Here is a 57,671-nt window from a genome sequence, read left to right on the forward strand (position 1 = left end):
ACATCTCCTTTTTATTTCAGCACGAAAAGTCGCTTTTCATCCCGCTCTAACGGACAGCAATAACCGCCTTTAAGAGTTCCATTTCTCGAGTACCTTCCTAGTAGAAGTTTTACTTTATGTGTTCATCCTCTTAAATGCTTGTCATTCTTGTCTCATACGTGCATATAAATTATTGTAAATCATTCCATTGATTTTGAGAAGGTAGGAGAAGACCATGACAAGACAAAGCTTTTTACGAGGCGCATTTATTTTAATGCTAGCTGGTTTTATTACAAAAATTCTTGGGTTTATAAATCGGATTGTAATGGCACGTATTTTAGGAGAAGAAGGCGTCGGTCTTTATATGATGGCTGTCCCTACTTTCATTTTAGCAATTACCTTAACACAAATCGGACTTCCTGTTGCCATTGCAAAATTCGTAGCAGAGGCGGAAGCCGTAAATGATAAACAAAAAGTAAAAAGAATATTAACAGTATCATTAGCTGTTACATCCGTTATTAGTATTATCTTAACAATTGCAATCATGCTTCTAACCCCTATTTTAGCTGAAACTTTATTAACAGATAAAAGAACGTACTATCCGCTAATGGCCATTTTACCTGTCGTTCCTGTTATTGCGGTTTCATCTGTTTTGCGTGGCTACTTCCAAGGAAAACAAAATATGAAGCCAAGCGCATATGCACAAGTGTTAGAACAAGTTGTCCGTATTACCATTATTGCCGTATGTATTCGTCTATTTTTACCTTACGGTGTTGAATACGCTGCTGCAGGCGCAATGCTATCAGCTGTTCTTGGAGAAGTTGCTTCTTTATTATTCTTACTCACTTTATTCCAGCGCGAAAAACATCTTTCCATCCGAACCGGTTTTCTAAGTACTGTCAAAGAAAGTAAACAAACTTTTCATTCACTTATGGAAATTGCACTTCCAACTACAGGGAGTCGCTTAATTGGATCGATCTCTTATTTTTTCGAACCAATTATCGTTATGCAAAGCTTAGCGATAGCTGGTGTTGCTGCTTCAGTTGCTACGAAGCAATATGGCATATTAAATGGCTATGCGTTCCCTCTTTTATCACTACCGGCCTTTATTACATACGCTCTTTCTACAGCACTGGTACCATCGATTAGTGAAGCAATGGCAAAAAAACAACATCGATTAGTAGAACATCGTCTGCAACAAGCTCTTCGAATTTCTTTAATTACCGGAGGCTGGTCGGTCGTTATTCTTTATGTATTTGCTTCACCTGTTTTAACTCTCATGTACGGTTCAGATAGCGCAACTGCATTCATTCAATTACTTGCACCTTGCTTTTTATTTCACTATTTTCAAAGTCCTCTCACATCTGTTTTGCAAGCTTTAAACTTAGCACGCGCCGCGATGATGAATACTTTTATCGGAGCCATTGTAAAACTGCTCGTTATTTTCTTACTCGCTTCGCGCCCAGAATTCCAAATGATGGGGGTCGCAATTGCAATCGCTGCTAACATTGTGACTGTGACATTCCTTCACTACGCAACTGTCTTAAAAAAAATTACATTTACAATTTATATAAGAGATTATATTTTCGGAGGGGTTGCGATTGTCATTGCAGGCGCTTTCGGTTTCTACCTCCACAGATACATTATTTTTTCACATTCACTTGGCGTACAAACATTATGGGAAATCACATTAACCACCATCCTTTATACACTGCTTCTTCTCATTTTCAAACTCATTCACAAAGACGAATTACGGCGTCTCCCGATTATCAGGAAGCTATCGTTTTTGAAATAACCATAAAAATAAGAAGCTTGCTTTTTTCAATGCAAGCTTCTTATTTATCTTTTAAATCCACAAAAAACTCCCCATTTTGGAAACTACAATACGAAATTTCTGTTATATCACTGTATCCTATGTTTTTCAGTTTTCTCACAAGCCATTCTTCTGACTGTTCAATCATATGCAAATGTGATTGTTGCATCTCCCCATCAATAATCAGTGGAAATGAAAAAATAGGTGTATCATCCTTATTTTTTTCATCCTTTTGTTTATGAAATACAGATAGTTTTCCTGAAGCTTCTAAAATAGCATATTCGACATCGCGAATATCACCAATTCCTTCTTCTCTTAACTGCATTAATAAATCGTCCATGTTATAGCGTTGCTTTCGCATTTGTTTTTCATCAATTTTCCCTTTCCGAACAATAATGGCTGGTTCACCATCTATTAAATGTCGGATTTTCCCACTTTTCAGAGAAGCGTATGCTAACACCATTTGAATAATCACAATTACTGCCATAGGAACAATTTGATCCCATACAGGGCGATCAGCATCGATAATTCCTAATACAGCAAGTTCACCTAACATAATAAAAACAACCAAATCCAAAATACTGAGTTCACCAATTTCTCGTTTTCCCATAACACGAAAAATAAGTAGCATAATGAAATACAATAGAACTGTTCGAAAGGCAATTCCCCATAGTTCCATCTGTAATCCCCTTTCTATTTCTTTCTTCTACGACGTAGTTTAACCAGCAAAAAAGAAACTAGTCTAACTTACAAGAATTGAAAATATGCTTGTATTAAAAAGGGGGAATTTATCATGGATGGAACGAAAAAGTTATCTACAGCAATTGGGTTTGGTATTATCACTTTATTAATACTTGCTTCTGTTACAAGTATGGTGATTGCACTTTTATTAAAATTCACAAACATTAGTGAAGGAGCATTAGCAATTACTCTTTTCATATTTGCAATCCTCTCTACCCTCATCTCTGGCTTTGTCGCTGGTAAAAAGGCACAAGGTAGAGGATGGTTAGTCGGTTTCACAACCGGACTTACCTTTACAATTCTTGTTTTTCTCGTCAGCTACTTAGGTTTCTCACACGCTCTATCCAACTCACAGCTTCTCTATCAACTTATGTTAATGGGGGCAAGTACAATTGGTGGTATATTCGGCGTTAACATGACGAAACGCTCGAATTAAAAAAGCCCTGCTATTAGCAGAGCTTTTGACTGTTACTTCTTCACAACTTCACGAATCGCATTGCGATCGAATGTTAAATGTGAACCACCAGATTTAATTACAATCGTAGTGTCATCTACTGATTCGATTGTACCGTGCAAGCCACCGATTGTTACAATCGCATCACCTTTTTGTAATTCACTTTGCATTTGAGCTACTGCCTTTTGACGCTTTTGCTGCGGGCGAATTAATAAGAAATAGAAAATCGCAAACATCGCAACGATCATGACAATATTCATCATACCTGGATTCATTTTTTGTTCCTCCTTTTAAATTATGTATTAGAAGTTTTTAGCATTCGGTTTATTAAAGCCATATTGTTCAAAGAACTCTTCACGGAAATCACCAAGACGGTCTTCTCGAATGGCTTGTCTCACCTGCTCCATTAAGTTTAACAGAAAATGAAGGTTGTGATAAGACGTTAAACGAATTCCGAACGTTTCATCACATTTCATTAAGTGACGAATGTACGCACGAGAATAGTTTTTACATGTGTAACAATCACAATTTGGATCAAGCGGACCGAAGTCTCTTGCAAACTTCGCATTCTTCACCACGAGACGCCCTTGGCTTGTCATACATGTACCATTTCGAGCAATACGTGTTGGAAGTACGCAGTCAAACATGTCAATACCACGAATTGCACCGTCAATTAATGAGTCAGGAGAACCTACTCCCATTAAATAACGTGGTTTATTGTCCGGAAGAAGCGGTGTTGTAAATTCAAGTACACGGTTCATAATATCCTTTGGTTCCCCAACTGATAATCCCCCTACCGCATAACCAGGGAAATCCATTGAAACAAGGTCTTTCGCACTTTGGCGACGAAGCTCTTCAAACTCTCCGCCCTGTACAATACCGAATAAACCTTGATCCTGTGGACGCTCATGCGCTTTTAAGCAACGCTCCGCCCAACGGCTCGTACGCTCTACAGACTTTTTCATATATTCAAACGTAGCTGGGAACGGTGGACACTCATCAAATGCCATCATGATATCTGAACCTAATGCATTTTGAATTTCCATCGCTTTTTCTGGTGATAAGAATAATTTATCCCCATTTAAGTGATTACGGAAATGGACGCCTTCTTCTTCAATACGGCGGAAATCACTTAAACTAAATACTTGGAAACCACCGGAATCTGTTAAGATTGCGCGGTCCCAGTTCATAAATTTATGTAAGCCACCTGCCTCACGAATAATTTCATGACCTGGACGTAGCCATAAATGATACGTATTACTTAAAATAATACCAGAATCCATTGCTTTTAATTCTTCTGGTGACATTGTTTTCACTGTCGCAAGTGTACCAACCGGCATAAATGTTGGTGTATCAAATGAGCCGTGTGGTGTATGGACGCGTCCTAAACGTGCCCCCGTTTGTTTACATGTTTTAATAAATTCATAACGAATTGCTGTCATAGATTTACTCCTTTTTATTTGTTTCTTGCTTTAGCATGAGATGCAACGAACATCGCATCACCGAAGCTAAAGAAACGATATTTCTCTTTTACTGCTTCATTGTAAGCATGAAGAACATTTTCTCTATTTGCAAATGCACTTACAAGCATAATTAATGTTGATTTTGGCAAATGGAAGTTTGTAATTAAACCATCAATTGCTTTAAACTCATATCCTGGATACATAAAAATATCCGTCCATCCAGATGCTCCGCAAAGCTTACCGTCGTGATCTGTAGCAATTGTTTCTAGTGTACGAGTTGATGTTGTACCAACTGTAATGATACGACCACCATTCTCTTTCACACGATTTAACAAATCTGCCGTTTCTTCTGACATATGATAATACTCCGCATGCATATGGTGTTCTTCAATTGTATCTGCAGACACTGGTCTAAATGTACCAAGACCTACATGAAGCGTAATGAATGCTAAATGAACACCTTTTTGCTTCAACTTTTCTAATAATTCTTCAGTAAAATGAAGCCCAGCTGTCGGTGCTGCTGCAGAACCAATTTCCTTCGCATATACCGTTTGATAACGATCACGGTCTTCCAGTGTTTCTTTAATATACGGAGGAAGCGGCATTTCTCCAAGTTCATCTAAAATTTCATAAAAGATACCGTCATACGAAAACTCCAGCTGACGTCCACCTTGATCAGCTGTTCCGATGCAAGTTGCTTTTAGCTTTCCTTCACCAAAAGAAATAATCGTTCCTTCTTTTACACGTTTAGCTGGCTTTACAAGCGTTTCCCACTTATCACCATCTTCTTGTTTTAAAAGAAGTACTTCAATATGTGCACCTGTATCTTCTTTCACACCATGCAAACGAGCAGGCATAACTTTCGTTTCATTTAAAACTAAACAGTCTCCTTCATGTAAATAAGAAAGAATGTCCGTAAAATGCTTATGCTCGATATCACCTGTTTCACGGTCTAACACCATTAATCGTGATGTTTCACGCTCTTCAAGCGGTGTTTGTGCAATAAGTTCTTCCGGTAAATGAAAATCAAACAGATTAATATCCATAACTATAGCCACCTATTTCTATTTAAATCGATTTATTATATACATAATAAAAGATAATACAATACTTAACACAATACATGTAATGATCGGAAAATAAAAGGTAACGTTTCCTTTTTTTACAAAAATATTGCCTGGAAGCCTTCCGATAAACTTCCAAGCTATTCCCACGACAATGAGAAGGATACCCGCCGTAATAAGCAACTTCGGCATATCCGTCATACTTTTGGCATCTCCATTCCGAAATGGTCATATGCAAGCGGTGTTACGATTCGTCCCCTTGGTGTTCGTTGTAAAAAACCGATTTGAAGTAAATACGGTTCATATACATCTTCAATCGTCGTAGATTCTTCCCCGATTGTCGCTGAAACAGTCTCTAATCCGACTGGTCCACCGCGGAACTTTTCAATAATACCAAGCAGTAACTTATGATCGATATGATCAAGCCCTAATTTATCGACTTGTAAGAGCTCTAATGCCATTTGAGTAATTTCCATCGTAATCGTTCCGTTGCCTCGAACTTGCGCAAAATCACGCACGCGTCTTAATAATCGGTTCGCGATACGCGGCGTACCACGCGCACGCCTTGCAATTTCTAAAGCAGCTAATGAGTCTATTTCAACTTCAAACACCTCTGCTGTCCGCTCTACAATCGCCGAAAGTTGATCTACTGTATAATACTCTAATCGTGATAACACGCCAAATCGGTCACGGAGCGGCGCTGATAAAGCACCTGCACGTGTTGTTGCACCAACTAATGTGAACGGTGGTAAATCAAGCCTTACAGATCTTGCAGTTGGTCCTTTACCAATGACAATATCAAGGCAAAAATCCTCCATCGCTGGATATAACACTTCTTCAATCGATCGGTGCAGGCGATGAATTTCATCAATAAATAGTACATCACCAGGTTGAAGCGCCGTTAATACTGCCGCTAAATCCCCTGGACGCTCGATTGCTGGACCTGACGTTGTTCGAATATTAACGCCCATTTCATTAGCGATAATATTCGCAAGCGTCGTTTTACCAAGTCCTGGCGGTCCGTATAATAGTACGTGATCCAATGTCTCCTCACGCATTTTCGCCGCCTCAATAAACACTTCTAAATTATGCTTTGCCTTATCTTGGCCAATATACTGACGGAGCGTCTGTGGCCGTAACGAATATTCTAAATCCGCATCTTCATATGCCGATTCTCCTGAAAGGAGACGTTCGTCCATTCTACTCACCTCTTACCATTTAGTAAAAGACTAAGTGCCTTTTTAATATATTGATCCGTCGTAAGTGATTCTTTTAATAACTCCGGTATAACGCGATTTACTTCTCGTTCTGCATAGCCAAGTGCACGCAGTGCTTCAAGCGCTTCGTCAAGCTCAGCTGATGAGCCTTTCTTCTCGTCAAAACGTTCTACATCTGAGAATAAATCAATAAATGCATCTGGTACAACATCCGCTAACTTCCCTTTTAAGTCTAAAATCATTTGACGTGCTGTTTTCTTTCCGACTCCCGGGAATTTCACTAAGAATTTTTCATCCTCATGTTCAATCGCCTGTACAACCTGTCCGGTTTGACCAGAAGCTAAAATTGCAAGCGCACCTTTTGGCCCGATTCCTGACACACCTAAGAGTTTTGTAAATAATAAACGCTCCTCACGTGTCTTAAATCCGTAAAGCGCCATAATATCTTCTCTCACATAATGATATGTATATACACGAATTTCTTGCTTGCTTCTTTGGAATACATACGGATTTGGCGTAAAAATTTGATAGCCAATTCCATTATGATCAAGAACGACATATTCCGGCCCTACATATTCCACATAGCCTGTAACATATTCAAACAAAATACGATCTCTCCCTCTTAAATCATGTATTCCATTTTAACATATCTAATGCTGGAAAAGCGAGACTGACCCAACAAATGTTCTCTATTTGGATTTTCCATTTTTTTAATATTGACAGAAAGATATAGTGCCAATTAACATTACAACTGCGATAATGATTATCAATACTAATTAAAGGGGTTACATACAAGATGAAACGCAATCTATCTATTCTACTTACTCTCATTCTTGTTGTTTTTGCCATCGTTGGTTGCTCTTCTAAAAAAGAAGAATCACAGGCGAAAGAACAACCGAAAACAAAAGTTGTAAAACATGCAAAAGGAGAAGTTGAAATTCCGACAAATCCAAAAAGAATTGTTGATTTATCTGGATCATCTGAAGAACTATTACTTCTTGGTCATAAACCAGTTGGTACTGCCAACACGTATAAAGATAAAATCCAAAATCATTTACAAAAAGAACTAGAAGGTGTAAAAGCAGTTGGTTGGTACTGGGCACCTAAAGTCGATTTAGAAGCAGTTACTGCTTTAAAACCAGACTTAATTATTTTAAACAATCGTCAATTGAAAATTTATGATCAATTATCAAAAGTTGCACCTACAGTTGTTTTAGAAACAAACTTAGAAAACTGGCGTGGTAAATTTAAAGAAGTAGGCAAGCTATTTGACGAAGAGAAAAAAGCTGATAAATGGATTGCAGACTATGATAAAAAATCTGCTTCCTTATCTAAAAAGATTAAAGAGAAAACAAAAGATGAGAACTTTATGTTCCTTGCTGTAACACCGCAAAACTTCCGTGTATATGGTAGTTTCGGATATGGTGATATTCTCTTTAACGACTTAAAGCTTCCTGCAACGAAAGGTACAGATTTAAAACAAACGATGGCACAAGTATCACTAGAAGGTCTTGTTGCATTCCAGCCTGATCAAATGTTTATTGTAAACTTTGGTGGCGAGGCAGATAAAGTGTTTAACGACTACAAAAACAGCGCTGTTTGGAAAGATAATAAAGCTGTAAAAAATAATCATGTTTACGAAGTAAGCAATGAAGTCTTTAACACAAAAGCATTCAATCCAATCGGAAAAGATATGCTAATTGATGAAATTGCAAAACAAATTTTAGATAAAAACAAATAAGAAAAATAGCAGCTCATCCCGAGCTGCTATTTTTCTTATTTTGTACTGCATACTGCTTCATCTTCTCAATCGTCTTCACAAAACGTTCTTTGGACTTGATGCGAATACCGCGTTTTAACTCTGCTCGTTCATAACTTTCTAGCTTTTTCATATCAATTTGAAAAAATGAATGAATCGCATTATCTTCTTTTGGCACACCATTAAAAATTTGCAGTATTCCCTCATTAGAAACACCAAAATACCCACTCGTTTTAAGTAGTGGTGAAATATCATCTACCTTTTTTTGCAATACAATTTGTGTATCATCACGATCCACAAGTTTCCATTCTTTATACTGCTGAAGAAACTGTTCTAAGTTTGCTACTTTTTCAGTAAAAATCTCCTCACTTACTTCTCCATCTACATACATACGCTCTAATAGAATCGTAACTTGAGGTTCTTTTTGCGTGACTTTTGGTACAGAAGACTCAGCCATCACACTTGATTCATGATATAAACAAAACATAGCGATTACGACTTGAACTGCAATCATCATGAATTTCATTTCCGCTCACCTCTTCTAAGCAAAATAAAACTTCCATTCGTAGTTTTTCCGAAAATGGGGGATTTATCCATAATAACAACAATAGTTATTTTTAATGAAAATAAAAAATGCAGGTAAGATATAAGCCTACCTGCATGAGTCGTTTACATTATATAATAAGAAAGACGCCTGAACATAGCAGGCGTCTTGATGCGTTTACGGCGAGAGACCAGGCGGCCACATCCGCGTGTTTAGCATTTAAGCATATCTCTCGTCTTACGTAAATTAGCTCATCGCTTTGCTAATATAACACTAATGTAAAAGGAACGCAAGCTAATCCTAGAAATTTTTTATTACCTTTTCATACCAACATGTATTCCTCAAGCCCCTTAAGTAAAATATAAATTGATTTATGTAACATATATGTTACAATTAACATGTATAAAATGATAAAGTATGGTAAAACAGGAGTGAGTCTATTGAAAAAAATAAAAGATGAACGTTTAATCCTTCAAACTCTAAAAAATGTTCGAATCGCTTTTCTATTTCAAACAATTGGTATAATAGGGATTTTGGGGTATATTGGCTTCCATGAAGGGATAGATCAAATTACAAAATCTCCGCTATGGTTATTATTTATGTTAACAAGTATACTTCTAGCCTATTTACAAATGGGAATCTCTGTTGATGCAGAAGAAAACGAAAAAGGGATACATATAACACCTTACTACAAACTTGTTTTCCGCTCTGCTATCGTAGGAATCATCTTTGTTGTTATTTATGTTATCTTCAGTCCTGAAAGACCATTGTGGGAAGCACTGCTTATTGGAAGCATTCTTTTCTTATGCTTTTTAGCTTCTTATTCTGTTGGTTACTTTATTAAGAAAAAAAGATTACAGGATATGGATGAATAATCTTCTATGTATCCTGCTAATACTTACGATAACAAAAAAGGGAAGGCGTAAACCTTTCCCTTTTTTTGTTATCGTACTGTACCAGTTAGACCATCACGGATGTCTCGGAACAGATCTGTTATATCACGGTTTAAATCGTTTGTTACTGTTCCATTGCGTAAACGTGTATTCACTGTATCGACACGGTCAAACATGTCATTTTTAACAGTTACATACACATTACGGTTTTTCACATCGTTGGCAACAGCTTGACGAATTTCATTTGCCATTGCTGTTTCGTTTGCTACTGCACCACGTGGTTTTACCGCAATTACTATATCATTTCCTCGTACAACAGTAGAAACGCGATCTACATTATTCATACGTTTAACACGATTTGTAATTCTTTCTGCTGTCTTACCATCGTTGTTAATATATGAATTATTCATTGTAATGTTACGAGTTGGATAAGGATTTGCAATTTGACCATGGTAATTTACATCACGGTAATAATTATATCCAACATTATCACGACGATCGTAAACATTATTATTCATTCGGTCACCATTACGATATGTTACATAATCAGTATATCGATCGGTACGCGTCACATTATTTCTATATGGACGTGTATCATCATACGATGTACGTTCATAATTGTAAGTTGCATTACGATCATCCATCGCATTGTTATTATTAGGTGTACCACATGCAGCTAACGCACTGGTAACTAACAAAGAAGCGGCAATAATCTTAATCTTTTTACTCAATATAAAAACCCCCCTTGTTAGGTTGAACTTCCCTCTCGAAAAGCTCCTTCTTATAGTGAGTAACAAAAGAGGTTTTTACACTTGTTAATATTTCACTAGGAATTTTCTAACACTACTTCTTTACCGTTAACACAACTCTTTCTATTCCTCATCTTCTGCAAGTGGTTCTCCAAAAACTCTCGGCGGATCTTGATAAAACATCGCACCTGGTTGCGGTGCATACGCAACTTGATTTGTTGGGTAGTATAGAGAATTCGGATAGTATGGTCCCCCTGGCTGTGGACTGTATAAATTTCTTTCCTCACCACATCCACAATCTTCTTCTGCCGGCATCATTGGTGGCATGTTATTATCCGTTTGTGGTTGATATGGCATTGAAGTATGTTGCACTGGCATTTGGTACGGCATTATTGGCACACCTTGTGTATACGGCATTTGATAATACGGATTTTGCTGTGGTTGATATGGCATTTGGTAATATGGATACTGTTGTGGCATCATTTGTGGTTGATATGGCATCGGTATTTGGTGTGGCATCATTGGCGGTAGTTGGTTATTATCCATCATCGGCATCATATTCGGCATTTGGTTATTATCCATCATTGGCATCATATTCGGCATTTGATTATTATCCATCATCGGCATCACATTCGGCATTTGGTCATTATCCATCATCGGCATCATATTCGGCATTTGATTATTATCCATCATCGGCATCACATTCGGCATTTGGTCATTATCCATCATCGGCATCATATTCGGCATTTGATTATTATCCATCATCGGCATCATATTCGGCATTTGATTATTATCCATCATCGGCATCATATTCGGCATTTGGTTATTATCCATCATCGGCATCACATTCGGCATTTGATTATTATCCATCATCGGCATCACATTCGGCATTTGGTCATTATCCATCATCGGCATCACATTTGGCATTTGATTATTATCCATCATCGGCATCACATTCGGCATTTGGTTATTATCCATCATCGGCATCATATTCGGCATTTGGTTATTATCCATCATCGGCATCATATTTGGCATTTGGTTATTATCCATCATCGGCATCATATTCGGTGGTTGATTATTATTCATCATCGACAGGATATCTAGCATTTGGTTATTATCCATCGTTGGCATCGTAATATTAGGCGGTGTTACTTGTGGAATAACTAGTTTTTCTTTTGTTACATCCGGTGCAACTATATTTCCCACATTTTCTTTTTGTACCTGTGGCGAAACAACATTACTTACATTTTCTTTTTTCGTTTGTGGTGACACTATATTACCTACATTTTCTTTTTTCATTTGCGGCGAAACAACATTACCTACATTTTCTTTTTTCATTTGTGGTGACACTATATTTCCTACATTCTCCTTTTTTGTTTGCGGTGATACTATATTACTTACGTTTTCTTTTTTCGTTTGTGGTGACACTATATTGTTAGGTTTCATCTTCTGAATTTGCGGGGCAATTAACTCGCTTCCTTTTTTTATTACATCTGAAATTTTATAGTCTTTTTTAGGTTTAATTGGTGGTTGTGGTGGCTGTGGTAATATATTTACTGAAAACTTTGCACTTTCTTTCCCCGCTGGTTTCTCTACTTTTTCTATAACTGGTGGCTTTTCAATTACAGCTGGTTTTTCAACGACAGGAGGTTTTTGAATAGGTACTTCTTTCTGAATTGGTTTTTCTTTTTGTATTGGCACTTCTTTCTGAATTGGTTTTTCTTTTTGTATTGGCACTTCTTTCTGAATCGGCATTTCTTTTTGCGGCTTTACTTGCATTTCTTTTTGTGTTTGTTGCATAGCCGGTTGCTGCGTAATTGGGGCAGATTGATATGGTGCTTCTTCTTCATCTTCTATTCCAAGCGGCGTAGGTGTCGCTGCAAATTCTTTTTGTTGTACCTCTTTTACATATTCTTTTGGAGGAGCTGATCCAGCACCCATATTTTTTTTCACATGCACACTGCTAGATGGTACTTTTATTTTCATACCTGGCATAATCAAATCGGGATTGCTAAGCTGCGTATTCGTCTTTTTTAACGTTTCAAGGTCTACTCCGTACTTTTTCGCAATTTTCCAAAGGGTATCCCCTTTTTGCACGATATGAATTTTCAAATTTTCCCCCTCCTGTATTTACTTATCTATAAACAAAAATAATATAAAATAAAACTATCCTCTATGGTTTAACACTGTTGCTCTTACCATTTAGTCATACACAATATTGCACGAATATGAAAAATACAATGATTCCCTCAACACAATGTATGACTACAATTGGCTATTTATGTTTAATAAAAAAGCGACGGAAATCCGTCGCTTTTACACACGCTCTAACATACGATTTAGAGCAAGAACTGCTTCTTTTGTCACCTGTTTGTCTACCTGAATAACATTGATTTCCTCTCCGCGTTCTATCGTTTCTAACGCCCACAATAAATGTGGTAAATCAATGCGATTCATCGTTAAACAAGGACACATAAAAGGGTTTAGTGAAATGATTTCTTTATCTGGGTGCTGATGAATAATTCGATTGACTAAATTCATCTCTGTACCAATCGCCCATTTGCTCCCAGACGGTGCTTGTTCAATCATATCGATAATATATTTTGTCGATCCTGCATAATCAGAAGCTGCTACCACTTCATAACAACATTCTGGATGAACAATAATATTCATATCAGGATGGTTTTTCCGCACACTTTCAATGTTTTTGACAGTGAAATTTTGATGAACCGAACAATGCCCTTTCCATAAAATTACCTTTACATCTTCTATATCCCCATCGTACTCTAATGAATCTGTATGCGGATCCCAAACCGCCATTTTATCTAATGGAATCCCTAAGTCATACGCTGTATTTCTTCCTAAATGCTGGTCTGGTAAAAAGACAAGACGCTCTTTTTGCGTAAATGCCCAAGACACCATTTTTTTAGCATTAGAAGATGTTACTGTGGCACCGCCATTACGACCGCAAAATGCTTTAATAGCTGCTGTAGAATTGACATATGTCAATGGAATCATCGTATCTCCAAATAACTGCGTAAGTTCTTTCCAAGCTCGCTCTGTTTGTTCAATATCTGCCATATCTGCCATCGAACAGCCAGCACGCATATCTGGTAAGATAACAATTTGTTCATCTGTCGTTAACATATCTGCTGTTTCGGCCATAAAATGCACACCACAAAATACGATATATTTTGCCGCTTTATTGCTAGCCGCTACTTGTGCAAGTTGCAATGAATCTCCTGCAGCATCTGAGAATTGAATGACCTCATCCTTTTGATAATGATGCCCTGGAATAAATAACGTTTCCCCCAGTTTTTCTTTAATTTCACGAACACGCTCTTCCATCTCTTGTACTGACATTGTTTGATAACGCTCTGGTAACATCGTTTCGATTGGTTGAACCTTCTCTAAAATACTCATCAATACTCTCCCCCTCTAACCCTCTCGCCTTAAACCTCAATATTAAAGCTAATATCTAATGCTCCCGCAGAATGTGTTAATAATCCGAGCGAAATGTAATCTACCCCTGTTTTGCCGTATTTTGATAAATTTTCAATTGTAATACCACCTGATGCTTCTGTTACAATCGCACTTGGAACAATTTTAGAAAACTCACGAACTTCTTCTGGTGTACGATTGTCGAACATAATAATATCCGCTCCTGCAGCTACAGCTTCTCGCACTTGTTCTTCTGTCTCCGTCTCCACTTCAACTTTTACCATATGTCCAAGCTTTTCTTTTACAGATGTAACAGCTTTTGTAATAGACCCTGCAAAAGCAATGTGATTATCTTTAATCATGACACCATCGTATAATCCGAAGCGATGGTTATATCCGCCTCCGCATACAACCGCATATTTATCAAACATGCGTAGCCCTGGTATTGTTTTTCTCGTATCACAAATACGTGTATGGTCACTTTCTAGCGCCCGAACTGCTCTATGTGTCATCGTTGCTATACCGCTCATTCTTTGAATGACATTTAAAATTACACGCTCTGCTGTTAATAGAGAGGCAATCGGTCCTTGTACAGTTGCTAGAGTATCGCCCTTTTCTACAAAATCTCCATCTTTTTTATAAAATGAAACTTGAATTTTGTCGTCTATTAATCGAAACCCTTGTTCAATTATATCTGTTCCTGCAAATACACCTGTATCTTTTACAAGAAATGTCCCCTTGGCTTGTAAATTATCAGGAAATATAAGTTGCGATGTTACATCTCTTTCCCCGATATCTTCTAGAAAAAAACTTTCCAATGCTTTTCTTACCTTTAACCCGTTCATAAAATCCCTCTTCCCCTTATTACACAAGCTGTAATTTTTTATTAGCAAGAATAATTTCTTTCGTTACTTTATTTCGGCTTGGATAATCATCACGATAATGACCACCTATGCTCTCTTTTCTTTGCAATGCCGCTTCTGTAATGAGCTGGCAAACTGTTAGCATATTCATAATTGTTATATCTTCATTTGTAAAAGCTCCATATTGCAGTTGAATACTGTGCACACCATACTGTTCAAACCATTGCTTCGCACATAATAAACTCGTTTCTGTTCGTACAATTCCTACGTATTTCATCATCTGTTCTTGTATCTCTTTTTTCGTTGGTAATTGAGGAATTGTAGATACTTCATGAATTCTTTCATAACCGTTTTCTTTTCCTTGTACTGGATGAGCTAAAATATGCGCTCCAATCCGTCTTCCGAACACAAGCCCCTCTAGCAGTGAATTGCTCGCTAAACGATTTGCACCATGTACACCGTTACAGGCTACTTCACCAACGGCATATAAATGTGTAATTGATGTCTCTCCATCACAATTCGTCTTGACGCCCCCCATATGAAAATGAGCCCCAGGTACAACTGGTATTCTATTTTGTTTCACATCTATCCCATTCTTTTTGCATAATGCAGATACAGTAGGAAAACGCTCTTCAAAATGTTGAATAGAAGAAATATCCAAGTATACACTTTCTCCTGCAAGAAGCTGTTCATGAATCGCACGTGCCACTACATCACGCGGTGCAAGATCGTGCTGCGGATGTACGTCCAGCATAAAACGCTGTCCTTTTTCATTTAACAGAACAGCCCCTTCACCTCTTACCGCTTCTGAAACAAGTCCGCAGCAACAACCCCCTACATAGAGCATCGTTGGATGAAATTGAATAAACTCTAAATCAACCAACTCCCCACCAGCTCGGTACACCATTGCTAGTCCATCACCTGTAATCGTCTCATCGTTAGACGTAAATGCATACACGCCTCCAATGCCACCTGTAGCTAATACAATGTGTTCAGCATAGTAACGATGTATATGTCCTTCACTATCACGGGTCAAAACACCCTTACATGTATCATTTTCTATTATTAAATCGAGCACCATTTCTTGCTCCACTACTGTAACGTAAGGAGCTACTTCTTGAATCAAATGCTCTAATAAGTTTTTTCCTGTTGCATCTCCCCCAGCGTGTAAAATACGTCGTTTTCGATGCGCGCCTTCTTTTCCAAGATGAGGTCCTTTTTCATCCCCATCAAATTTCATCCCATTTGCAATAAGATTTCGAATCTCTTTCGGTCCTTCTTCCACTAAATATCGAACAGCTTCTTCGTTGTTACAATCACAACCAGCCGCTATCGTATCTTCATAATGATCATTCGCTTTGTCATAGGTAGCTACAGCTGCTGCAATTCCGCCCTGCGCTAAATGCGTATTGTTATTCCGCCTTGTTTTTTTTGTGATAATCATCACATTCTTTTCGTGACAAATCTCTTTCGCAACACTAAGTGCTGCAACACCACTTCCAATAATTAAGACATCTGCACTTGGCATGATCATTGCCTCCTACTTTACACTTTTCAACTGTCTTGACACCTATATTTACATAGATTTAAAATAATGACAAGAGTTTTTTAGAAAGTAATATTTTTGTTTTACGAATTTCTCATGCTATATAAAGTGAAACTTTAATCAGTCGGGGTTTTTGCCCCTTAATGCGGGATAAATCACTGCTATGAAGAAGAAAAAGAGGCTTCCGCTCGTTTTCTCTCTCTGTTTTTACTTGGCATGGGTAGGAAGAGGCTCTGACCGTTTCTATGCACGGCTGGATGCTCTCTCCCATCTAAAAAAGGTTTTTCATTTACATTAAAAAACGAATGTAACTCTACTATAGAGAGGACTACACATTATGATATATCTTGACTATGCGGCTACAACACCAATGAGAAAAGAAGCGATCGACACATACACGACAGCAGCAGAGCAATACTTCGGTAATGAACAAAGCTTACATGACATCGGGGGATCAGCTTCATCTTTACTACAAGCTTGCAGGGCATCATTTGCACAAATGATTGGAGGCAAAGAACAAGGGGTATTTTTCACAAGCGGCGGTTCTGAATCTAATTATCTTGCAATCCAATCACTCTTAAATACCAAAAGCGGTAAACATATTCTTACAACACCGATGGAACACGCATCCATTCGCAGCTACTTTCAGTCATTAACAAAGCAAGGGTATACAATTACAGAAATCCATGTAGATTCAGATGGGCTTATTAATCTTGAAGCTCTAGAAGCAGCTATTACAGACGATACAGTTTTAGTAAGTATTCAACACGGCAACTCTGAAATTGGTACCGTTCAGCCTATCTCAAAAATTGGAGCCTTACTAAAAAAACACCATATTTTATTTCATACAGATTGTGTCCAAACATTCGGTAAGCTCCCAATTGATGTTGCAGCGATGCATATTGATAGCCTTTCTGTTTCTGCACATAAAATATATGGACCAAAAGGTGTAGGTGCTTGCTATATAAACCCACAAGTACGCTGGGGGCAAGTCTTCCCAGGAACATCACACGAAAAAGGATTTCGCCCTGGTACAGTTAATGTGCCTGGCATTGCTTCCTTTCTAACAGCGGCAGAATATATATTAGATGACCGAGAAGAAGAAAGAACTCGTTTTGAACAATTACGATCTTATTTTATGGAACAATTACAAGCAATTCCTCTTGAAATTCAAGTAGAAGGACATTCTACTTCTTGTTTACCTCATATTATTGGGGTTACAATAAAGGGAATCGAAGGTCAGTACACAATGTTAGAATGTAATCGCCATGGCATCGCTATTTCAACAGGAAGCGCATGTCAAGTCGGCAAACAAGAACCTTCAAAAACAATGCTTGCAATTGGAAAAACGTATGAAGAGGCAAAACAGTACGTTCGCTTTTCATTTGGACGTCACACAACAAAAGAACATATCGATGCAACCATTCATGCACTACACACAATTGGAAATCAATTTTATAGAGGTGTTAAATTATAATGAAACAAAATGATCGAAAAAAAATTTTAGGAGAAGAAAGAAGGCAACTCATCCTGCAGTGGCTCCTCGCAGCTAACGAGCCGTTATCTGGAAGTGAGTTATCCAAAAAAACAAATGTCAGCAGACAAGTCATTGTGCAAGATATTTCCTTACTAAAAGCACGAAATGAGCCAATTATCGCAACTGCACAAGGGTATTTATATTTAAAACCACAAGCAAAACAACAAGCTTTTGAACGTGTTATCGTCTGTCAACATAAACCAGATGAAGTCCGCCAAGAACTAACAATGCTTGTCGATCATGGGGTTACAATTAAAGATGTGAAAGTAGAACATCCTGTATACGGCGATTTAACAGCTTCTATTATGGTCAGCAACCGCTTTGATGTTGAACAATATTTACAAAGGATCGAAGAAACAAAGGCATCCTATCTATCTCAATTAACAGATGGGATCCACTTACATACAATTGAAGCAGATTCCACTGAAAAATTAAACGCTGCCTGCGAAGCGCTAGATCGCGCTGGATTTCTTGTTTATTAACATTTAATCCACCATCATCAATCGTGCATGACTAGATGAAAAAGCACAGAGACTTACATTGCTCTCTGTGCTTTTTCATATGAAATGATATAATATTGAAATCAATTATAAAGGGGGATAACATATGGGAATTGAACTCATTCACTTTAGTACCGGCAAACCGAAGCAAATGCAATATGGAGAAAACAAAGAAATGACAACGGGTATCTGTAAAGCCCTTACAGAAGAGACCTTTTTATCAAAAGATGGCTTTCGCGGAGATGGTGTAGCCGACCTAAGATTCCATGGTGGACCTGATCGCGCTGTTTGTGTCTATCCACATGAGCATTACGCACTATGGGAACAAGAATTTCAAACAAAGCTCCCACCCTCTACATTTGGCGAAAATATTACAGTAACAAATATGCGAGAACATGATGTTTTCATCGGCGATACATATCAATTAGGCGAGGCAATTATTCAAGTCACACAAGGTAGAGTGCCATGTAGTACTATTTCCAAACGTCTCGGAATCCCTGGGATCTTACCTCGCATTGTAGAAACGGGTTATACCGGCTATTTATGTCGCGTTCTTCAAGAAGGTGTTGTTCGGAAAGACTCCAAAATCACATTACTTGAGCATCATCCAAGTAATGTATCCATCCTGTTCTCTAATGAAATCTATTTTCATAGAAGAAAAGATATCGAAGGGATTGAAAAGATTCTTGCTGTTCCAGAGCTAGCAAATGTTTGGCGTGAGCAGTTAGCGGATCGTCTTACAAAATTAAAGTAATATAAAAAATCCCACCATGTAAAAGTGGGATTTTTATATCATTTTAAAACACCTTCTTCGTTTCAAGCAATTTAAACGTTCACCTCACCTTTATAACCAATAAGAAGAATAACTCCCTAACACCGTAACAGAAAAACCTAATGCTTCAAGTTCCATAGTCACCCCTGGTAATAGTACATCATCATATGCTTTGTCTACATCAATTAAGAAAAAGTAATTTCCAAGGCCTGTTTTCATCGGACGGGATTCAATTTTTGATAAGTTTAATTTTCTCCATGCGAAAGCTGATAACACTTGATAAAGTGCCCCCGCGTAATCGGCAGGTAACGTTATCATAAGCGTCGTTTTCTCTCCGCGGTTCTCACCGTTTTTCGGTAATAACGCTTGTTTCTTTTTATGTAACACAAGGAAACGCGTATGATTGTTTTTATGCGTATGAATATTACGCTGTACAATTGCCAAATCATACTTTTCCGCTGCTGCTTCATTTGCAATGGCAGCGATCCTTTCTTCTGGATGTTCTTTCACATACTGCGCCGCTGCACTTGTCGATGTCATATCCCGAACGGTTACACCTTTTAACTCTTCATTTAAAAACTTATGACATTGCGCAATCGCATGCGGATGAGAATGCACTGCATATACTTCTTTCCATACTTTTTCATAATCTGGGTGGACAAGCAAATGTTGCTGAATGGGCACTGTAATTTCTCCTACAATGAAAAGCGGTTGTTCATGCACAAGATAATCAACTGTAATATTGACTGATCCTTCAATTGCATTTTCAAGTGGTACAACAGCGAAATCAACATTTCCATTTGCTGCAGCATCTATACAATCAGGAATCGTACGATACGGTACATGCTCTGCTTCTGAAAAAAAACGACTCACCGCCATATTTGTAAATGTTGCTTCTGGTCCTAAATATCCAACTCGAATCATCGTCTTTTCCCCTCTTTTTCGTTTTCTTACTGTTATACCATAATTTTTTATATTCTTCTATGTAAATTTCGAATATTAAAAAAAGACTAGCATTCGCTAGTCTATATGTTTCCTATATTCTCTTTGAGCGAAGAAGAAATAAATAACGCATGCTAAAAGATAAAACGCAATGACAACACATACGTTTTGAAATGAGCCCTCCCTAAAAACTGTCCTATGGAACGTATATAACGCAACCGCACTATGCGTGCTTCCTACTAAAATAGGAGAAAAGAATAACACACTTAATTGCCAACGAGAGATTTTCCATACTTCCTGCTTTGTCACTCCAATTTTAGATAGTGCTCGATATTGCTTCCGATCAGATGAAATAGTATGAAACCATTTAAAATACACAATGCTACATGAGGTAAGAAAGAATAGTATACTGATAAACGAACCAGTAAACAAAGTAAATTCCCCTATCTCTTTCATGCTCAAATATAATTCCATATTATTTCGAAATGTACCATTCTTATCTTGTTTCATATGCTTACGTAAATCTTCATTTAATCTCTTTGTATTTTCAATATTATCTAATGTATAACCTCGATATATACGTTTTTCAGAATCAGGCATTGTATTTACTATACCATTAAAATCTTGATCATTCATGACAAAAAACATCCCATTTACTTGATCCATGTGATAATTAAATAGCGATCCTTCTTTTTGTCCGTTACTTGTATAATCAAATGTCTGCCCAAACACATTTAATTGAACATTTCTCTTATTATATAAGAGAGATTGATGCTTATTATAATAAACAAGAGTAACAGTTCCTCTTTTTGGCGAATACGTTTTTTGTCCTTGCTCTCTTGCCTCTTTATTATATTCGCTCGCTCTTATTATAGTCGCCTCAGTATTTTCTCCATTATCGGACTGAAATGTTGTTTGTAATCCTACAAAAGTTGTATAGCGAAATTTATGAAATCCATGTTTATGTAATAGATTCTCAACTATGTTCTTATCAAAAATTTCATTAGACCCAGTACCTTTTTCTACATATGAAAAGGATTGTGCCCCTCCTCCGCGCCACATATCTTGCATGCCCGAAAAATATAAAAATACCGTACCCGTTGCTGTAACAACAATAGTCGTTGCCATAGATAAAAGAAAGAAAAAACGGCCATTTTCCTTCATTCTATGTGATAATTGATTCACTATAAATAAATAAGGATATGTATACATAATTCTTTTATTCCGTTTTATCACTTCTAGAACTTGTATCACACCGTGTGTAAACGAAAAATACGTTCCAATAAAAATGAATATAACAACAGGGATGAAATATATCGCTATTGTTGGCAATGTGGACTGTAATGCTAAACCATATCCTATACCTAAACAAGCAAATCCTAGCATGCAGAGCCATTTCGAACTTTTGGTTTCCCTTTTATCCATTCGAAATTCTTTTAATAGACGAATCACTTTTATATTCCATATACGTAAAGCACTTACAAATGATAAAACGAAAAAGACAATTGTATATGTAATAAATGTTGTAAAAATAGCTTTCATATCAAAAATAAGTGTTAATTCTTTCGGAAGTCTAAGCAGCATACTAAATATCATAAAAAAGAGTTTTAAAAATATCATGCCGAGTCCAATACCAAAAACGTTAGCAAAAAAACCGATAATCATCTGTTCGATTATTATCATGCCTACAATATTAGACTTTGTTGCTCCCATCAACATATATAGTCCTAATTCTTTTTTACGTGCTTCTATAAAAATAGAGGTAGAATATAAAATAAAAAAAATAAAGAAAGAAATGATAATAAAGTTACATACAATAAGCCCCCACCGTACATTTTGATACCACATCGTTTCTTGCATAGAAGGATGTACAATTACTGACATATACGCATAAGAAGCAAATATAGCAAAACAACTACTCAAGAAAAATACTTTATAACTCCGCCAATTCCCTCTTATATTTTGTATCGCTAGCTGTCTAATATTCATCTGCATCCTCCCTGTAACTTGTTACACACGTAAAAAGCTAGAGGTTTCCCTAGCTTTTTACGTGTTTTAAATATCCTCTTTGTGCAACCATAAAATAAATTGCTGAAGCTAAAATATATGACCCAATCACAATCGCACCTGATTTCCATAAATCTAAGTAAAGCATTTTCCCTAATGTATGGAGTGCAAATCCACTATGAATCGCACCAATAAGAATCGGGATAAAGAAGATAACTCCCATTTGACGAATGGCGATTTTATGAATCTCTTTATCTGTCATACCAATTCTTCTTAAGGATTTAAATTGGATACGATCCTGTTCTTTGTCATTAAACCATTTAAAATATGTCATGCTGCAAGCAAAGAAGAAGGAGAGTACTGCTACGAAGAAACCGATGAACATTGTAATTGCCCCTTGTTCCTTTATCGCTTTATAAGTGAGAACCGAATTATGGAAATTCTGTTGTTGTTGTTCTTGAGCAATTTCTTTTTTCAATTCTACTACAAGATTCTCTGTTTCTTTCCAGTCTTCAATATAATATCCGTAATATTTCGTCTTTTCTTCATCCGGTACCAGCTTTTCATATTTTACAAAATCTTCATCATTCACAATGAGATAACCTTCATCATTAAAAACAGATTGCGAAGTTGGATCATTTAGCTTACTAGATTGTTTTTGCCCGTTCAGCGTAAACTCAAACGGCTTTGTACGATCTACCTTCACAAAGTCATTCATCATATCAATTAAAACCATCGTTGCACTTCCCGGTGCATTATGAACTTCCTCTTTCTTTTGCTTGCGTGCTTCTGCATTATATTCCTTTTCTGAAATAATCCCTAAAGGCATCTCATGCTCACCATTAAACATCACTAGTTTCTGTTTTGCAGGAAGTTTTACATATGTTACTTTTCTCGCATCCTCAAACCCGTGCTTTTTCAGTGTTGCTTGCATTTTCTCGTCACTAATAACATTATGCGTATTTACCCCTTTTTCCTCATATGAAATTGCATGAGGAGTACTTGCTACTGTTTTATAACTCATATCTTGAAAGAATACGTAAAGCGTCCCAACCGCTGAAGAAACAACAGCTGTAATAATAGAAATAACGAAAAGAAAACGAGCATTATCTTTCATTTTATAAATAAGATTGCTAAGCACAAACATATTTGGATATGTATAGAATGATTTTTTTCGTCTTTGTAACGCTTTTAATACAACTGTACTACCTTGTGTAAATAGTAAATATGTTCCTCCAACTGTTAGTCCTACAATCGGCAAGAAGTACATAAGAAAATTCATAAGCGTCACTTGGAAGCAAAGAACATATGCGACAATAATACATAATATCCCAACTACACATAACCATGTAAATGCAAATGGCTCTACTTTTTGCTTTCTCGCTTCTCTTAATAAATCAATAATTTGTAAACGGCCAACCGTCCAAACGCCAAACAGTGATAAGAGAAAGAAGAGGATGAAGTATATACTAGCTGTAATTAAAACAGCTTTGCCATTCCAGACGAGCGGAAGGGTTTTGTCTATACCTAACAATACACTTAAAGCCTGGAAGAACAGTTTTGAACATAGCATTCCTAAACCAATTCCTACTACAATTGCAATTCCACCTAAAATCATTTGCTCTAACATAATCATTCGGCCAAGCTGTGCTTTCGTTCCACCTATTAATGTTAATAAACCAAACTCTTTTTTTCTTGCTCGTAAAAACGTTGAGTTAGCATATAGAATAAAGAGCGCCGAGAAGATGACGACAATATAGTTCATAGATTCTAATCCTTTAGTAATCATCATCTTCATACTAATATTTCCGCTCACTATATCTGGGTGGTAAATGAACGAAGCATACATGAAAAATACTACAATCGATAAACAACTACTAATAAGGAAAGCTTTATAATTACGCCAATTTCCTTTTACATTATTAAGCGCGAGCTGGCGAAAGTTCATGATATTCCCCTCCTAGCATCGCAAGTACATCTAAAATTTCTTGGAAAAAGGCTTGCTTTGTTTTTCCTTTATGAATTTCTGAGAAGATTTCTCCATCACGTATAAAGAGAATTCGTTCGCAATAACTCGCTGCTACTGGATCATGCGTTACCATCGCAATCGTTACTTTTTTCTGTTCATGTAAATCTTGCAGAGCACCCATTAACGATTTTGCAGACTTAGAATCTAAGTTCCCCGTTGGTTCATCTGCTAAAATTAATGTCGGTTCATGAATAATGGCACGTGCAGCTGCAGCACGTTGCTGCTGTCCACCTGATACTTCATATACTTTTTTGTTTAAGATTTCTTCAATGTTTAAGAATTTTGCAATCTCAAGTACCTTCGTATCAATTTCTTTTACAGAACGTTTTGCCATTACAAGCGGCAAAATAATATTTTCTTTAATGGATAGCGTATCCAGCAAGTTAAAATCTTGGAATATAAATCCTAAGTGCGTGCGACGAAATTCTGCTAGTTTTTTAGCACGCATTTGGCTAATCTCTTCACCATTTACATAAACATGACCTGATGTTTGTTTATCAATTGTTGCTAATAAATTCAAAAGCGTTGTTTTCCCACTGCCTGAAGGTCCCATAATTCCGACAAATTCGCCTTCTTCAATTTTGAAATTTATATCATGCAAGGCAGTCGTTGCCACTGATCCTTTTGATTGATAAACCTTCGTTAATCCTTTTACTTCGAGAACACTCATTTCTAATCCCCCTATGTGTTTCCTTCTTATATTTACTATAAGAAAAATGTGAGAAAGAAACGAGTGATTTTCCTTACAAAACCATTTGTTATCTTACAATTTTGTCATTTTTCTCATCAATGTATGATATTCTTCATCTTTTGCAAATTGGAATGTAAATGTTGTACCTTCTCCTTCGGTTGATTGCACGTAAATTCCGTGATGAAGATTATCACAAATTTCCTTTGTAATATATAATCCCATTCCTGTTGCTTCTCTTGTTTTTCTTCCATTTGTTCCTGTAAAGAATGGTTCAAAAACTCGTTTGATATCTTGCTTTGGAATACCAATCCCAGTATCACAAATATGTAATAAAACTGTCTGTTCCTTCTCCTCTATTTGAAACTGAATTTCTTTCTTATCCGCTTGCGAGATTTTTGTGTATTTAATTGCATTCATAATAATTTGATTGATTGCAATACTAATCCACTTCCGATCAGAAGCAACCATGCAGGTTTCTTCTTCAAACACTAATTTCGGATATACAGAAGATTGAATGAAGGACTTTCGATTTTGATTAATAATCTCTCGAACGACATCTATGACATTTACTACTTCTACTTTATAGTCTTTCGCGAACTGCTCTAACCTTGCCATATGTAATGCTAAATCTAAACCATTTAAAATACGATTATTTTCTTCTCGGACACTTTCAACTGTTTCCCTTGCCTGACGATGTTCTTTACCAAATTTCTGCAATAATAATTCAATAACTGACACCGGTGTTTTCATTTGATGAATCCACTGGTTCATGAAAATCATTTGCTGTTGCTCTTTTGCATGCTGCTTATGAATTTCATTCATATATTGCTGCCTCAGCAATGTGAACGCTTCTACAATTATTTCTTGCTCTGACGTATAAGAAGCATCAATGAGTAAAGAATCATGCAAAGTTTGTCCCCCAGTAATATATTGTTCTATCCTTTTTAAAAATACACTTCTCTTTCGGTAATCGTAAATGAGGTATACGATAAATACGACGGTTCCTAATAAAAGTCCATATAGCCAAGTTCCTAAATCAATTTCCCTCTTTTCTAAAAGGCTTTGCAACTGTAATACAAGCCCAAATAAACAAAGGCTGACCACATAAGAAAAAATTAAAGGGAGGCGATCGATGAGATAACTTTTAAGCTTCATGCCCTTTGCCCCACTCTGTAAGAAGCGCATAACCATATCCACGTTTTGTCACAATTGCATTTTTGATTCCAAGCTCCTCTAATTTCTTCCTCACACGCTTTACGTTCACTGTTAATGTATTATCATCAACAAAAGCCACTTCATCCCATAGGGCCTCTAATAGCTCTTCACGCGTTACATATTGATTGGCTTGTTTCATTAAACATTCCAATAAGTAAAATTCATTTTTTGTGAGTTCTGTTTGTTGCCCTTTCCACTCTACTGTGTGCTGAGATGGGAATAATAACAATCCATTTACCCCTAAACAATCACTCTCTGCCGTAGAAGCATACTCCCCATATCCTCGACGAAGTGCACTTTTCACCTTTGCCATTACGATGTCTAAGTGAAATGGCTTTGTAATATAATCATCTCCACCATTCTCAATTGCCATCACTTGGTCCATTTCCCCCGTTCTTGCAGAGACGAATATAATTGGTGCATTCGAAACTGTGCGAATTTGGCGACACCAATAGTAGCCATCAAAGTACGGTAAATTAATATCAAGTAACACAAGATGAGGGTTTATTTTTACAAACTCATCTTTTATATGACTTAAATCGCTCGCTCTAAACGATTGATATCCATACCTTTCTAAATGCTCCTCCAATATTCCCGCAATTTTTTCGTCATCTTCTACAATTAATATTTTATACATATACTCCCTCTCCCCTTGTTTCTTACTACGGAGTGATAATTTCTTTCACTCTTCTGAATTTTAAACCGAATATATATCCAATTTGAATTTCCGACATATAACTCGCGGCCATGAAAATTAAAAGAAATTTCCACGCTTCTTCTCCTTCTGTTCTCACATGGCATGGGGCTAAAAAAGGATTTGACCGCTTCTACGCCTAGGCGGATCCGCTCTTCCACCTAAAAAACCAGGCTTTTTTATCGCTTTATTTACACTCCTTTCTCCATTATAAAAAAGACTGCCGTATTTTGGCAGTCTTAATCGATAAATTCAAATTCATATTCAAGAATTTTTACAATATCCCCGTCTTTTGCACCACGTGCACGAAGAGCTTCATCAATACCCATTCCGCGCATTTGACGAGCAAAACGACGTACAGATTCATCACGTGAGAAGTCTGTCATCTTGAATGTTTTCTCAATATCGTAACCAGAGATTACAAACGTACCATCGCTTTCACGTGTAATTTCAAATTTAACACCTTCAGTTTCAAATTTGTACATTACACTTGCTTCTGATTCATCTACAACATCATGTACTGGGAATTCTGGTGTTGTTTCCACTAAGTTTGCTACTTCAAATAATAGATCACGAACACCTTGTTTTGTTACTGCAGAGATTGGGAAGATTTGAACTTCGTCTCCTACTTTCTCTTTAAACGCTTGTAAGTTTTCTTCCGCATCTGGCATATCCATTTTGTTTGCAACAACAACTTGTGGACGCTCTGTTAAACGCAGATTGTACTCTTTTAATTCAGCATTGATTGTTACATAATCCTCATATGGATCACGGCCTTCTAAACCAGACATATCAATCACATGCACGATAACGCGTGTACGTTCGATATGACGTAAGAATTGATGTCCAAGTCCAACGCCGGCGTGTGCTCCTTCGATTAATCCAGGAAGGTCAGCCATAACGAAGCTGCGGTTATCACCTGTTTCAACAACACCTAGGTTTGGAACGATTGTTGTAAAGTGATATTCTGCAATTTTCGGACGTGCTGATGATACAACGGATAATAATGTTGATTTACCCACGCTTGGAAATCCAACAAGTCCAACATCCGCTAATACTTTTAATTCTAAGATGACATCACGTTCTTGACCCGGTTCCCCGTTCTCAGCGATTTCTGGCGCTGGGTTCGTTGGAGTTGCGAAACGTGAGTTACCACGGCCACCTCGGCCACCTCTTGCGATAACTGCCGATTGCTCATGCGTTACTAAATCGGCAAGAATTTGACCCGTTTTTTCATCTTTTACAACTGTTCCTGGTGGAACTTTTACGATTAAATCGTCAGCTTTACGACCATGCTGTCCTTTACTCATTCCATGCTGACCACGATCAGCTTTGAAATGACGCTGGTAGCGGAAGTCCATTAATGTACGTAAGCCTTCGTCAACAACGAAAACAACATCTGCACCTTTACCGCCATCGCCACCTGCTGGGCCACCTTTTGGAACATACTTCTCACGACGATACGCAACCATTCCGTTTCCACCGTCGCCGCCTTTTACATATATCTTGACCTGATCTACAAACATTATTTCACCACACTTTTTTCGATTGGTTGTAATATAACCGAGACTTCGTCATCTCGTACTGTATAAGAAATGGAATACCATTCATTGTTTTGGTTTGTAAGCCACGTTTGTAGTTCTTCTACATCCGTTAGCTTGCCACGAAAATCAAAAAAGAAACGAGCATTCTCCGCGTCACATTCAATTGTGATACAAACATAATTTTCAACATAAACGTCTAAACTATGCTGAAGCATTGAGAAAAATTGATTTGCCCATGCACAAACTTCCTCATCGTAATGAGATAAGTTATGTATTTTTCCTAATACTTCGTACTCCAATAAGCACGGCTGCTGTTTCCAATTATATGTTAAAATCCACTCTGAAAATAGAGGCATCGATAGCTCCATCAGATAAGATTCTTGTCTCGCTTCTTGGACAAAACGCTCGATGAGCCCATGAATCTCTTCCACTCTTCCAAGTGAAAGGTTTCCTTTAATCATCTGCATACGATTAAGCCAATCATGTCTTGAATGGCGCAATGCATCTATAATTGTCCATTTTTTATTCATCCAGATACTCCTTAATATAGAAAAACTCTAACCTGCACTCAGGTTAGAGTTTTCCGTGAGTTTCTTATGCTTCTTGAGCAACAGGATATACGCTCACTTGTTTGCGGTCACGGCCAAGACGCTCGAAGCGTACTACGCCGTCAACTTTCGCGTATAAAGTGTCATCGCCACCACGACCAACGTTAACACCTGGATAAATTTTTGTACCGCGTTGACGGTAAAGAATTGAACCACCTGAAACCATTTGACCATCTGCGCGTTTAGCACCAAGACGTTTTGACTGAGAGTCACGACCGTTCTTTGTACTACCTACACCTTTCTTAGATGCGAAAAACTGAAGATCTAATCTTAACATACGTTACACCTCCTGCACTTTTTCTATTAAACGGATATACTTTCCGTAATCAAGTTCAATCGTCTTAAGCGAAACAACTAATCCTTCTAAAAGTGTTTGTGCTTTTTCCATCGTATGAGCGTCTAAATCATTAGGCAATTCATACGTTAAAAATCCGCCGTCACTTCCAAGTTCAATAGTTGCTTGCACATTACAAAGTACTTCCACTGCATTTATAGAACCAAACACAACCGCAGTTGTTCCAGCACAGACAAGATCTTGTCCATGTGGCGCATAATCGGCATGTCCAGTCATTTTAAATGATTGGATACTTCCTAATTTCGTGCGACTTATCGTAATTTTAATCATCTTAACCAGAATTAAGCGTTGATTGCTTCAATCACTAGCTTAGTGTAAGGTTGACGATGACCTTGTTTCTTACGATTGTTCTTTTTCGCTTTGTATTTGAAAACGATGATTTTCTTAGCGCGACCTTGTTTTTCAACTTTCGCAGTAACTGTTGCACCTTCTACAACTGGGCTACCAACTTTCACGTTTTCGCCACCAACGAAAAGAACTTTGTCAAAAGTAACAGTTTCACCAGCTTCAGCATCTAATTTTTCAATGTAGATTTCTTGACCAGCTTCAACTTTGATTTGTTTTCCACCTGTTTCGATAATTGCGTACATACTTGCACCTCCTCATAATTACTAAGACTCGCCAAAACGAGGTAGACATAAAATGTCTTTTGGGAACCTGTCTTGTGCGGTTGTAGCATATAGCAGTTTAGGTGCTATAAACTATAACATAGAGATGTTATCATGAAACATAGACGATTGTCAATAAATGTTCTGCTAACTATTTTTTCCGATTCATTATTTCTTTCTTCGTTCCAAATCGAATAATCGCATACTTCTCAGTTTCTTCATCTGTGAAATAAATTTGAAGTGGTATATTTTTTTGTAATTCTTTTTGTGAAAATACTTTTTGCACTTCTTTTGACGCTGCAATTAACACCGCTTCATCTTCTACATGATTGTACGTAATAAGCTCTCTTTCCAGCTCATATGCAATTGTTTCATTTGAAATCACGTACCCTGTCGTTTTGCACTGCGAACAGTCTTCTAGTAATACGTCACGCAGCGAGTGTTTCTTACGCTTACGTGTCATTTCTAAAATACCGAGTTCTGTAAATCCGAGAACACGGGTATATGTACGATCCCTTTGTAAAGAAGAAATGAGTCTCTCTCTTACCCTCTCTTTATCTTCTTGTTTTTTCATATTAATAAAGTCAATTAAAATCATGCCACCAATATCACGTAATCTTAATTGACGAGCAATTTCTTCTGCAGCTATTTCATTTGTCCGCAACACTGTATCTTGCAAATTTTGTTTCCCAGTAAATTTACCCGTATTCACATCAATTACCGTCATTGTTTCCATTTGTTCAATAATCAAATAAGAACCGTTTGGTAACCACACTATTTTTTGCAGTGCTTTTTCAATTTCGCGCTCTACACCATAGTAACTAAACATAGAAGCCTTTTCATTATACAGTTTGACCTTTTCTTTTCCCACTTTATCTTCTACTTCCTTTAAGATACTACGTGAATCTATGATTACTTTCGAAATGGATTCAACTGGATTTCCCTGAAACACACGATCTAAAAACGTCTCAGGACGATGAAGCAATAATGGTGCCTTTCCTTGCTCCTCTTTTCTTTTTAACCCTTCAAACAGTTCCTGAAAATGTTTCATTTCCATTTGAATTTCATCTAAAGATCCTTTTTCACATGCTGATCGAAAAATAAAGCCGCCCGTTCCCTCGACTTGAATTTCCATTAATTGTTGTCGTTTCTTATAATTTTTTATTTTCCGGGAAACAGCACGCATCTCATCATATGGCATATAAACGACATATTTCCCAGTAAATTCTATATTAGCTGTTAGCTTTGGACCTTTCGTATCAATTGCTTCTTTCACAACTTGTACGAGCAGAGCTTGCCCTTCGTGTATTCGATATGATGATGGAACATCGTCGTAAGAAAGATATGCATGTTTTTCTAAACCTATATTTACAAAAGCTGCATTCATCCCCGCAATTGTGCGCACTACGCGTCCTAAGTAAATATGTCCGACAATTTCTTGTTCTTCGTTTCTTTTCCATAGTAGTTCGACAATCTCTTGTTCTTCTTCAACAGCAACTCTCTTTTCCGAACCAGTATAGTTGATGTATAACGTTTTCAAAATACTTTCCTCACTTTTTTTATTTTCTTTTCCTCTTACAATATAAAAGGTTAGTGTCATCGTCAACACTAACCAATTAATTCTGCTACAGATGAAGTTGTTCGTTTTTCAGTAAAATAAGCATAAAGCAATTCATTTTCATCTAATGTATAGTGCTCTTTATATTTGCCTTGAACGATAATCGAGTGTTTATACCCTCTCCGAAACTTTGTAAAAATTGTATACAACCGGTCGTCCGTTCGCACCTCGATTGGAGCAATTTTTTCAATATCTCGCTTGTTTCCATAATAACGTTCTAGTAAAAAACGCATAAACGCATAGCGCCGTTGCTTCCATTCTTGATATAAAGAAATAGCTAAAAACAAAAGAAGCGCCCACATCATAATATTATTACTATTCCAAAGGAGTTGCCACCCTAATATCACACTAAAAAAAACACATGATATTTTCATCATCTTCTCATGCGCCTGTAAATAAGGGAATTGATGTGATAAAACATTAAACAATACTTTCCCACCATCTAGCGGCCAAATTGGTAATAAATTAAACCCTAGAATAATTAAATTGTTCCATACAAAAAAATGATACAGTTCCTCACCAACCCATCCTGTCCTAGACAAGACATACGCTAGCCCAATCATCCATACATGTTGAATAGGCCCCGCTATTACAACGACTAATTCTTCCTTTAACGGCTTATTCCCGTGTTCCTCAAGCTCCGCCACACCGCCAAACGGCAAAAGTTTTATTTCCTTAATCCTCCATTTATAATGAGCAGCTGCGAAGGCGTGCCCAAGTTCATGAATCAAAACGATACAAAATAAAAGTAGTAATTCTTTAAATCGCGCTGTGAAAATTCCAATCGCTATAATTCCCCAAAACAGTGGGTGCACTGTAATTTTTGACAGTACTTCGCTATATTTATTCAAATGAAATCACCTGAATCGGATCGATAAATTTTTCATTCTTTTTGATTGCAAAATAGAACTTACCATTCTTGTTATCTGCACTGCTCCCAACTGTTCCAATCTTTTGTTTCTTTTCAACATAATCATATAATTTCACGGATGTCTCACCTAAATTTCCATACCAAGATTCCGTACCATCTGCATGTTGGATCTCAACTATATTTCCAAATTGCTCTTTCTTACCAGCGAAAATGACAACTCCTTCATTTACAGATTCAACAGCTGTATTCGCAGCTGTTTGTACAAATACACCTTGGCCGTTTTTTTGAAAACTTTGCATGACTTTTCCTGAAGCTGGAACTGCATAATCTTTTTGTTGCGCTGATTGCTTCTTTTCATTTGCAGGTAGAAAGGCGAGCGGTTTTCCAAATTGATCTTCGTACCATTTAGATACAGTAGCAAACTGAAATTCTTCTTGCATCACTTGTTTTACAACCGTTTTTGCTCCGTTAAAAGAAGCCGGTGCATTTTTAAATAAAATAGCTACCGAGAGAACAAGAATTGCTGCTAATAAAAATTTAAATAAAAATACTTCTTTTCGAAAAAGAGGGTGTACCTCTTTTTCACCTTCTTCAATGAACATCGTTTCTCCATCAAAGTTTCCTTCTGAAAAATACTGTTCTTCCTCAAGCCTCTCTTGTTCTTCTTTTCTCTTTGCAATCCGCTTTTTAATCTCTTCTACACGTCTATTCTTCATCTTGTCTCCTTCCTTTTGCCACCTCTTCTTACAAGAGGCGAGTAAAGTGAAACTTCCAGTAAATAAAAGTTCTCTATTTACCAAAATACAGTTTGTACATATGTATGAACTCTGAAGAGGAGATATTCATGAGAAGAAAAAAAGAAAGCACCTCGCATACATGCGAAGTGCTTTTAACGAATTCCAAAGAAATTCTTTACTTTTGTAAAAACAGATACTTTTTCTTGTTCAAAGGCTTGTAAAGGTACAGATTCGCCTAACAAACGTCTTGCAATATTGCGATAAGCTAATGATGCTTTCCCACTTGGCTGCAACGCTACAGGTTCTCCTGTATTTGTGGCACGAATGACCTCATCATCGTCTTCGACAACTCCAAGTAAATCAATTGAAAGCGTACGTACAATTTCATCTACATCTAACATATCTTGCTCATGCAACATATGGCTACGCACACGGTTAATAACAAGTTTGGGTGGTTCGATATCTTCTTTCTCTAAAAGTCCGATAATACGGTCTGCATCACGCATAGAAGATACTTCAGGTGTCGTTACAACAATTGCTTTATCCGCACCTGCCACCGCATTTTTGAATCCCTGCTCAATACCAGCAGGACAATCAATTAATATGTAATCATAATCTTGACGTAATACCTGTATTAATTCATCCATTTGTTCAGGTGTTACCGCTGATTTATCACTCGTTTGTGCTGCAGGTAATAAATAAAGCTCATCAAAGCGCTTATCTTTAATCAGAGCCTGAGATAAACGACAACGACCTTCAACGACATCAACAAGATCAAATACAATACGGTTTTCTAGCCCCATTACTACGTCTAAATTTCTTAGACCAATATCCGTGTCAATTAAGCAAACCTTTTTCCCGGATAATGCTAGGGCTGTACCAATGTTTGCAGACGTTGTAGTTTTGCCTACTCCGCCTTTTCCAGATGTAATTACTATTGCCTCTCCCACAGCTATACAATTCCCCTTTCTAACTTTGTTAAATTAGGTCTAAGATGAGTGAGAAGTTGCAGGCGATCGACAACAATGTGATTGTTCTCATTAATATATGCACATTCTGCCGTCTCTGCTCCGTCTTCTTTCTCTTCCGGAGCCCGCATTGTCACATCACTAATTCGAAGTTGCATCGGATTCATAACAGATGCCGCGATTACAGCATCTGTATCCCCATAATATCCTGCATGTGCAATACCTCGTAATGATCCAATGACAAAAATATTTCCCCCAGCGATAACCGTTCCGCCTGGATTAACATCTCCAATTAATAATAGATTTCCTTTTACTTGCAATACTTGACCTGAGCGAACAATTTTGGAAACAGGGACAGTTTCTGTTTCTTCTTTCCACGCTATTGCTTCAGCCTTCGTGATAACATCGCTCTCAATCGAATCGACAACAAGATTTTTTTTATTACGAATCAAAGTACGAATTTCTTCTTGCTGTACATCTGTCAAATAGCGATTGGCAACTTTAACATGTACTTCGATTAATGAACGTCCATCACCATCATAATAGTGAGTAGAAAGTTTTTCATCCAGTTCTTTCAGTAATTCAGAAAATGAACAGCAATCATCTAAATGTAATGTCAGTCCATCTTTTGTCCCTTTTATCGTTACATTCTGTTGCTTTTTTTCTTCCACTAAAGTTCACCCCAACGATTCAATTCGACATAAAATCAGAAAATCCTTTTTTCTTTTTCTTCCATCGCTTTTGAAAGACGTACAAGATATCGTCTCAGTGGGAAACAAACTAGCAATAAGAAAATTCCATTTAACAATAAAGTAGCAAGGAGACGATCTGAGAAAAAGATATGCGCTGGTACATGAATACGTCCTAGCAACGTTAAAAATCCATATACATAATATTCTAATGCCGCAATACCCGCTAATACAATAAAAGAAACAATGAATAAATTCAATTGCAATACTCTCATCGCACTATACACAAGATACGCTAAAATCGGATAAGCAAATATATACACACCAACAAGTTCTGTATATACAGTATCAAATAAAAAACCGAATAATAGTCCATAATAAATACCTTGCAAAGGACTAAAATAAACGGTAATAAAACATAGTACAATCATAAAGAAATGCGGAGCTGCAATACTATCTTTCCAAAACAATTCCGTTGGAACTACAGTAGAAAACATATTTTCGAATAAAAACACAAAAAGAAGCAGCAGAGGAAGAATTGCTCTTTTCAAAATAGCCATATCTTCTCCCCCCTACTGTTCTAACGCTGCTGAGGGCATAACTCTTTTTGTAACCATAACATGGTCTACATCATTTAAATCCGCAGCAGGTTTTACGTAAGCTGTTTGTGTTAATCCATATTCATCCGGTGCAACATCTACAATTTTTCCAATTACTAACCCTTTCGGGAAAATATCACTTAATCCTGATGTTACAACTGTTTGATCTTTCTCTACTTTTACATCAGATGGAATCTTTGTGAAAACAAGAGTTTGTTTTTCTTTGTCGTATCCTTCAATCAATCCAAAAATACGCTCTTGCCCTTCTACTACAGCAGAAATACGATTTGTTCGATTCAGTGAGCTCAATAATTCTACAGTTGATGTAAATTGAGATACACTTTTCACGCGTCCTACTAAACCTTTTGAAGTCATAACAGCCATATCTTTCTGAATTCCTTGCTGTTCACCTCTATCAATGGCGATTAAGTCATACCACTTGTCCGGATTGCGTGCAATCACTGTAGCTTGAATTGGCTTATACTCACGAAGAGACTCTTTTTTATCAATCGTTTCACGAAGCGTCGCATTTTCTTTTTTTAAATCTTTTACTTCTACGGATAACTCCGCATACTGATCTAACTTTTCTTTTAATGCTTTATTTTCTTCATACGTGCGCTTTACATCTTCTACGTTCTCAAAGAATCCGGCAACATAATTCGCTGGCTTTTGGAATACACGTTCTACAACACCGACAGTATCTTTTACAAACTGCTCTGGCCATGTTAGACTTTTTCGTTCTTTCAATGAGATTCCAATCAATGCCACGAGAAGAATAATACTAACTAGCAAAACAATTAATCTTTTGTTTAAGAAAAACTGTGGCACGTTCACACCCTCTTAATTTCATTGATTTTTATTTTGAAATATTATCGAGCAGTTTTGAAAAGGTCGATATTATCTAAAGCTTTACCTGTTCCAATTGCTACACAGTCAAGTGGGTTTTCTGCAACAAGAACTGGCATTTTTGTTTCTTCACTAATTACTTTATCCAAGTTACGAAGCAATGCACCACCGCCTGTTAACACAATTCCACGGTCCATAATATCCGCCGCTAATTCAGGTGGCGTTTTTTCTAATGTATTTTTCACTGATTCAACGATTGCCTCTACTGTGTCTTTTAATGCATCTGCAATCTCTTCAGGTTTAATTAATACTGTTTTTGGTAAACCAGTTACTAAATCACGACCACGGATTTCCATTGGCTCAACACCTTCTGGCTCGCCAGCAGATCCAATTTCCATTTTTAATGCCTCTGCTGTTCTTTCCCCAATCATTAAGTTGTAGCTCTTCTTAATGTATTGAATGATGGAATCATCCATGTCATCACCAGCAACACGAACAGATTGACTCGTTACAATCCCACCTAAAGAGATAATTGCAACTTCTGTTGTACCGCCACCGATATCAACAACCATACTACCAGTTGGTTCCCAAACAGGTAAGTTTGCACCGATTGCTGCTGCAAATGGCTCTTCAATTGGATATGCATCGCGCGCACCTGCTTGGCGAGTTGCATCAATTACTGCACGTCTTTCTACAGCAGTAATGCCAGATGGTACACATACCATTACATAAGGCTTGCGAGAGAAAAATCCATTTGATTTTTGCGCTTGTTGAATATAGTATTTCATCATTGTTGCTGTTGTTTCATAGTCAGCAATTACACCATCTTTCATAGGGCGAAGAGCCACTACGTTTCCTGGTGTACGACCAATCATTTGTTTCGCATCGCTACCAACTGCAACGATTTGTTTTGAGTCTGTTTGCAGAGCTACAACTGAAGGTTCACGTAAAACTACACCTTTTCCTTTCACATATACAAGCGTATTCGCTGTTCCTAAATCAATTCCAAGATCACGAGTAAAACCACCAAATCCAAACATGTCATCTATCTTCCTTTCTCATTTTCACGGACTCATTTTTTTACTTTATATTTATAATAAAACAGTACGTTTTTATAATTTCTATCCTTTATTGTAAGCGAATGCCTACAAAAAACTCATAAATCACATTATAAAACAAAATAAGTAAAAAGAATAGTCTTAAATATGACCTTTTTCTTTTAAACTCACGAATTTATGGTCACCTATAATGATGTGATCAAGGACTTCAATACCAATAATTCTTCCACATTCTACTAATCGTTTTGTCACTTCAATATCTTCGCGGCTCGGCGTGGGATCTCCTGAAGGGTGATTATGCAGACATATAATAGAGGCTGCTGCGCGGCGAAAAGCTTCTTTGAAAACCTCGCGAGGATGCACAATTGAGGCATTTAGACTACCAATAAACACGGTCTGCCGATGCATAACTTGATTCTTCGTATTTAAATATAAACAAACAAAATGTTCCTGTTGCAAAAAGCGCATCTCTTCCATCATATAACTAGCACAATCTTCTGGACTCCGAATACTATAGCGATTTTGGTACTCTAAACGCACCATTCTCCTTCCTAGTTCAAAAGCAGAGATTAACTGAGAGGCCTTAGCGATTCCTACACCATGAATACTTGTCATTTCTTCTATTGTGGCATCTTTCAACATTCGTAATCCGTCAAAATGGTATAAAATTCGATCTGCTAATGTTAGAACAGACTCTTCTTTAGAGCCCGTTCTAAGTAACACTGCAAGTAGTTCCCGATTCGATAAATTACTTGCTCCTTCTACTAATAATCGTTCCCGTGGTTGTTCTTCTTTCAAAACATCACGAATGCCGTTCATATTCTCACTCCTTTTTCAATTTTATCCCGCATTAACGGGCAGTAAGATGCCCACCTCAAGATTCAGAGAGAAACGAGGAAGGTAGGTGGGGGATCAACTGCCCGTAAAAGCCCGATTGGTTCAACTAATAATCAGTGGGGGATGAAGAAACCCCCCACTGATTAAAGTTTCACTTTATCGCAAAGAAAACCCCATGCAATTTCACGCATGGGATGCATCACTATCAAATTGTTTTAATTCACGAACAAGACGTGCGATTGGTAACCCAACTACACTGTAGTAATCTCCTTGAATATGTTGAACAAAGATGGAACCCTTTCCTTGAAGACCGTAACTTCCAGCCTTATCAAGTGGTTCTTTCGATGCAATGTACGCATCAATCTCTTCTTCTGTTAATTCCCAAAACGTTACTTCTGTACGCTCATAGAACGTTACTGTTTTTTCTTTTGAAATAAGCGCAACACCTGTATATACTTCATGTGTTTTTCCTGATAATAACTGTAGCATTTCTTTCGCCTCTTTCTCATCAGAAGGCTTGCCAAGAATACGCGATTCATATGTAACAATTGTGTCTGCACCTAATACCACACAATCATCATGATTTTCTGCTACAGCCGATGCTTTTTGCAAAGCAAGTGACATTACGATATCAGCAGGCGATGAATACGCACCAATTGTTTCTTCTATTTCACTTACAACAATTTCAAACGATACATCTGCTAGTTCAAGCAATTCCTTTCGGCGCGGTGACCCAGATGCTAAAATAAGTTTCTTCATACGTTCTCCTTCCTTACATCAAGCAGAAAAATATACCTTGATCGTACCAAACAAATACCTTTCCTACAAATGAGAGAATTACCTTTTTCTTTTTGAAAAATGATATTTTCTCACTATATAACTATATATGCTCTCCCGCGAAAACATTTCTATAGATATATAATCCAAAAGAAAAGAAGTTTATACACTCCTTTCCCCTTACTTCATTATCCTACTCTTTTGCTTTTTGCGAAACTACTTTTTCATAGGAAAGTAAACCATCAATAATAACTTGGTTCAATTTAGCTACAGTTTCTTTATCAGTCTTCCCTTCTTTTATTGTTTGCATAGTTACTGATGCATACGTATATATTTTTTTTACATCCTCACGTTTAATCGATTTCCCTTCTTTTTCAATAGCCTTCCATTCCTGCTCAAGTGTCGCTACTTCTTTAGAATTACTTTTATTCCCAACTTCTATACCTGCCAAGTATTTTACAAAATGCATGTATAAGGGCTGCAACTTACTTAACAACAGACCAACTTCTTTATCGTCTTTCAGCAATGCTTGATCTGTAATTTCCCATTTCTTTTTCAAAACTGATACTCCGTCTTTTTTATACTCTCCAACTAATTGATCTATGGATTGCTCATTACTAGAAATTCCAACTACAAGTGAATATTTATCATCATTTGGTTTAATAGCTGCTACGCTCCCATTATCTTTCCACTCCTGAATCGCCGCCTGTCCTTTTTCTTCGGAAGAATAAAGACCACCTTGCACGAAATATAAGGTGATTGGCTCTAAAGCAGCACTATTCCCCACTTTTGGTTTTTCTTCTTTTTTCTCTTCAACTGTTACTTCTTTTTGCTCTGCTCCATTACTCTTTTCTCCACTTGCAACCGTAGCTTCCCGAACCGCACCTTGTCCCGTTAACAAGTGAAGCATTCCCATTCCTAACACTGTGCCAATAATAATCGCGGTAGTAGCTGTGAAAATAAATATATTACTCCATTTCTTTCGTTGCTGCCGAATAGATGGTAACTTATGTTTTTGAAACGGCACTACATTTTGCGCTGTTTCACTCTCTACTACCATCCAATCAAATTCTTCTTTTTCTTTCTTCTTTTCCTCGTAATTTGCTTCCGTTCCATTTACTTTAACTGAGATTGTTCGTGATTGCTTGTCCATACCCTCACACCTCACCTCTTATCGTTGTCCGCATCATACCATATTCACTTCACAAAAAAACGAGATATTTGTCGGAGAGGTTCGTCAAATTGTCCCATATAGTTATCCTATATGTATGCATTTGACTTCATTTGTAGAACAAAAAACTAGGACAGCAAGTCGCTGTCCTAGTTTTTGTCACGAATATATTTTCGAACTTCTGAAATGAAGTAAAGAGAGCCTGTTATGATGAAAACATCATTTTCTTGTAGCTTGCTCATTTTCGTATCAATCGCTTCTTTCCAGTTCTCAAAAACTTGTTTTGTTTCTTTACTTGAATGAGCAGCAAGTGCCTTAGCAGAAATCGCACGATCAAATGTAAATGTTGTAAAAATCATTTCATCTGCTACAGTTTCAAGTGGGCCAACCATGTTGTCTAATTGCTTATCACCAAGAGCTGTAAATAAAACGATAACATTTTTATCGTTATAATGAGCCTTCACCGTTTTCACAAGACTTGCAATTCCTTCTGGATTATGAGCACCATCTATAATTACGTCTGGATTACTTTGCAGTCGTTCAAATCGGCCAATCCAATATGCTTCACTTAATCCTACTCGAATATGCTCTTCCTCCAGTAAGAATGATAAGTATGTCTTAAGATACATAGCCCCCATCAATGCTAGTGCTGCATTTCCTACTTGATGACTTCCTTTCATCGAAATCCGAATTTCTTCAAACGAAGCGAATGGACAAGAAAAATCAAAGTGTTCTCCATCTTCATCGGATCGCTGGTGAATTGCTGTAAATTGCTTTCCAAGTTCATAAAGATTTGCATTTTTTTCTTTGGCAACCTTTTGAATAACCTCAAGTGCTTCTTCATCCTGCACACCTGTAATAACAGGAACACCTGATTTAATAATGCCCGCTTTTTCATACGCAATTTCTGCTAGTGTATTCCCTAGAATATGCATATGATCATGGCCAATATTTGTAATCATTGTAAGAACTGGATGAACGACATTTGTAGAATCAAAACGACCTCCCAGTCCTGTTTCAAACAAGACGATATCGCAGAAGTTTATTTTACCAAAATAGCAGATTGCCATTACTGTAATAATTTCAAACTCCGTCGCTTCTCCTAAATCTGTTTCATCTAATTTTTCTACAACTGGTTTGACCATATTTACAAGTTCAACAATTTCTGTGTCTGCAATCGGTTTTCCATTCACGCCAATTCGTTCATTAAATGTTTCAATATATGGAGACGTAAATGTCCCGACCTTATATTTTTCCGCTTCTAGCATATAACGCATATATGTTAAAGTTGAACCTTTTCCATTTGTTCCTGCAAGATGAACACATTTTATATGACGCTCAGGATTCCCAAGTTCTTCTAACATCCACTGCATTCTTTCTAATCCTGGTTTAATACCAAACTTTAGTCGACTATGAATCCATTCTATTGCTTCTTCGTATGTATGTATCACGTATGCCTTCCCCTTTCAACAAACCTTCTTAAATCCTATTATACGCAAATAAAAGAGACTCACCAATATGGTAAGTCTCTTTAAAAAGATTTTTATTTTTGAAGATCAGCTAGACGTTGGCGAACTGCTTCGCGTTTTTCTAAGTAATCTTGCTCTTTCGCACGCTCTCCCTCAATAACTGCTGCTGGAGCTTTTGCTACGAAACCTTGGTTTGCAAGTTTCTTCTGTACGCGTTCTACCTCTTTATCGAACTTCTCAAGTTCTTTTTCAAGGCGCGCTTTCTCTTCATCAAGATTGATTAGATCAGCTAACGGTAAGAATAACTCTGCACCTGATACGATTGCAGTCATCGCTTTTTCTGGTGCTTGTAAATCCGTCTTAATCGTTAATTCACTTGGATTACAGAAACGCTCGATGTAAGAGCTATTTTTCGTAAGTTGCACTAATACCGTTTCGTCTTTTGCTTTAATTTGCATTTGAACTTTTTTGCTCATTGGCGTATTTACTTCCGCACGAATGTTACGAACAGAACGAATGATATCAACAAGAAGATGCATTTCTGCCGCTGCTTCTTTGTCTTGTAAATCTTCGCGAACTATTGGCCACGCTGCTACTGTAATGGATTCACCTTCATGAGGTAAGTGCTGCCAAATTTTCTCTGTTACGAATGGCATGAATGGGTGTAATAAACGCATCGTTTGATCTAATACATATGCTAAAACAGAACGAGTTGTTTTCTTAGCCGCTTCATCTTCACCATATAACGGAAGCTTCGCCATTTCAATGTACCAGTCACAGAAATCATCCCAAATGAAGTTGTATAATGCTCGACCAGCTTCACCGAATTCATATTTATCCATGTTACGCGTTACACTTTCAATTGTTTCATTTAAACGAGTTAAAATCCACTTATCTGCAACTGATTTTTCACCAGTTAAATCAATATCTTCGTATTGCATATCTTCCATGTTCATTAATACAAAACGAGATGCATTCCAAATTTTATTAATGAAGTTCCAAGTAGATTCTACTTTCTCCATGCTAAAACGTAAATCTTGACCTGGTGCACTTCCTGTTGATAAGAAGAAGCGCATTGCATCTGCACCGTATTTCTCGATAACTTCCATTGGATCGATACCGTTACCTAAAGACTTACTCATTTTACGTCCTTGCTCATCACGAACAAGACCATGAATTAATACATCTTTAAATGGACGCTCTCCTGTAAACTCTAAACCTTGGAAAATCATACGCGATACCCAGAAGAAAATAATATCATAGCCCGTTACAAGCGCATCTGTTGAATAGTAGCGTTTGAAGTCTTCATCATTTTCATTTGGCCAACCGAGTGTTGAGAATGGCCATAACGCTGAGCTAAACCATGTATCAAGTACGTCGTTATCTTGGTTCCAGTTTTCGATATCTGCTGGAGCTTCTGTACCTACGTATACTTCACCAGTTTCTTTATGATACCAAGCTGGGATGCGGTGTCCCCACCATAATTGACGAGAAATACACCAATCGTGAATGTTTTCCATCCAACGTAAGTATGTGTTCTCGAAACGTTCTGGTACAAATGTTACTTTTTCTTCTTCTTTTTGTTGCAGAGCAACAGCCTTTTCTGCAAGTGGCGCCATTTTTACGAACCATTGTGTTGATAAGTAAGGCTCAACAACTGCACCGCTACGCTCACTATGACCTACCGCATGCATATGAGGCTCGATTTCTACTAATACACCAGCTTCTTGCAAGTCTTTTACTAACTCTTTACGACATTCGAAACGATCCATACCGTTATACTTACCAGCTTTTTCGTTCATTGTTCCGTCTTCGTTCATTACTAAAATGCGCGGTAAGTCGTGACGGTTACCTACTTCAAAATCATTCGGATCATGAGCTGGTGTGATTTTTACAACACCTGTTCCGAAATCTTTCTCTACATACTCATCAGCAATAATCGGAATTTCACGCTCTACGATTGGAAGTGTAACCGTTTTTCCGATTAAACGCTTGTAACGATCATCTTCTGGATGAACTGCTACCGCTGTATCACCAAGCATTGTTTCTGGACGAGTTGTCGCAAGACGAATGTGACCAGAACCGTCTGTTAATGGGTAATTCATATGGTAGAATGCACCTTGAACATCTTTATGAATTACTTCAATATCAGAAAGGGCGGTGCGTGTTGCAGGGTCCCAGTTAATGATATATTCACCGCGGTAAATTAAACCTTTTTCGTACAATTGAACGAATACTTTATTAACCGCATCTGATAAGCCTTTATCTAATGTGAAACGCTCACGAGTATAATCTAATCCTAGACCAACTTTTCCCCATTGCTCGCGAATATGAGAAGCATATTCTTCTTTCCATTCCCATGCTTTTTCAAGGAATTTCTCACGACCAAGGTCGTAACGTGAAATACCTTCTTCACGAAGTTTCCCTTCTACTTTCGCTTGCGTTGCGATACCCGCATGGTCCATACCAGGAAGCCATAATACATCGTATCCTTGCATACGCTTTGTACGTGTTAAAATATCTTGAAGCGTTGTATCCCAAGCATGACCTAAATGCAATTTACCTGTTACGTTTGGAGGCGGGATTACAATTGTATACGGCTGTTTTTCCGCATCTCCTTTTGCTTCGAAATACTTGCCTTCAAGCCACCATTTATAACGGCCTTCTTCAACGGACATATGATCATATTTAGTTGGTAAATTCTTTTCCGTGTTTGACATTATTTTCCCTCCTTCAAAATAAAAAATGCCCCTCATCCAAAAAAGGACGAGGGACATCGCGGTACCACCTTTATTTACAAACAAATTCAAAATTTGCTTATACTCTTAATTTGATAACGGACAAATCCGTCTTTTCCTAATGCGAATGACTCCGTTCAGAAAAGATGCTCCAGGGCTACCTTCTAACATGACTATCTAGAGAATCTCACAGCCAATGATTCTCCTCTCTGCAGACGTTTAATGTTATACTCTTCCCCTTCAATGCATTTATATAATTGTTATTTATTATATACAATAGTGTAAAAAACGAAACCATATTCGTCAAGATAAAAATATTTTTCAGCAATTTTCTACAATTGATAGATTCCTTATTTTCTCATCATCCAAAAATCAGTGTGTAATCATCAATTAGCGTAAGCATTTTTTATAACCTATGTACGAAAAATAAAAAAAGCAGCACAAGCACCCTAGGTACTTATCCTGCATACTGTATTTCAAGATTAATGTTTATTAAATGCTTTCTGTACGGAGGAATGATTGATTATGCGACGCTACCGACGCACCTACAATTTTTCAGCCCCTTCATGGGTTAGAAATTTACAAACGATATTTTCTGATTTTGCCATTCCACTTACTATTTTCCAAGGAATTCGCACATTACTACTTCCAACCTTCTTAGATTTCATCATCCTTATCATCTTTGTTGTAGCAACAATCCGCTTACATTTTCAGCCGTAGCCTCACGGCAACTTGAGCCTACGGCTATTATTCATTTCCTTGTTGCGCAGCTTGTAATTGTGAAATGAAATATTCTATATTGCTTACAAGCCAATGTGCTTGCTGTAACATTTTCACACCTTGAAGTTCTTTCTTTTCATCCCGTTTCTGCTGTTTGCTTGTATAAGATTGAATTTGTCTAATAAATGGGGACGGATATGTTAGATAAGCAAACATTAGGAGTTGTTCTTCTTTCGTAAACGGAAAATTCTTTTGATACACCTGATACCATTCGAAACGATCGCTTCTTGCAATTGGGTATGTGTTCAATGAGCGGGAATAAAAACGGACAAGATCTTGAACTGGCGTTGCAAATTGTGACTTTTCTAAACTAATAAAATAACCGTTTCGTTCATAATCAAATAAAAAATGATTCATTGATACATTACCATGAATAAAAGAAACGCGTGTTTTTTCTTTCTCTTTCATCGCTTCATGCCACTCCGAAAGCTGTTTCGTGGCAAATTCACGCGCCCTCATCACATGATGAAAATACGTACAGTACTGTAGTTCAAATGGAGACATATACCATTTCGCCTCAGACTCTACAAGGAACTCCTCTAAGAGTTCTCCATCCTTCTCCCAACGATCGGAGATATTTGTATAATGATCCTCTAATGCTTCTTCCGTATACTTCTCTTCTTTTACCGTCCTTTGATGAAGTAGCGCTAGCGTCTGAAACATTTTATGATATTGATCATTGTCCTCTCCATTTCCCTCGGCTCTTTCTAGCCAAGGCATTAAATAATAACTATATGTTTCGTCGCTCAAAATATGATTTCCATCTGTTGCATGGTAAATCGGGACATAATGCGTAAATCCCTTCTCACGTAAAAATTGAACATGATACATTAAATTATTTCTTTTCAATCGATGCGATGGCAATTTTTTCAATGCATATGGACCTTGATTCGTATAAATTTTTATGACACTCCCGTGTTCTTCCATATGATGGACGTCCAATTGATACCGCTGTACTATCGGCGCATAACGATCTCTCAATTCTATATCCATACGAATGATCCTTTCTCATTCAAAAACGTAAGATAAAGTGAAACTTTAATCAGTATGCATTTCTTCATCCTCACAGATTATGAGCCTGCACCAACCGGGCTTTTATAGGCGGTTTATCTCCCACCTAACTTCCTCATCTCTCTCTAAATTCTGAGGTTGCGGTTTTACTGCCCACGATCGCATAATAAAAAGAAAAGAGGTGAAGAAGAAGCTTCTTCACTCACTTTGTCTTCACTCTTGGCACAGGTATATATATAATTTGCCCTGCAGTTAAATATACTTCATCTGTTTGATTCACGCGGTGTAGATGCTGGACAGACGTTTCATATCGCTCTGCAACCGATTCAATTGTATCTCCTTCTTGCACGAAATACATACGTAATTTTGTAAATTCTTCTTCCGGCTCTTTCGTAAACAATTTTGTTAAGTATAATGCATTTTCATCCCGTTGCGAGTATGCCGATTCGACTTCTTCCTCTACTTTCTTTTCCTTCTCTTTCTTAAAATCTTTCCGGCCAAACAATTCAAACTGTGGTGTAGTTTCTTTTGCTACTTCTTCTCGTTCTTCCTCTTCCGGTTCTTCTAGATCTTCTAACTCTTGTTCTTTACGCTCCTCTAATTGGAAAGGCTCAAATGCATAATCCTCCCATCCATCTGATTCTGTATGGACTGTTACTTCTTCCACTTCCGCTGGTGCTTTATCCTCATCCACCACTTTTGCTTCCTCAATTCTAGCAACTTCTAGATGCTCTATCTCTTCCTCTTGCATTTCATTCTGTATTCTCTCGTCCTCACATAATCCAGATATCGATATATCTGCTAATAATTGCAGGCAACCGTTTTCCTTTAATTCATAATCAAATTCCTCAATGGAAACATACAATTCTTCAACTTGTTTCACTCGATTTCGCGGAATCGAAATTTCTAATGGAAAAGAATGTACAAGTTCGTTTACACCATCTTCTCTCGTTTCTACATAATCAATCGATTTCGCCGGAGATAAATCTCGTAATGAAAATGCAGAATCCTCTTGCCTTGCAACATATTCCCCCGTTAAATCCAATTGCCCTCTCACAATTACTTCGTATTCAAGCTCCTCTATCTCAACGTCTGGATCTAACGAAATTGACAAAAGTTCTTCGACTTCCTGTCCTTTTTGGAACCAAACCGATTCTTTTAATGAAAAACGTAATGAATGATCAGTTGCCACTTCTTTTCCCCCTCCCAAACTGTATGTCATTACAGGTTTATGTGCATGGGGGTTATTTTATGAGTAAAAAATCAAACTACACATGCAGGCTCTCTATTCATTTTTCATATAGCAACGGGATATCATTACATCTATCGGTATTTTTTATATCTCGACCATCAGGCGCCACTTATCAGCACTTCAACAATATGTAGCATAATAAAAAAAGGTTGTCAGGATTCACCCTGACAATCTTTTTCACTTTACGCTTTTAATTTTGACATTGCAATTTCTGCTGCTGCAATCGTTGCTTCAATATCTGCATCACTATGTGCTGTTGATAAGAATAATCCTTCAAATTGAGAAGGTGGTAAGAATACACCTTGTTCTACCATTTCACGATAGTAAGCTGCGAAGAATTCTAAGTTCGATGTTTTCGCTGCATCGTAGTTTATAACTGGTTCATTCGTGAAGAAAATACCAATCATAGAACCTGCACGGTTTATATAATGCGGTATGCCATGTTTTTCAGCCGCTTTACGTAGGCCATTTTCTAACATTTCCGCTTTACGCTCAAACTCTTGATAACATTCTGGTGTTAATTGTACTAATGTTTCATAACCTGCTGTCATTGCAAGAGGGTTGCCGGATAATGTACCCGCTTGATAGATTGGTCCGCTCGGTGCAACTTGGCGCATAATTTCTGCTTTACCACCATATGCTCCTACTGGCAATCCACCACCAATTACTTTTCCTAAACAGGTTAAGTCAGGCGTCACACCGTAATAGCCTTGTCCACAGTTATAAGCAACACGGAATCCTGTCATTACTTCGTCGAAGATAAGCAAGGCACCATTTTGCTCTGTTACTTCACGAAGTCCTTCTAAAAACCCCGGCTGAGGTGGTACAACACCCATATTTCCTGCTACTGGTTCTACAATCACACAAGCAATATCGTCACCGAATTGTTCGAAAGCATATTTTACACTCTCTAAATCGTTATACGCTACTGTAATCGTATTTTGCGCTACACCTTCAGGTACTCCAGGGCTATCTGGTAAACCAAGCGTTGCAACGCCAGAACCAGCTTTAATTAATAGAGAATCACCATGCCCATGGTAACAACCGATAAATTTCAAAATTTTATTACGACCTGTGTAACCACGTGCTAAGCGAAGTGCACTCATTGTCGCTTCTGTTCCAGAGTTTACCATACGTACAATTTCAATCGATGGCACACGTTCGATTACAAGCTGCGCTAATTTATTTTCAATTTCTGTTGGGGCACCAAAGCTCGTTCCTTTTTCCGCAACAGCTTTTAATGATTCTACAACACGGTCATTTGCATGTCCGTGAATAAGAGGTCCCCATGATAATACGTAGTCGATATATTCATTCCCATCAATATCGTACACTTTAGAGCCTTTTCCGCGTTCCATAAAGAGCGGGTTCATCCCAACAGATTTAAACGCACGAACTGGACTATTTACGCCACCAGGCATTAAATCTTGCGCTGTTTCAAACGCTTCAATCGATTTATCGAACTTTTTCATTATTGTGCGCCTCCTTCTTGTAACCATCGTGCTGCATCTTTCGCATGATACGTAATAATTAAATCTGCTCCTGCACGTTTCATGCTTACTAGCTTCTCAAGCACAATGTCTTTTTCATTAATCCAACCATTTTGCGCCGCTGCTTTAATCATTGAATATTCTCCGCTCACATTATAAGCAACGATTGGCAAATTAAAATTATTTTTCACATCACGAATAATATCTAAGTAAGAAAGAGCCGGTTTTACAATTAAAAAGTCTGCTCCTTCCTTTACATCTGATTCAGCTTCACGGAATGCCTCCATGCGGTTTGCTGGATCCATTTGGTACGTTTTACGATCCCCAAATTGCGGTGCACCGTGGGCTGCATCGCGGAATGGACCGTAAAATGCAGATGAATATTTCACCGCATATGACATAACCGGTACATGTGCAAAGCCGTTCTCATCTAAAGCATGACGAATCGCAGTTACAAATCCGTCCATCATGTTAGATGGCGCGATAATATCTGCCCCTGCCTTCGCTTGGCTTACTGCTGTTTTTGCAAGAATTTCTAATGATTCATCATTTAAAATAATTCCATCCTCAATAACGCCGCAATGACCATGGCTTGTATATTGACATAGACATGTATCTGCCACTACTACTAACTCTGGGAACTGTTCTTTAATTTGTTTGATTGCACGCTGTACAATGCCATGCTCACAAAATGCAGAAGATCCAACTTCATCTTTTTCAGCAGGTAAGCCGAATACGATAACAGAACGAATACCTAAATCTACAACTTCTTGCATTTCAGCTTGCAGAAGATCTAAAGAAATTTGATATACATCTGGCATAGAAGGAACTTCGTTACGAACATTTTCTCCCTCTAATACAAATATAGGATATATAAAATCTTCTGTATGTAAAAACGTTTCACGTACAAGCGCACGCATATTTCCACTCTGTCTTAAACGACGGTGACGATTGAATTGTAAAGAACTCATAGATTTCTATCTCCCATTCTTTTATTGATTATGCATTTTGATTATATTTTGAAATGCACTGTATTAACGCTTCTATTGTATATTCTTTTGGAACGATTACATCGGCAAAATAACGCCTTGCCTCCTGCTCTGTTATCGGTCCTATACAAGCAATTGTACATTTTTTTATCCATTCTCTCCAGTTTGTACCCTCGAGTAATTTCACAAAGCTTATAACAGTAGATGGACTCGTAAATGTAACCACGTCTATCTTACCAGATTCTAGAGCTGCGATAAGATCTTGCTGTCTCTTATCATTTGTTTTTGTTTCATATACAACAAGTTCCTCTAAGAGTACTCCTAATTCTCGGAGTTTAGTCGGAATCACATCTCTAGCTAAATTCCCTTTTGGAAATAAAATGCGTTCCTTCCCGCTTAATTCTCTTACAAATTCTTCTGCAAAGGTTTCAGCAACAAACGATGTTGGAACAAAACAAACCTCATAACCCCGCTTTTCTAATTCTTGACCTGTTTTCACACCTACTGCAGCGATGCGAACAGTGGAGGGGATTCGCTCTCCTAAACCATCTAAAAAGAAGCTTACCCCGTTTTTACTCGTAAAAATAACCCAGTCATATAAGTGTATCTGCTGCGATATACTTTGAAACACTTGCTGGGATACACCTTCCATACGCAAAAGCGGAATTTCCACTGGAATTCCGCTCCCTTTTTTCACTGCTACACTCATTTGTCTTGCTTGATGTTTTGCACGCGTAATCAGTACCGTTTTGCCAGCAAGAGTTTCCATGATTACTGTTGCTCCTTAGTTGCAGCGAGGATGAGCTCTTTTGCTCCTTGCTTAATTAAACGATCAGCTGCTTCTAGGCCAACTTGCTCTGAATCCATACCTGTAACTGTTTCTTTTAACAAAACAGAACCATCCATAGAGCCAACAAGAGCTGTTAATTCAATTTCATTATTCTCCCCAAGCGTTGCATAGCCAGCAATCGGTACTTGGCAGCCACCTTCAAGTCTATGAAGGAATACTCGTTCAGCCGCCACTGTTCGTTCTGTTACCGCATCATTTATATGAGATAATAATTGCAATAAATCTTTATCATCTTCGCGACATTCAATCGCTAAGGCACCTTGTCCTACAGCAGGTACGCATAACGTTTCATCTAAATGCTCTGTAATCACATCATCATCCCAGCCCATTCTCTGTAATCCAGCTGTCGCTAAAATGATCGCATCGTAGTCTTCTTCTTTTAATTTACGTAATCTCGTATCAATATTTCCACGAATCCATTTCACTTGTAGGTCTGGTCTAGCAGCTAATAGTTGCGCACTTCGTCTTAAACTACTTGTCCCAAGTGTCGCACCTTCTGCTAACTCTGCAAAAGATTCCCCGTTTTTCGAGATAAATGCATCACGCGGATCGACACGCTTTGGTATACAGCCAATTGTTAATCCATCTGGAAGCACAGCTGGCATATCCTTCATACTATGTACAGCCATATCAATTTCTTTCGTAAGCAATGCGTGCTCAATTTCTTTTACAAACAAGCCTTTCCCGCCTACCTTTGAAAGTGTTACATCTAAAATAACATCACCTTTTGTAACAATTTCTTTCACTTCAAATTCATATGGTAAACCAAGCGCTTTTAACTGATCAATAAACCAATTTGTTTGTGTTAACGCTAGTTTGCTCTTTCTTGAACCGACAATAATTTTGCGCATAATTTTCTCTCCTCATTATAAATACCAAAAGTGGAAGTTGGATAAACTGCTTAATAGGAAAATATTGATTAGCATAACGAGAAAGGAAGCAATGTTCCAATTTATAATCTTCTTACCTTGCAATATATCTGACCCTCGTAAATACAATCCCATACAATACACAAATAAAACAACAAAAGACCCGATTACTTTCGTGTCATACCAATGGAAATTATCTAGCTTTGTATATCCCCATATACATCCAAGTAAAATAGCTAATAAGAAAAATGGAACCGAAAATAAATTTAGTCCATAAGACATCGACTCTAGCCTCGGTAAATTCCCCAACCTTCTTAATCTCGCATTCCATTTTTTCTGTTTTAATAATCGATATTGCAACAAGTACATAATAGAAAAAATAAACGATACCGTAAATGCCGCATAGGAAATAATAGCCATTCCTACATGTACGTATACAAGTTCTGAAACTAATTGATCTGCAAGTACCGGCGACATTTTTCCAAGCGGAGTAAAAATAGAAAAAGCGCTTACGCCAAATGCAATGACATTTGTAAAAAAGACTAAAAAGTCAATGCGCATAAATCGATTGATTACGAGTGACATCGTAATTAATAGCCACACATAAAAATAAATCCCTGACAATAACGTTAAAATTGGATTTGTCTCTGATTCCGTAGCCCGAAGTAACATAAAAATAGACTGCAGTATCCATACAATTGCAAGTAACCAAAAAGCAATTCGATTCGCCTTTCGGTTACTTTGGAAATAATCTATAAAATATAAACTAATGCTACAAGCATATAAAATAATTGCGATATGATAAATAATACTATTATTTAAAAAGTCCATCCGATCATCCTTCCAGTTATAAAGATGGAACGGATGATGTCCACGCTCGTTCATGTTCTCGTTCTTCCGTTTGTTTCGCTTCCTCTTCTTGCACTTCTAAATCAAAAATTTTCGCGAATAAAGCAAGCTTTTCCGTAGCTCCCTCTTCGGCCGCTAACTCTTTTGCTACTAAAATTGGATCTTTTAGCAGTTGATTGATAATACTTTTCGTATGCTTACTAATTACTTTTCTCTCACGATCACTAAGCGTTGGAATTTTCCGCTCAAGACTTTGCATCGTATCACCTTGAATTGCCAGTGCTTTATCACGAAGAGCTGAAATTAACGGAACGACTCCAAGTGTATTTAACCAAGCTTTAAATACAACAATTTCCTCTTCAATCATAAGCTGAATCTTTTCGGCTTCTTTCAAACGCTCCGCACGATTTGCTTCTACTACGCCTTGCAGGTCATCAATATCATACAAGAAAGAACCCTCTAGCTCATCAATTGCTGGATCAATATCACGCGGCACTGCGATATCTACCATAAATAGCGGACGACCACAGCGCATCCGCTCTACTCTTGTCATCATTTCTTTCGTAATCACGTAATCTGAAGCACCCGTTGAACTAATTAAAATATCCGCTTCTAAAAGCGCACATTGCAATTCACTTAACGGTTTCGCATGCCCCATATATTTCTCAGCCATTGTTTCCGCTTTCGTAAACGTACGGTTCATAACAGTTACTTTACGCGCTCCGCTTCCGTACAAGTTTTGCAATGCAAGTTCACCCATTTTTCCAGCGCCAAGTATTAAAACGTGACAATCTGTTAAATCACCGAAAATTTTCTTTCCAAGTTCAACAGCGGCATAACTAACAGACATTGCGCTTTCACCAATCGTTGTTTCTGAATGCGCACGCTTTGCTAACGTAATGACTTGTTTAAACAATTCATTAAAAACTGTTCCTGTCGCTTTCACTTCTTGCGCCTCTAAGAAGCTATTTCGCATTTGACCTAAAATTTGTGTTTCACCGACTACCATAGAATCTAATCCGCACGTTACGCGGAATAAATGTTCAATCGCACCATCTTGTTCAAAAATAGACAAGTATGGCGAAATCTCTTCTATCTCAAGCTGAAACCAATCAGCTAAAAATTTCTTAATGTAATATCGTCCCGTGTGTAATTGATCGACAACAGCATAGATTTCTGTGCGGTTACAAGTTGATACAATGACATTTTCTAACACGCTCTTTTGATTTTGTAATGTTGTCATTGCCTGCTCTAACTCTGCTGCCTGAAATGTGAGTTTCTCACGAAATTCTACAGGGGCTGTTCGATAATTTACACCAACAACAAGAATATGCACGCAGCATGTCCCCCTTCAACCGTTTTATCACCTTATCTACTATCATAATACAACTTTCCTGTTATGAATCTGACAATCGTGTGAACATTGATAAATTATTTTTTCTGATTCACGCACCGAGCAGGGAATCCGTTACTCATCTGCATAAACATCTTACTTTATAATCATTATAAAATAATAACTCTATTTGTACGTTACCAAAAAAAACTGTCAGAATCAAGTGATGGAAACTATTCCATAAGAATTGGAAGGCTATCTTTTTTATCTTCTTTCATCATACAGAAAAATATGTATGATTGTTCCAAAATGTAACAACTTCTTTCATGTGAAACATTACTCAACATTTTTTCGTTGCAATGTGTTTGACAACTCATTTCTTTTTCGTTATATTGATTTTACAAAATTAAATTGTGCACAATTTAAAAAGGAGGATGCTTATGAACGAGAATGCTTTACATCTTGATAATCAACTTTGCTTTTCGATTTATGCCTGCTCTAGAGAAGTAACACGCTTTTATCGACCTTATTTAGAAGAAATGGGTATTACGTATCCACAGTACATTACATTATTAGTACTTTGGGAGCAAGATGGATTAACTGTAAAAGAAATTGGCGAACGTCTACTTTTAGATTCTGGTACATTAACACCTATGTTAAAACGCATGGAAACATTAGAATTGATTAAACGTATTCGCTCTAAGGAAGATGAACGCAAGGTGTGCATTGAACTAACCAAACAAGGAAACGCTTTAAAAGAAAAAGCATGTTCATTACCAAAAACTATGGCTACCAATTTAGGAATTACAGAACAAGAATATCGATCATTATTAATTCAATTAAGTAAATTAATTGAAACCATGAAAACAATCAATGATAGAAAAGGAGAATAACCATGGAAAAATTATATACAGCAACTGTAACTGCAACAGGTGGAAGAAACGGGAAAGTTGTTTCAGAAGACGGTATTCTAAATCTTGATGTGAAAATGCCAAAAGCATTAGGCGGTATGGGCGGCGAAGCAACGAACCCAGAACAATTATTTGCAGCTGGTTACGCCGCATGCTTTGATAGCGCTCTGCAACTTGTAATTCGTACAAAACGTGTAAAAGTAGAAAGTACAGAAGTGACAGCCCACATTTCAATTGGAAAAGATACAGATGGTGGTTTTGAATTATCCGCTGTACTTGATGTACGTGTAGCTGGCGTTTCTCATGATGAAGCACAAAAGCTTGTTGAAGCTGCACATGGCGTATGTCCATATTCAAAAGCGACTAGAGGGAATATTGAAGTTACATTAAACGTATTATAAGTAAATGTTTAAAAAGTCCGGTATTATAACTAAACAAAAAAACGTGTGACGGATCGTCACACGTTTTTTGTTTTTGTAAACTTATGAATGGCTTTCCAAGCTTCTTCTTTTCCAAGCCCTGTTTCTGATGAAAATAGAACAACCTCATCGCCAGCCTCAACATCAAGTGTTTCCTTTACAACCTTCAAATGCTTTTGCCATTTCCCTTTCGGAATTTTATCTGCTTTCGTTGCAATGATAATCGTTGGAATTTCATAATGCTTTAAGAAATCGTACATCATTACATCATCGTTTGTTGGTGAATGACGTAAATCAACTACTAATACAGCCGCATCTAATTGCTCACGCGTTGTAAAGTAAGTTTCAATCATTTTTCCCCATGCCGCTCGCTCTGTTTTTGATACTTTCGCATATCCGTAACCTGGAACATCGACAAAGTGCATCATTTCATTAATTAAGAAAAAGTTCAATGTTTGCGTTTTTCCTGGTTTAGAAGAAATACGTACTAACTTTTTACGGTTTAAAATTTTATTAATAAAGGAAGACTTCCCAACATTAGAACGACCTGCTAATGCAATTTCTGGTAAATCACCCTCTGGATATTGTTCTGGTTTAACAGCACTAATGACAATATCTGCTTTTGTTACTTTCATTGTTTCACTCCTACTAATGCGTGCTCCAATACTTCATCCAAATGAGATACAGGCACAAACGTAAGATTTTCTTTTACGCTCTCTGGAATATCATCTAAATCTTTTTCATTTTCGGCTGGCAAAATAATTTTTGTTAAGCCTGCACGATGAGCACTTAATGTTTTTTCTTTCAATCCACCGATTGGTAATACACGACCACGAAGCGTAATTTCACCTGTCATACCAACTTCTTTACTTACAGGTACACCCGTTAACGCAGAAATAAGCGCTGTTGCCATTGTAATACCAGCTGAAGGACCATCCTTTGGAACTGCTCCTTCTGGAACGTGAATATGGATGTCATTCTTTTCATGGAAATCTGGATCAATATGAAGTTCTTCTGCACGAGAGCGAATATAACTAAATGCAGCTTGTGCGGATTCTTTCATAACATCCCCAAGTTTCCCTGTTAAAATTAATTTTCCTTTTCCTGGTGATACAGACACCTCAATTGCAAGCGTGTCACCACCAGCAGCTGTATACGCTAAACCAGTTGCCATTCCAACTTGATCTGTCGTTTCAGCTTGTCCATAACGGAATATATGTTTACCAAGCAGATCTGTAATATTTTTTTCCGTTACAATAATACGTTTACGCTCTTCTGTAACAATGATTTTTGCTGCTTTACGACAAATCTTTGCAATTTGACGTTCTAGCGTACGAACACCAGCCTCACGCGTATAGTAGCGAATAATTTCAAGTAACGCGTCATCGCGCACTTGGAGGTTCCCTTTTCGCAAACCATGTTCTGTTAATTGTTTCGGTAATAAATGTTCACGAGCAATATGCACCTTTTCAATCTCTGTGTAACCAGCAATTGAAATAATTTCCATACGATCAAGAAGCGGACCTGGAATGCTTGCAAGTGTGTTTGCAGTTGCAACAAACATTACCTTTGATAAATCATAAGGTTCCTCGATATAATGATCGCTAAAGTTATGGTTTTGTTCTGGATCTAATACTTCAAGTAACGCCGCCGATGGATCACCCCGGAAATCATTAGACATCTTATCAATCTCATCTAATAAAAAGACTGGATTGATTGTCTTGGCCTTTTTCATTCCTTGAATAATACGGCCTGGCATTGCTCCAACATATGTACGACGGTGACCACGAATTTCAGATTCGTCACGAACACCACCAAGGGAAACACGAACAAAATTACGATTTAACGATGTTGCAATCGAACGCGCTAAAGATGTTTTCCCCACACCTGGAGGACCAACTAAACATAGGATCGGTCCTTTTAAAGAATTTGTTAGCTTTTGAACAGCTAAATATTCTAGCACACGTTCTTTCACTTTCTCAAGACCGTAATGATCTCTATTTAAGATTGTTTCAGAATGCGCTAAATCAATCATATCTTCTGTTGCTTCTGTCCACGGAAGCGCTAATAACCAATCAAGATAATTGCGAATTACACCGCTCTCCGCAGAGCTTACTGGTAACTTTTCATAACGATCTAATTCTTTTAGAGCAGCCTTCTTCGTTTCTTCTGGCATTCCTGCCTCTTCGATTTTTTCACGAAGCCCTTCAACTTCGCCACCTTTACCTTCTTTATCACCAAGTTCTGTTTGAATCGCCTTCATTTGTTCGCGCAAGAAATATTCTTTTTGCGTCCGTTCCATCGAACGTTTCACTTTTTGACTAATTTTCTTTTCTAAGCTCAGTAGCTCTTGTTCGTCTTGAATGATAGAAATGAGTGTATGTAATCTTTCTTTTACAGATAAGATTTCTAAAATCTCTTGCTTTTGTTTTGTCTTAATCGGTAAATGAGAAGAAATTAAATCAGCTAAGCGACTAGGTTCTTCTACATCAACTACCGTAGCAAATGTTTC

56 protein-coding genes, 1 pseudogene and 2 other annotated features (1 of these 59 cut by a window edge) are annotated in these 57,671 nt (G+C 37.5%); of the genes and pseudogenes, 10 read left to right on the forward strand and 47 right to left on the reverse strand.

Annotation, left to right across the window (positions count from 1 at the left end; all coding sequences use genetic code 11):
• Positions 1-214: 214 nt before the first annotated feature.
• Positions 215-1,774 carry a stage V sporulation protein B gene (gene spoVB, locus LOK41_RS01560; protein WP_241814873.1) on the forward strand — a complete coding sequence of 520 codons (1,560 nt, stop codon included), beginning with the start codon at positions 215-217 and terminating at the stop codon, positions 1,772-1,774.
• A 40-nt stretch (positions 1,775-1,814) separates the two neighbouring features.
• On the opposite strand, the gene LOK41_RS01565 is transcribed toward spoVB, so the two are convergent.
• On the reverse strand, positions 1,815-2,471 hold the full coding sequence (locus LOK41_RS01565; RefSeq protein ID WP_241814874.1) for a DUF421 domain-containing protein: 657 nt from the start codon (positions 2,469-2,471) through the stop codon (positions 1,815-1,817).
• Positions 2,472-2,585: 114 nt separating this feature from the next.
• On the opposite strand from LOK41_RS01565, the gene LOK41_RS01570 reads away from it, so the two are divergent.
• A complete protein-coding gene (locus LOK41_RS01570; RefSeq protein WP_241814875.1) occupies positions 2,586-2,969 on the forward strand; it encodes a TIGR04086 family membrane protein in 384 nt (127 codons plus the stop codon).
• Between the two features lie 32 nt (positions 2,970-3,001).
• On the opposite strand, the gene yajC is transcribed toward LOK41_RS01570, so the two are convergent.
• Genes yajC through ruvA form a run of 6 tightly spaced genes read right to left on the reverse strand, consistent with a single transcriptional unit; the run spans position 3,002 to position 7,336 of the window.
• Positions 3,002-3,262, reverse strand: a complete 261-nt coding sequence (gene yajC / locus LOK41_RS01575) for a preprotein translocase subunit YajC (RefSeq protein WP_017150677.1) — start codon at positions 3,260-3,262, stop codon at positions 3,002-3,004.
• A 27-nt stretch (positions 3,263-3,289) separates the two neighbouring features.
• Entirely contained in the window at positions 3,290-4,429 is a 1,140-nt protein-coding gene (gene tgt, locus LOK41_RS01580; protein WP_016116455.1) for a tRNA guanosine(34) transglycosylase Tgt, read from the reverse strand.
• Positions 4,430-4,443: 14 nt separating this feature from the next.
• Positions 4,444-5,496, reverse strand: a complete 1,053-nt coding sequence (gene queA, locus LOK41_RS01585; protein ID WP_174098878.1) for a tRNA preQ1(34) S-adenosylmethionine ribosyltransferase-isomerase QueA — start codon at positions 5,494-5,496, stop codon at positions 4,444-4,446.
• 18 nt (positions 5,497-5,514) lie between these two features.
• The gene (locus tag LOK41_RS01590; RefSeq protein WP_241814876.1) at positions 5,515-5,715 is read right to left on the reverse strand and encodes a DUF2905 domain-containing protein; all 201 of its coding nucleotides are present in this window, start codon (positions 5,713-5,715) and stop codon (positions 5,515-5,517) included.
• The gene (gene ruvB / locus LOK41_RS01595; RefSeq protein WP_174098876.1) at positions 5,712-6,713 is read right to left on the reverse strand and encodes a Holliday junction branch migration DNA helicase RuvB; all 1,002 of its coding nucleotides are present in this window, start codon (positions 6,711-6,713) and stop codon (positions 5,712-5,714) included. Before ruvB ends, LOK41_RS01590 begins: the two co-directional genes overlap by 4 nt.
• 5 nt (positions 6,714-6,718) lie before the next feature.
• A complete protein-coding gene (gene ruvA / locus LOK41_RS01600; protein WP_241814877.1) occupies positions 6,719-7,336 on the reverse strand; it encodes a Holliday junction DNA helicase RuvA in 618 nt (205 codons plus the stop codon).
• Between the two features lie 191 nt (positions 7,337-7,527).
• Here ruvA and LOK41_RS01605 point away from each other — a divergent pair, with 191 nt between their 5' ends.
• Positions 7,528-8,472 carry an iron-hydroxamate ABC transporter substrate-binding protein gene (locus tag LOK41_RS01605; protein ID WP_241814878.1) on the forward strand — a complete coding sequence of 315 codons (945 nt, stop codon included), beginning with the start codon at positions 7,528-7,530 and terminating at the stop codon, positions 8,470-8,472.
• A gap of 13 nt (positions 8,473-8,485) precedes the next feature.
• Here LOK41_RS01605 and LOK41_RS01610 read toward each other — a convergent pair whose 3' ends face one another.
• Positions 8,486-9,016 (reverse strand): BofC C-terminal domain-containing protein, encoded by a 531-nt coding sequence (locus LOK41_RS01610; RefSeq protein ID WP_241814879.1) that lies wholly within the window; start codon positions 9,014-9,016, stop codon positions 8,486-8,488.
• Between the two features lie 458 nt (positions 9,017-9,474).
• On the opposite strand from LOK41_RS01610, the gene LOK41_RS01615 reads away from it, so the two are divergent.
• Positions 9,475-9,909, forward strand: coding sequence for a branched-chain amino acid ABC transporter substrate-binding protein (locus LOK41_RS01615; RefSeq protein ID WP_241814880.1), 435 nt, complete (start codon positions 9,475-9,477; stop codon positions 9,907-9,909).
• 68 nt (positions 9,910-9,977) lie between these two features.
• Here LOK41_RS01615 and LOK41_RS01620 read toward each other — a convergent pair whose 3' ends face one another.
• From LOK41_RS01620 to nadB, 5 genes and pseudogenes are all read right to left on the reverse strand, one after another.
• Positions 9,978-10,658: a YhcN/YlaJ family sporulation lipoprotein gene (locus LOK41_RS01620; RefSeq protein ID WP_241814881.1), complete on the reverse strand. Its 681-nt coding sequence runs from the start codon at positions 10,656-10,658 to the stop codon at positions 9,978-9,980.
• Positions 10,659-12,619: 1,961 nt separating this feature from the next.
• Positions 12,620-12,788, reverse strand: a pseudogene (gene safA / locus LOK41_RS29220) (SafA/ExsA family spore coat assembly protein); the annotation flags it as partial.
• 204 nt (positions 12,789-12,992) lie between these two features.
• Positions 12,993-14,099: a quinolinate synthase NadA gene (nadA, locus tag LOK41_RS01630; RefSeq protein ID WP_241814883.1), complete on the reverse strand. Its 1,107-nt coding sequence runs from the start codon at positions 14,097-14,099 to the stop codon at positions 12,993-12,995.
• Positions 14,100-14,128: 29 nt separating this feature from the next.
• Positions 14,129-14,962 carry a carboxylating nicotinate-nucleotide diphosphorylase gene (nadC, locus tag LOK41_RS01635; protein WP_241814884.1) on the reverse strand — a complete coding sequence of 278 codons (834 nt, stop codon included), beginning with the start codon at positions 14,960-14,962 and terminating at the stop codon, positions 14,129-14,131.
• A 19-nt stretch (positions 14,963-14,981) separates the two neighbouring features.
• Positions 14,982-16,508: an L-aspartate oxidase gene (nadB, locus tag LOK41_RS01640; RefSeq protein WP_241814885.1), complete on the reverse strand. Its 1,527-nt coding sequence runs from the start codon at positions 16,506-16,508 to the stop codon at positions 14,982-14,984.
• A 352-nt stretch (positions 16,509-16,860) separates the two neighbouring features.
• Between nadB and LOK41_RS01645 the strand changes: the two genes are divergently transcribed.
• From LOK41_RS01645 to LOK41_RS01655, 3 genes are all read left to right on the forward strand, one after another.
• Positions 16,861-18,003 carry an IscS subfamily cysteine desulfurase gene (locus tag LOK41_RS01645; RefSeq protein WP_241814931.1) on the forward strand — a complete coding sequence of 381 codons (1,143 nt, stop codon included), beginning with the start codon at positions 16,861-16,863 and terminating at the stop codon, positions 18,001-18,003.
• Positions 18,003-18,545, forward strand: coding sequence for a transcription repressor NadR (locus LOK41_RS01650; protein WP_241814886.1), 543 nt, complete (start codon positions 18,003-18,005; stop codon positions 18,543-18,545). Before LOK41_RS01645 ends, LOK41_RS01650 begins: the two co-directional genes overlap by 1 nt.
• 124 nt (positions 18,546-18,669) lie before the next feature.
• Positions 18,670-19,317, forward strand: coding sequence for an MOSC domain-containing protein (locus tag LOK41_RS01655; RefSeq protein ID WP_241814887.1), 648 nt, complete (start codon positions 18,670-18,672; stop codon positions 19,315-19,317).
• Between the two features lie 90 nt (positions 19,318-19,407).
• Here the strand turns inward: LOK41_RS01655 and pheA are convergent, their stop codons facing one another.
• From pheA to LOK41_RS01775, 24 genes are all read right to left on the reverse strand, one after another.
• Positions 19,408-20,259: a prephenate dehydratase gene (gene pheA, locus LOK41_RS01660; RefSeq protein WP_241814888.1), complete on the reverse strand. Its 852-nt coding sequence runs from the start codon at positions 20,257-20,259 to the stop codon at positions 19,408-19,410.
• A 96-nt stretch (positions 20,260-20,355) separates the two neighbouring features.
• Positions 20,356-22,266 (reverse strand): ABC transporter permease, encoded by a 1,911-nt coding sequence (locus tag LOK41_RS01665; RefSeq protein ID WP_241814889.1) that lies wholly within the window; start codon positions 22,264-22,266, stop codon positions 20,356-20,358.
• A 49-nt stretch (positions 22,267-22,315) separates the two neighbouring features.
• Entirely contained in the window at positions 22,316-24,232 is a 1,917-nt protein-coding gene (locus tag LOK41_RS01670; protein ID WP_241814890.1) for an ABC transporter permease, read from the reverse strand.
• Positions 24,207-24,983, reverse strand: a complete 777-nt coding sequence (locus LOK41_RS01675) for an ABC transporter ATP-binding protein (RefSeq protein WP_241814891.1) — start codon at positions 24,981-24,983, stop codon at positions 24,207-24,209. Before LOK41_RS01675 ends, LOK41_RS01670 begins: the two co-directional genes overlap by 26 nt.
• Before the next feature lie 93 nt (positions 24,984-25,076).
• Positions 25,077-26,159 carry a HAMP domain-containing histidine kinase gene (locus LOK41_RS01680; protein WP_241814892.1) on the reverse strand — a complete coding sequence of 361 codons (1,083 nt, stop codon included), beginning with the start codon at positions 26,157-26,159 and terminating at the stop codon, positions 25,077-25,079.
• Positions 26,149-26,856, reverse strand: coding sequence for a response regulator transcription factor (locus LOK41_RS01685; protein WP_241814893.1), 708 nt, complete (start codon positions 26,854-26,856; stop codon positions 26,149-26,151). Before LOK41_RS01685 ends, LOK41_RS01680 begins: the two co-directional genes overlap by 11 nt.
• Positions 26,857-27,152: 296 nt before the next feature.
• Complete coding sequence (gene obgE / locus LOK41_RS01690; RefSeq protein ID WP_241814894.1) at positions 27,153-28,439, reverse strand: GTPase ObgE; 1,287 nt, start codon at positions 28,437-28,439, stop codon at positions 27,153-27,155.
• Entirely contained in the window at positions 28,439-28,987 is a 549-nt protein-coding gene (locus LOK41_RS01695) for a sporulation initiation phosphotransferase B (protein ID WP_241814895.1), read from the reverse strand. Before LOK41_RS01695 ends, obgE begins: the two co-directional genes overlap by 1 nt.
• A 64-nt stretch (positions 28,988-29,051) precedes the next feature.
• Positions 29,052-29,342 (reverse strand): 50S ribosomal protein L27, encoded by a 291-nt coding sequence (rpmA, locus tag LOK41_RS01700; protein WP_017150650.1) that lies wholly within the window; start codon positions 29,340-29,342, stop codon positions 29,052-29,054.
• Positions 29,343-29,345: 3 nt separating this feature from the next.
• Positions 29,346-29,690, reverse strand: a complete 345-nt coding sequence (locus LOK41_RS01705; protein WP_090687665.1) for a ribosomal-processing cysteine protease Prp — start codon at positions 29,688-29,690, stop codon at positions 29,346-29,348.
• 11 nt (positions 29,691-29,701) lie between these two features.
• Positions 29,702-30,010, reverse strand: coding sequence for a 50S ribosomal protein L21 (gene rplU, locus LOK41_RS01710; protein WP_003200848.1), 309 nt, complete (start codon positions 30,008-30,010; stop codon positions 29,702-29,704).
• Between the two features lie 14 nt (positions 30,011-30,024).
• Positions 30,025-30,102: a sequence feature (ribosomal protein L21 leader region), on the reverse strand.
• A gap of 77 nt (positions 30,103-30,179) precedes the next feature.
• A complete protein-coding gene (locus LOK41_RS01715; protein ID WP_241814896.1) occupies positions 30,180-31,568 on the reverse strand; it encodes an Rne/Rng family ribonuclease in 1,389 nt (462 codons plus the stop codon).
• Between the two features lie 68 nt (positions 31,569-31,636).
• A complete protein-coding gene (locus LOK41_RS01720) occupies positions 31,637-32,497 on the reverse strand; it encodes a M50 family metallopeptidase (RefSeq protein ID WP_241814897.1) in 861 nt (286 codons plus the stop codon).
• On the reverse strand, positions 32,490-33,233 hold the full coding sequence (locus LOK41_RS01725) for a M23 family metallopeptidase (protein WP_241814898.1): 744 nt from the start codon (positions 33,231-33,233) through the stop codon (positions 32,490-32,492). Before LOK41_RS01725 ends, LOK41_RS01720 begins: the two co-directional genes overlap by 8 nt.
• A 173-nt stretch (positions 33,234-33,406) precedes the next feature.
• A complete protein-coding gene (gene minD, locus LOK41_RS01730; protein WP_174098853.1) occupies positions 33,407-34,204 on the reverse strand; it encodes a septum site-determining protein MinD in 798 nt (265 codons plus the stop codon).
• A 2-nt stretch (positions 34,205-34,206) separates the two neighbouring features.
• Positions 34,207-34,893, reverse strand: coding sequence for a septum site-determining protein MinC (gene minC, locus LOK41_RS01735; RefSeq protein WP_241814899.1), 687 nt, complete (start codon positions 34,891-34,893; stop codon positions 34,207-34,209).
• Positions 34,894-34,928: 35 nt separating this feature from the next.
• The gene (gene mreD, locus LOK41_RS01740; RefSeq protein ID WP_174098851.1) at positions 34,929-35,471 is read right to left on the reverse strand and encodes a rod shape-determining protein MreD; all 543 of its coding nucleotides are present in this window, start codon (positions 35,469-35,471) and stop codon (positions 34,929-34,931) included.
• Between the two features lie 12 nt (positions 35,472-35,483).
• Entirely contained in the window at positions 35,484-36,338 is an 855-nt protein-coding gene (mreC, locus tag LOK41_RS01745; protein WP_241814900.1) for a rod shape-determining protein MreC, read from the reverse strand.
• Positions 36,339-36,379: 41 nt separating this feature from the next.
• Positions 36,380-37,396 (reverse strand): cell shape-determining protein MreB, encoded by a 1,017-nt coding sequence (gene mreB, locus LOK41_RS01750; protein WP_174098849.1) that lies wholly within the window; start codon positions 37,394-37,396, stop codon positions 36,380-36,382.
• Between the two features lie 159 nt (positions 37,397-37,555).
• Positions 37,556-38,233, reverse strand: a complete 678-nt coding sequence (gene radC / locus LOK41_RS01755; protein ID WP_241814901.1) for a RadC family protein — start codon at positions 38,231-38,233, stop codon at positions 37,556-37,558.
• Between the two features lie 201 nt (positions 38,234-38,434).
• Entirely contained in the window at positions 38,435-39,010 is a 576-nt protein-coding gene (locus LOK41_RS01760) for a Maf family protein (protein WP_241814902.1), read from the reverse strand.
• A gap of 211 nt (positions 39,011-39,221) precedes the next feature.
• Positions 39,222-40,181: a stage II sporulation protein B gene (locus LOK41_RS01765; protein ID WP_241814903.1), complete on the reverse strand. Its 960-nt coding sequence runs from the start codon at positions 40,179-40,181 to the stop codon at positions 39,222-39,224.
• A gap of 167 nt (positions 40,182-40,348) precedes the next feature.
• Positions 40,349-41,650, reverse strand: a complete 1,302-nt coding sequence (locus LOK41_RS01770) for a bifunctional folylpolyglutamate synthase/dihydrofolate synthase (protein ID WP_241814904.1) — start codon at positions 41,648-41,650, stop codon at positions 40,349-40,351.
• Between the two features lie 92 nt (positions 41,651-41,742).
• Positions 41,743-44,388, reverse strand: a complete 2,646-nt coding sequence (locus LOK41_RS01775) for a valine--tRNA ligase (RefSeq protein WP_241814905.1) — start codon at positions 44,386-44,388, stop codon at positions 41,743-41,745.
• Positions 44,389-44,427: 39 nt separating this feature from the next.
• Positions 44,428-44,659: a binding site (T-box leader), on the reverse strand.
• Between the two features lie 272 nt (positions 44,660-44,931).
• Here LOK41_RS01775 and LOK41_RS01780 point away from each other — a divergent pair.
• Positions 44,932-45,126, forward strand: coding sequence for a hypothetical protein (locus tag LOK41_RS01780; protein ID WP_079999563.1), 195 nt, complete (start codon positions 44,932-44,934; stop codon positions 45,124-45,126).
• A 27-nt stretch (positions 45,127-45,153) separates the two neighbouring features.
• Here the strand turns inward: LOK41_RS01780 and ysxE are convergent, their stop codons facing one another.
• The 8 genes from ysxE to hemA form a co-directional block, all read right to left on the reverse strand.
• A complete protein-coding gene (gene ysxE, locus LOK41_RS01785; RefSeq protein WP_241814906.1) occupies positions 45,154-46,179 on the reverse strand; it encodes a spore coat protein YsxE in 1,026 nt (341 codons plus the stop codon).
• A gap of 220 nt (positions 46,180-46,399) precedes the next feature.
• Positions 46,400-47,419, reverse strand: a complete 1,020-nt coding sequence (gene spoVID, locus LOK41_RS01790; protein ID WP_241814907.1) for a stage VI sporulation protein D — start codon at positions 47,417-47,419, stop codon at positions 46,400-46,402.
• 212 nt (positions 47,420-47,631) lie between these two features.
• The gene (gene hemL / locus LOK41_RS01795; RefSeq protein WP_174098840.1) at positions 47,632-48,921 is read right to left on the reverse strand and encodes a glutamate-1-semialdehyde 2,1-aminomutase; all 1,290 of its coding nucleotides are present in this window, start codon (positions 48,919-48,921) and stop codon (positions 47,632-47,634) included.
• Positions 48,921-49,910 (reverse strand): porphobilinogen synthase, encoded by a 990-nt coding sequence (gene hemB / locus LOK41_RS01800; RefSeq protein ID WP_241814908.1) that lies wholly within the window; start codon positions 49,908-49,910, stop codon positions 48,921-48,923. The genes hemL and hemB overlap by 1 nt, the downstream gene beginning before the upstream one ends.
• A 28-nt stretch (positions 49,911-49,938) precedes the next feature.
• Positions 49,939-50,697: a uroporphyrinogen-III synthase gene (gene hemD / locus LOK41_RS01805; protein WP_241814909.1), complete on the reverse strand. Its 759-nt coding sequence runs from the start codon at positions 50,695-50,697 to the stop codon at positions 49,939-49,941.
• 2 nt (positions 50,698-50,699) lie between these two features.
• A complete protein-coding gene (gene hemC / locus LOK41_RS01810) occupies positions 50,700-51,629 on the reverse strand; it encodes a hydroxymethylbilane synthase (protein WP_241814910.1) in 930 nt (309 codons plus the stop codon).
• Positions 51,630-51,644: 15 nt separating this feature from the next.
• The gene (locus LOK41_RS01815) at positions 51,645-52,478 is read right to left on the reverse strand and encodes a cytochrome c biogenesis protein (RefSeq protein ID WP_241814932.1); all 834 of its coding nucleotides are present in this window, start codon (positions 52,476-52,478) and stop codon (positions 51,645-51,647) included.
• A gap of 16 nt (positions 52,479-52,494) precedes the next feature.
• Entirely contained in the window at positions 52,495-53,832 is a 1,338-nt protein-coding gene (gene hemA / locus LOK41_RS01820; RefSeq protein ID WP_241814911.1) for a glutamyl-tRNA reductase, read from the reverse strand.
• Between the two features lie 437 nt (positions 53,833-54,269).
• On the opposite strand from hemA, the gene LOK41_RS01825 reads away from it, so the two are divergent.
• On the forward strand, positions 54,270-54,722 hold the full coding sequence (locus LOK41_RS01825; RefSeq protein WP_241814912.1) for a MarR family winged helix-turn-helix transcriptional regulator: 453 nt from the start codon (positions 54,270-54,272) through the stop codon (positions 54,720-54,722).
• Positions 54,723-54,724: 2 nt separating this feature from the next.
• A complete protein-coding gene (locus LOK41_RS01830; protein WP_241814913.1) occupies positions 54,725-55,141 on the forward strand; it encodes an organic hydroperoxide resistance protein in 417 nt (138 codons plus the stop codon).
• A gap of 56 nt (positions 55,142-55,197) precedes the next feature.
• Here LOK41_RS01830 and ysxC read toward each other — a convergent pair whose 3' ends face one another.
• Positions 55,198-55,794, reverse strand: coding sequence for a ribosome biogenesis GTP-binding protein YsxC (ysxC, locus tag LOK41_RS01835; protein WP_241814914.1), 597 nt, complete (start codon positions 55,792-55,794; stop codon positions 55,198-55,200).
• On the reverse strand, positions 55,791-57,671 hold the 3' portion of the coding sequence (gene lon, locus LOK41_RS01840; protein WP_241814915.1) for an endopeptidase La. 450 nt of this gene lie beyond the right edge of the window; only the last 1,881 of its 2,331 coding nucleotides appear in the window; its start codon lies beyond the right edge, outside the window; its stop codon occupies positions 55,791-55,793. The genes ysxC and lon overlap by 4 nt, the downstream gene beginning before the upstream one ends.

It is taken from the genome of Bacillus sp. TL12, from assembly GCF_022625245.1.
Classification (GTDB): Bacteria; Bacillota; Bacilli; order Bacillales; family Bacillaceae_G; genus Bacillus_A.

What these genes read in the sequence shown, in the direction of transcription:
- spoVB (WP_241814873.1), top strand. Translation starts at nt 215, where the DNA reads ATGACAAGACAAAGCTTTTTACGAGGCGCATTTATTTTAATGCTAGCT.
- LOK41_RS01565 (WP_241814874.1), bottom strand. Translation starts at nt 2,471, where the DNA reads ATGGAACTATGGGGAATTGCCTTTCGAACAGTTCTATTGTATTTCATT.
- LOK41_RS01570 (WP_241814875.1), top strand. Translation starts at nt 2,586, where the DNA reads ATGGATGGAACGAAAAAGTTATCTACAGCAATTGGGTTTGGTATTATC.
- yajC (WP_017150677.1), bottom strand. Translation starts at nt 3,262, where the DNA reads ATGAATCCAGGTATGATGAATATTGTCATGATCGTTGCGATGTTTGCG.
- tgt (WP_016116455.1), bottom strand. Translation starts at nt 4,429, where the DNA reads ATGACAGCAATTCGTTATGAATTTATTAAAACATGTAAACAAACGGGG.
- queA (WP_174098878.1), bottom strand. Translation starts at nt 5,496, where the DNA reads ATGGATATTAATCTGTTTGATTTTCATTTACCGGAAGAACTTATTGCA.
- LOK41_RS01590 (WP_241814876.1), bottom strand. Translation starts at nt 5,715, where the DNA reads ATGACGGATATGCCGAAGTTGCTTATTACGGCGGGTATCCTTCTCATT.
- ruvB (WP_174098876.1), bottom strand. Translation starts at nt 6,713, where the DNA reads ATGGACGAACGTCTCCTTTCAGGAGAATCGGCATATGAAGATGCGGAT.
- LOK41_RS01605 (WP_241814878.1), top strand. Translation starts at nt 7,528, where the DNA reads ATGAAACGCAATCTATCTATTCTACTTACTCTCATTCTTGTTGTTTTT.
- LOK41_RS01610 (WP_241814879.1), bottom strand. Translation starts at nt 9,016, where the DNA reads ATGAAATTCATGATGATTGCAGTTCAAGTCGTAATCGCTATGTTTTGT.
- nadA (WP_241814883.1), bottom strand. Translation starts at nt 14,099, where the DNA reads ATGAGTATTTTAGAGAAGGTTCAACCAATCGAAACGATGTTACCAGAG.
- nadC (WP_241814884.1), bottom strand. Translation starts at nt 14,962, where the DNA reads ATGAACGGGTTAAAGGTAAGAAAAGCATTGGAAAGTTTTTTTCTAGAA.
- nadB (WP_241814885.1), bottom strand. Translation starts at nt 16,508, where the DNA reads ATGCCAAGTGCAGATGTCTTAATTATTGGAAGTGGTGTTGCAGCACTT.
- LOK41_RS01650 (WP_241814886.1), top strand. Translation starts at nt 18,003, where the DNA reads ATGAAACAAAATGATCGAAAAAAAATTTTAGGAGAAGAAAGAAGGCAA.
- LOK41_RS01655 (WP_241814887.1), top strand. Translation starts at nt 18,670, where the DNA reads ATGGGAATTGAACTCATTCACTTTAGTACCGGCAAACCGAAGCAAATG.
- pheA (WP_241814888.1), bottom strand. Translation starts at nt 20,259, where the DNA reads ATGATTCGAGTTGGATATTTAGGACCAGAAGCAACATTTACAAATATG.
- LOK41_RS01665 (WP_241814889.1), bottom strand. Translation starts at nt 22,266, where the DNA reads ATGAATATTAGACAGCTAGCGATACAAAATATAAGAGGGAATTGGCGG.
- LOK41_RS01670 (WP_241814890.1), bottom strand. Translation starts at nt 24,232, where the DNA reads ATGAACTTTCGCCAGCTCGCGCTTAATAATGTAAAAGGAAATTGGCGT.
- LOK41_RS01675 (WP_241814891.1), bottom strand. Translation starts at nt 24,983, where the DNA reads ATGAGTGTTCTCGAAGTAAAAGGATTAACGAAGGTTTATCAATCAAAA.
- LOK41_RS01680 (WP_241814892.1), bottom strand. Translation starts at nt 26,159, where the DNA reads ATGAAGCTTAAAAGTTATCTCATCGATCGCCTCCCTTTAATTTTTTCT.
- LOK41_RS01685 (WP_241814893.1), bottom strand. Translation starts at nt 26,856, where the DNA reads ATGTATAAAATATTAATTGTAGAAGATGACGAAAAAATTGCGGGAATA.
- obgE (WP_241814894.1), bottom strand. Translation starts at nt 28,439, where the DNA reads ATGTTTGTAGATCAGGTCAAGATATATGTAAAAGGCGGCGACGGTGGA.
- LOK41_RS01695 (WP_241814895.1), bottom strand. Translation starts at nt 28,987, where the DNA reads ATGAATAAAAAATGGACAATTATAGATGCATTGCGCCATTCAAGACAT.
- rpmA (WP_017150650.1), bottom strand. Translation starts at nt 29,342, where the DNA reads ATGTTAAGATTAGATCTTCAGTTTTTCGCATCTAAGAAAGGTGTAGGT.
- LOK41_RS01705 (WP_090687665.1), bottom strand. Translation starts at nt 29,690, where the DNA reads ATGATTAAAATTACGATAAGTCGCACGAAATTAGGAAGTATCCAATCA.
- rplU (WP_003200848.1), bottom strand. Translation starts at nt 30,010, where the DNA reads ATGTACGCAATTATCGAAACAGGTGGAAAACAAATCAAAGTTGAAGCT.
- LOK41_RS01725 (WP_241814898.1), bottom strand. Translation starts at nt 33,233, where the DNA reads ATGAAGAATAGACGTGTAGAAGAGATTAAAAAGCGGATTGCAAAGAGA.
- mreD (WP_174098851.1), bottom strand. Translation starts at nt 35,471, where the DNA reads ATGGCTATTTTGAAAAGAGCAATTCTTCCTCTGCTGCTTCTTTTTGTG.
- mreB (WP_174098849.1), bottom strand. Translation starts at nt 37,396, where the DNA reads ATGTTTGGATTTGGTGGTTTTACTCGTGATCTTGGAATTGATTTAGGA.
- radC (WP_241814901.1), bottom strand. Translation starts at nt 38,233, where the DNA reads ATGAACGGCATTCGTGATGTTTTGAAAGAAGAACAACCACGGGAACGA.
- LOK41_RS01760 (WP_241814902.1), bottom strand. Translation starts at nt 39,010, where the DNA reads ATGAAGAAACTTATTTTAGCATCTGGGTCACCGCGCCGAAAGGAATTG.
- LOK41_RS01765 (WP_241814903.1), bottom strand. Translation starts at nt 40,181, where the DNA reads ATGGACAAGCAATCACGAACAATCTCAGTTAAAGTAAATGGAACGGAA.
- LOK41_RS01775 (WP_241814905.1), bottom strand. Translation starts at nt 44,388, where the DNA reads ATGTCAAACACGGAAAAGAATTTACCAACTAAATATGATCATATGTCC.
- LOK41_RS01780 (WP_079999563.1), top strand. Translation starts at nt 44,932, where the DNA reads ATGCGACGCTACCGACGCACCTACAATTTTTCAGCCCCTTCATGGGTT.
- ysxE (WP_241814906.1), bottom strand. Translation starts at nt 46,179, where the DNA reads ATGGATATAGAATTGAGAGATCGTTATGCGCCGATAGTACAGCGGTAT.
- spoVID (WP_241814907.1), bottom strand. Translation starts at nt 47,419, where the DNA reads ATGACATACAGTTTGGGAGGGGGAAAAGAAGTGGCAACTGATCATTCA.
- hemL (WP_174098840.1), bottom strand. Translation starts at nt 48,921, where the DNA reads ATGAAAAAGTTCGATAAATCGATTGAAGCGTTTGAAACAGCGCAAGAT.
- hemB (WP_241814908.1), bottom strand. Translation starts at nt 49,910, where the DNA reads ATGAGTTCTTTACAATTCAATCGTCACCGTCGTTTAAGACAGAGTGGA.
- hemD (WP_241814909.1), bottom strand. Translation starts at nt 50,697, where the DNA reads ATGGAAACTCTTGCTGGCAAAACGGTACTGATTACGCGTGCAAAACAT.
- hemC (WP_241814910.1), bottom strand. Translation starts at nt 51,629, where the DNA reads ATGCGCAAAATTATTGTCGGTTCAAGAAAGAGCAAACTAGCGTTAACA.
- LOK41_RS01815 (WP_241814932.1), bottom strand. Translation starts at nt 52,478, where the DNA reads ATGGACTTTTTAAATAATAGTATTATTTATCATATCGCAATTATTTTA.
- LOK41_RS01825 (WP_241814912.1), top strand. Translation starts at nt 54,270, where the DNA reads ATGAACGAGAATGCTTTACATCTTGATAATCAACTTTGCTTTTCGATT.
- LOK41_RS01830 (WP_241814913.1), top strand. Translation starts at nt 54,725, where the DNA reads ATGGAAAAATTATATACAGCAACTGTAACTGCAACAGGTGGAAGAAAC.
- ysxC (WP_241814914.1), bottom strand. Translation starts at nt 55,794, where the DNA reads ATGAAAGTAACAAAAGCAGATATTGTCATTAGTGCTGTTAAACCAGAA.